The 57671-nt window shown below is 41.6% G+C and carries 48 protein-coding genes and 2 tRNA genes (1 of these 50 running past the window's edge); 26 read left to right on the top strand and 24 right to left on the bottom strand.

Annotated elements, in window-relative coordinates; all coding sequences use genetic code 11:
• Positions 1–1982, bottom strand: the 5' portion of a protein-coding gene (locus WKR92_RS12780) for a SusC/RagA family TonB-linked outer membrane protein (protein ID WP_375558222.1). The gene continues 1117 nt to the left of window position 1, outside the view; the window shows 1982 of its 3099 coding nt (coding positions 1–1982); it begins with the start codon at positions 1980–1982; its stop codon lies off the left edge, out of view.
• A gap of 73 nt (positions 1983–2055) precedes the next feature.
• Positions 2056–3240, bottom strand: a complete 1185-nt coding sequence (locus WKR92_RS12775) for an ROK family transcriptional regulator (RefSeq protein WP_375558221.1) — start codon at positions 3238–3240, stop codon at positions 2056–2058.
• 205 nt (positions 3241–3445) lie between these two features.
• On the opposite strand from WKR92_RS12775, the gene ychF reads away from it, so the two are divergent.
• Both ychF and WKR92_RS12765 read left to right on the top strand, forming a co-directional pair.
• On the top strand, positions 3446–4546 hold the full coding sequence (gene ychF / locus WKR92_RS12770; protein WP_375558220.1) for a redox-regulated ATPase YchF: 1101 nt from the start codon (positions 3446–3448) through the stop codon (positions 4544–4546).
• A gap of 65 nt (positions 4547–4611) precedes the next feature.
• Positions 4612–5337, top strand: coding sequence for an SIMPL domain-containing protein (locus tag WKR92_RS12765; protein ID WP_375558219.1), 726 nt, complete (start codon positions 4612–4614; stop codon positions 5335–5337).
• Between the two features lie 45 nt (positions 5338–5382).
• Here the strand turns inward: WKR92_RS12765 and WKR92_RS12760 are convergent, their stop codons facing one another.
• The 3 genes from WKR92_RS12760 to WKR92_RS12750 form a co-directional block, all read right to left on the bottom strand.
• Entirely contained in the window at positions 5383–6717 is a 1335-nt protein-coding gene (locus tag WKR92_RS12760) for an FAD-dependent oxidoreductase (protein ID WP_375558218.1), read from the bottom strand.
• Positions 6718–6812: 95 nt separating this feature from the next.
• Positions 6813–8333 (bottom strand): MDR family MFS transporter, encoded by a 1521-nt coding sequence (locus WKR92_RS12755; protein ID WP_375558217.1) that lies wholly within the window; start codon positions 8331–8333, stop codon positions 6813–6815.
• Complete coding sequence (locus WKR92_RS12750; protein WP_375558216.1) at positions 8318–9061, bottom strand: hypothetical protein; 744 nt, start codon at positions 9059–9061, stop codon at positions 8318–8320. The genes WKR92_RS12755 and WKR92_RS12750 overlap by 16 nt, the downstream gene beginning before the upstream one ends.
• Positions 9062–9368: 307 nt before the next feature.
• On the opposite strand from WKR92_RS12750, the gene WKR92_RS12745 reads away from it, so the two are divergent.
• The 3 genes from WKR92_RS12745 (at position 9369) to WKR92_RS12735 (ending at position 11844) form a co-directional block, all read left to right on the top strand.
• Positions 9369–10160 (top strand): Cof-type HAD-IIB family hydrolase, encoded by a 792-nt coding sequence (locus WKR92_RS12745; RefSeq protein ID WP_375558214.1) that lies wholly within the window; start codon positions 9369–9371, stop codon positions 10158–10160.
• Positions 10161–10222: 62 nt separating this feature from the next.
• Positions 10223–11323 carry a DEAD/DEAH box helicase gene (locus WKR92_RS12740; RefSeq protein WP_375558213.1) on the top strand — a complete coding sequence of 367 codons (1101 nt, stop codon included), beginning with the start codon at positions 10223–10225 and terminating at the stop codon, positions 11321–11323.
• Between the two features lie 17 nt (positions 11324–11340).
• Complete coding sequence (locus tag WKR92_RS12735; protein ID WP_375558212.1) at positions 11341–11844, top strand: GNAT family N-acetyltransferase; 504 nt, start codon at positions 11341–11343, stop codon at positions 11842–11844.
• A gap of 31 nt (positions 11845–11875) precedes the next feature.
• On the opposite strand, the gene WKR92_RS12730 is transcribed toward WKR92_RS12735, so the two are convergent.
• A complete protein-coding gene (locus WKR92_RS12730) occupies positions 11876–12115 on the bottom strand; it encodes a hypothetical protein (protein WP_375558211.1) in 240 nt (79 codons plus the stop codon).
• A gap of 207 nt (positions 12116–12322) precedes the next feature.
• Between WKR92_RS12730 and WKR92_RS12725 the strand changes: the two genes are divergently transcribed.
• The gene (locus WKR92_RS12725; RefSeq protein ID WP_375558210.1) at positions 12323–12853 is read left to right on the top strand and encodes a dihydrofolate reductase family protein; all 531 of its coding nucleotides are present in this window, start codon (positions 12323–12325) and stop codon (positions 12851–12853) included.
• A gap of 1 nt (position 12854) precedes the next feature.
• Here the strand turns inward: WKR92_RS12725 and WKR92_RS12720 are convergent, their stop codons facing one another.
• The 7 genes from WKR92_RS12720 to WKR92_RS12690 all read right to left on the bottom strand — a co-directional run bounded on the left by WKR92_RS12720 (position 12855) and on the right by WKR92_RS12690 (position 19566).
• On the bottom strand, positions 12855–13976 hold the full coding sequence (locus tag WKR92_RS12720) for a DUF2914 domain-containing protein (protein WP_375558209.1): 1122 nt from the start codon (positions 13974–13976) through the stop codon (positions 12855–12857).
• Positions 13977–14046: 70 nt separating this feature from the next.
• Positions 14047–14119, bottom strand: a tRNA-Lys gene (locus WKR92_RS12715).
• Positions 14120–14182: 63 nt separating this feature from the next.
• Complete coding sequence (locus WKR92_RS12710; RefSeq protein ID WP_375558208.1) at positions 14183–14848, bottom strand: bifunctional 4-hydroxy-2-oxoglutarate aldolase/2-dehydro-3-deoxy-phosphogluconate aldolase; 666 nt, start codon at positions 14846–14848, stop codon at positions 14183–14185.
• Positions 14849–14865: 17 nt separating this feature from the next.
• The gene (locus WKR92_RS12705) at positions 14866–16254 is read right to left on the bottom strand and encodes an MFS transporter (RefSeq protein WP_375558207.1); all 1389 of its coding nucleotides are present in this window, start codon (positions 16252–16254) and stop codon (positions 14866–14868) included.
• Positions 16255–16301: 47 nt separating this feature from the next.
• Entirely contained in the window at positions 16302–17711 is a 1410-nt protein-coding gene (uxaC, locus tag WKR92_RS12700; protein WP_375558206.1) for a glucuronate isomerase, read from the bottom strand.
• Between the two features lie 6 nt (positions 17712–17717).
• Entirely contained in the window at positions 17718–19166 is a 1449-nt protein-coding gene (locus WKR92_RS12695; RefSeq protein WP_375558205.1) for a tagaturonate reductase, read from the bottom strand.
• A gap of 160 nt (positions 19167–19326) precedes the next feature.
• The gene (locus WKR92_RS12690; RefSeq protein ID WP_375558204.1) at positions 19327–19566 is read right to left on the bottom strand and encodes a hypothetical protein; all 240 of its coding nucleotides are present in this window, start codon (positions 19564–19566) and stop codon (positions 19327–19329) included.
• Between the two features lie 251 nt (positions 19567–19817).
• Between WKR92_RS12690 and WKR92_RS12685 the strand changes: the two genes are divergently transcribed.
• Positions 19818–21491, top strand: a complete 1674-nt coding sequence (locus tag WKR92_RS12685; RefSeq protein ID WP_375558203.1) for an FMN-binding glutamate synthase family protein — start codon at positions 19818–19820, stop codon at positions 21489–21491.
• Positions 21492–21582: 91 nt separating this feature from the next.
• Here WKR92_RS12685 and WKR92_RS12680 read toward each other — a convergent pair whose 3' ends face one another.
• Both WKR92_RS12680 and WKR92_RS12675 read right to left on the bottom strand, forming a co-directional pair.
• The gene (locus WKR92_RS12680; protein ID WP_375558202.1) at positions 21583–24366 is read right to left on the bottom strand and encodes a carboxypeptidase-like regulatory domain-containing protein; all 2784 of its coding nucleotides are present in this window, start codon (positions 24364–24366) and stop codon (positions 21583–21585) included.
• Positions 24367–24376: 10 nt separating this feature from the next.
• A complete protein-coding gene (locus tag WKR92_RS12675) occupies positions 24377–25306 on the bottom strand; it encodes a helix-turn-helix domain-containing protein (RefSeq protein WP_375558201.1) in 930 nt (309 codons plus the stop codon).
• A 531-nt stretch (positions 25307–25837) separates the two neighbouring features.
• Between WKR92_RS12675 and WKR92_RS12670 the strand changes: the two genes are divergently transcribed.
• The 5 genes from WKR92_RS12670 to WKR92_RS12650 all read left to right on the top strand — a co-directional run bounded on the left by WKR92_RS12670 (position 25838) and on the right by WKR92_RS12650 (position 33302).
• Positions 25838–27184 carry a TolC family protein gene (locus WKR92_RS12670; protein ID WP_375558200.1) on the top strand — a complete coding sequence of 449 codons (1347 nt, stop codon included), beginning with the start codon at positions 25838–25840 and terminating at the stop codon, positions 27182–27184.
• A gap of 10 nt (positions 27185–27194) precedes the next feature.
• Positions 27195–28358 (top strand): efflux RND transporter periplasmic adaptor subunit, encoded by a 1164-nt coding sequence (locus WKR92_RS12665; RefSeq protein WP_375558199.1) that lies wholly within the window; start codon positions 27195–27197, stop codon positions 28356–28358.
• Between the two features lie 26 nt (positions 28359–28384).
• Positions 28385–31549 carry an efflux RND transporter permease subunit gene (locus WKR92_RS12660; RefSeq protein ID WP_375558198.1) on the top strand — a complete coding sequence of 1055 codons (3165 nt, stop codon included), beginning with the start codon at positions 28385–28387 and terminating at the stop codon, positions 31547–31549.
• Between the two features lie 60 nt (positions 31550–31609).
• Positions 31610–32440: a universal stress protein gene (locus WKR92_RS12655; protein ID WP_375558197.1), complete on the top strand. Its 831-nt coding sequence runs from the start codon at positions 31610–31612 to the stop codon at positions 32438–32440.
• A 244-nt stretch (positions 32441–32684) separates the two neighbouring features.
• Positions 32685–33302: an outer membrane beta-barrel protein gene (locus WKR92_RS12650; protein ID WP_375558196.1), complete on the top strand. Its 618-nt coding sequence runs from the start codon at positions 32685–32687 to the stop codon at positions 33300–33302.
• Between the two features lie 78 nt (positions 33303–33380).
• On the opposite strand, the gene WKR92_RS12645 is transcribed toward WKR92_RS12650, so the two are convergent.
• Positions 33381–34052 (bottom strand): hypothetical protein, encoded by a 672-nt coding sequence (locus tag WKR92_RS12645; RefSeq protein WP_375558195.1) that lies wholly within the window; start codon positions 34050–34052, stop codon positions 33381–33383.
• 122 nt (positions 34053–34174) lie between these two features.
• Between WKR92_RS12645 and tpx the strand changes: the two genes are divergently transcribed.
• From tpx to WKR92_RS12620, 5 genes are all read left to right on the top strand, one after another.
• Entirely contained in the window at positions 34175–34672 is a 498-nt protein-coding gene (tpx, locus tag WKR92_RS12640) for a thiol peroxidase (protein ID WP_375558194.1), read from the top strand.
• Positions 34673–34705: 33 nt separating this feature from the next.
• Positions 34706–35236: an isopentenyl-diphosphate Delta-isomerase gene (idi, locus tag WKR92_RS12635; protein WP_375558193.1), complete on the top strand. Its 531-nt coding sequence runs from the start codon at positions 34706–34708 to the stop codon at positions 35234–35236.
• 102 nt (positions 35237–35338) lie between these two features.
• Positions 35339–36520 (top strand): efflux RND transporter periplasmic adaptor subunit, encoded by a 1182-nt coding sequence (locus WKR92_RS12630; protein ID WP_375558192.1) that lies wholly within the window; start codon positions 35339–35341, stop codon positions 36518–36520.
• Positions 36521–36542: 22 nt separating this feature from the next.
• The gene (locus tag WKR92_RS12625) at positions 36543–39704 is read left to right on the top strand and encodes an efflux RND transporter permease subunit (protein ID WP_375558191.1); all 3162 of its coding nucleotides are present in this window, start codon (positions 36543–36545) and stop codon (positions 39702–39704) included.
• A gap of 6 nt (positions 39705–39710) precedes the next feature.
• On the top strand, positions 39711–41105 hold the full coding sequence (locus WKR92_RS12620) for a TolC family protein (protein WP_375558190.1): 1395 nt from the start codon (positions 39711–39713) through the stop codon (positions 41103–41105).
• A gap of 75 nt (positions 41106–41180) precedes the next feature.
• Here WKR92_RS12620 and can read toward each other — a convergent pair whose 3' ends face one another.
• From can to WKR92_RS12605, 3 genes are all read right to left on the bottom strand, one after another.
• Positions 41181–41837: a carbonate dehydratase gene (can, locus tag WKR92_RS12615; RefSeq protein ID WP_375558189.1), complete on the bottom strand. Its 657-nt coding sequence runs from the start codon at positions 41835–41837 to the stop codon at positions 41181–41183.
• Positions 41824–43371, bottom strand: a complete 1548-nt coding sequence (locus WKR92_RS12610) for a SulP family inorganic anion transporter (RefSeq protein ID WP_375558188.1) — start codon at positions 43369–43371, stop codon at positions 41824–41826. The genes can and WKR92_RS12610 overlap by 14 nt, the downstream gene beginning before the upstream one ends.
• 81 nt (positions 43372–43452) lie before the next feature.
• Positions 43453–43707, bottom strand: a complete 255-nt coding sequence (locus WKR92_RS12605; protein WP_375558187.1) for a hypothetical protein — start codon at positions 43705–43707, stop codon at positions 43453–43455.
• 406 nt (positions 43708–44113) lie between these two features.
• Here WKR92_RS12605 and WKR92_RS12600 point away from each other — a divergent pair.
• Positions 44114–44185: transfer RNA gene (locus tag WKR92_RS12600), tRNA-Arg, on the top strand.
• Positions 44186–44459: 274 nt separating this feature from the next.
• Positions 44460–45020 carry an NADPH-dependent FMN reductase gene (locus WKR92_RS12595; protein WP_375558186.1) on the top strand — a complete coding sequence of 187 codons (561 nt, stop codon included), beginning with the start codon at positions 44460–44462 and terminating at the stop codon, positions 45018–45020.
• A gap of 58 nt (positions 45021–45078) precedes the next feature.
• Here WKR92_RS12595 and WKR92_RS12590 read toward each other — a convergent pair whose 3' ends face one another.
• Positions 45079–45363 carry a hypothetical protein gene (locus WKR92_RS12590; protein WP_375558185.1) on the bottom strand — a complete coding sequence of 95 codons (285 nt, stop codon included), beginning with the start codon at positions 45361–45363 and terminating at the stop codon, positions 45079–45081.
• A 130-nt stretch (positions 45364–45493) separates the two neighbouring features.
• On the opposite strand from WKR92_RS12590, the gene WKR92_RS12585 reads away from it, so the two are divergent.
• The 4 genes from WKR92_RS12585 (at position 45494) to WKR92_RS12570 (ending at position 50010) form a co-directional block, all read left to right on the top strand.
• The gene (locus WKR92_RS12585) at positions 45494–46651 is read left to right on the top strand and encodes an AI-2E family transporter (protein WP_375558184.1); all 1158 of its coding nucleotides are present in this window, start codon (positions 45494–45496) and stop codon (positions 46649–46651) included.
• Between the two features lie 62 nt (positions 46652–46713).
• Complete coding sequence (gene lepA, locus WKR92_RS12580; RefSeq protein WP_375558183.1) at positions 46714–48501, top strand: translation elongation factor 4; 1788 nt, start codon at positions 46714–46716, stop codon at positions 48499–48501.
• A gap of 6 nt (positions 48502–48507) precedes the next feature.
• The gene (locus tag WKR92_RS12575; protein WP_375558182.1) at positions 48508–49386 is read left to right on the top strand and encodes a bifunctional 5,10-methylenetetrahydrofolate dehydrogenase/5,10-methenyltetrahydrofolate cyclohydrolase; all 879 of its coding nucleotides are present in this window, start codon (positions 48508–48510) and stop codon (positions 49384–49386) included.
• Positions 49387–50010, top strand: coding sequence for a 7-carboxy-7-deazaguanine synthase QueE (locus tag WKR92_RS12570; protein ID WP_375558181.1), 624 nt, complete (start codon positions 49387–49389; stop codon positions 50008–50010).
• Positions 50011–50050: 40 nt separating this feature from the next.
• On the opposite strand, the gene WKR92_RS12565 is transcribed toward WKR92_RS12570, so the two are convergent.
• From WKR92_RS12565 to WKR92_RS12555, 3 genes are read right to left on the bottom strand one after another with little or no spacing between them, the layout of a single operon-like run.
• Positions 50051–51064, bottom strand: coding sequence for an MlaD family protein (locus WKR92_RS12565; protein ID WP_375558180.1), 1014 nt, complete (start codon positions 51062–51064; stop codon positions 50051–50053).
• Between the two features lies 1 nt (position 51065).
• Positions 51066–51842 (bottom strand): ABC transporter ATP-binding protein, encoded by a 777-nt coding sequence (locus tag WKR92_RS12560; RefSeq protein WP_375558179.1) that lies wholly within the window; start codon positions 51840–51842, stop codon positions 51066–51068.
• Positions 51839–52603 (bottom strand): MlaE family ABC transporter permease, encoded by a 765-nt coding sequence (locus WKR92_RS12555; RefSeq protein ID WP_375558178.1) that lies wholly within the window; start codon positions 52601–52603, stop codon positions 51839–51841. The genes WKR92_RS12560 and WKR92_RS12555 overlap by 4 nt, the downstream gene beginning before the upstream one ends.
• 227 nt (positions 52604–52830) lie before the next feature.
• On the opposite strand from WKR92_RS12555, the gene WKR92_RS12550 reads away from it, so the two are divergent.
• From WKR92_RS12550 to WKR92_RS12540, 3 genes are all read left to right on the top strand, one after another.
• Positions 52831–54228, top strand: a complete 1398-nt coding sequence (locus WKR92_RS12550) for a DUF6600 domain-containing protein (RefSeq protein WP_375558177.1) — start codon at positions 52831–52833, stop codon at positions 54226–54228.
• Between the two features lie 125 nt (positions 54229–54353).
• Complete coding sequence (locus tag WKR92_RS12545; protein WP_375558176.1) at positions 54354–55835, top strand: DUF5687 family protein; 1482 nt, start codon at positions 54354–54356, stop codon at positions 55833–55835.
• A gap of 18 nt (positions 55836–55853) precedes the next feature.
• Positions 55854–56564 carry an ABC transporter ATP-binding protein gene (locus tag WKR92_RS12540; RefSeq protein ID WP_375558175.1) on the top strand — a complete coding sequence of 237 codons (711 nt, stop codon included), beginning with the start codon at positions 55854–55856 and terminating at the stop codon, positions 56562–56564.
• A gap of 8 nt (positions 56565–56572) precedes the next feature.
• Here the strand turns inward: WKR92_RS12540 and WKR92_RS12535 are convergent, their stop codons facing one another.
• Entirely contained in the window at positions 56573–57670 is a 1098-nt protein-coding gene (locus WKR92_RS12535; RefSeq protein WP_375558174.1) for a DUF5074 domain-containing protein, read from the bottom strand.
• Between the last annotated feature and the right edge of the window lies 1 nt (position 57671).

Below are 57671 nucleotides of genomic sequence, written 5' to 3'. Positions count from 1 at the left end.
TGATACGCTCCCAAATCGTTACCTACTTCCGCATAAGAAGCACGTACTTTTGCGTAACTCATCCAGCTCGGCACATCACCACCAGACTTATTAATCATTTCCGTAAGCACAAGGGATGTATTTATCGACGGGTAGAAGAATGGGTCTTTCAATGTAGACGACCAATCGTTCCGGAACGTACCCTCTAAGAAAAAATAACCATCATAATTGATTTGAGCCGTACCATACACTGAGTTGATTCTTCGTTCTGAGTAACCTTCGCTAACGGTTGGATTTCCGACACCATTATTGATAGAGAATAAGTTAGGCACAACGAGTTCTCCGGCATTTGAGCTAATACTCGTGCTTTTTTGTGCCATTAGGTTACCTCCCAAACTAGCAGCCCCACCCCATTTTCCCCAAATATAATCTTTTTGGGCAGTGAATAAAGCGCTCAAATTAGTCTCATTGAAATCATTTTTACCTAGACTATAACGACCTGTTGCTGATAAAGGACTTCCAGAATTCAACTTCGTATTGAAACTAGTCTGATAAATATCCGCACCAGCGCGCAACTCACCATTAAGCCATTCAGTGAATTGATATTTCAACAACCCATTAACTAAAAATCTATTTCTTGCATCCTCATTTCTATTGTATAATGAGTTCCAATATGGGTTAATACCATTTCCTGCATTGTACCAAATCATGTTGCCAAATTCATCAACCGAATCTTCAAATCCAGTTATATCCAATGAACGTGGAAACAAATACATCGTCGTGAAAGCGTTATTCGGATTGCTACCGCTCATCGGTCTATTGAACGCTTTCGTATTGATATAGTTAACTTTGGTTTCTGCCGTCCATCTTTCTTCTTTTCCAAATTTAGTAGTTGCCTTAGTTAAAAAGCTGAAACGCTCTAACTCAGCACCGGGAATCTGACTATCGTCTCCCATATAAGATACCGACGAATAAACTGATGTATTGTTATAGCTTTGAGACAATGAAAGGTTATGCTTTTGACTGATTCCCTTCCCGAAATAATTATTCACGTTATCATATGCTCTTAGAGAAACTTGTTCTCCGTTCCAGTTTTCAACGGTTTGTCCTGTGATGGCAGGGCCCCAGCTTGATCCACTTTGGTTGTCAAAAACACCCTCAGTACCCTGTCCGAAAGAATCTTGCATTTCAGGAGTTGTAAAAGCACTTTCAAAACCTACAGAAGTAGAATAAGTTATACCTAAGCCCTCTGATTTACGACCTGATTTGGTTGTAATCTGTATTACACCATTACCCGCTCTGGATCCATATAAAGCAGCAGCAGATGCCCCTTTTAATACAGACATGCTAGCAATATCATCTGGGTTGATATCTCCTAAACCGTTACCCATATCTAGTGAAGGATTCCAGAAGTCATTGTTTGACGCACCTGTAAAATTGTCCATTGGGACTCCGTCGATTACGATTAGCGGTTGGTTGTCACCGGTTAATGAAGTAAAACCACGAAGCACGATTTTCGAAGAAGATCCTGGACCAGCACCCCCTTTTACAACTTGTAAGCCAGCCACTTTTCCGGTCAATGCATTCGTCAAGTTAGGTTCGTTGGCTTGTACTAATGCGTCTCCTCCTATCTCTTGCATCGCATAACCCAACGATTTTTTCTCACGCTGGATACCTAATGCTGTTACGACAACTTCATCCAACGCTTGATTATCTTGTAACATGGTAACGTTGATGACGCTTTGATCACCTACAACAACCTCTTGTGCTGTAAACCCAATCATGGAAAAACTAATCACATCACCTTCTGACGCCTGGATAGAGTATTGTCCATTCGCATCTGTCTGCAAACCTCGGTCGGTTCCCTTTACAAGAACACTGACCCCTGGCAGTGGTCCCATACTATCCGAAACTGTTCCGGATATAGTGTTTTGTGCATATAAAGGTGCTGATAGGCAGATCATCATCATCAGCACAATGCACTTCATGTACATGTTTCTCATAACTATTGTTTTTTCTTTTCTTGTTTAAATTGTTCGTTTTTGATAATTAAGATGTTATTTAAGTATATATGGATTAATGGAATTCATGATTTTCTATGGCGATAGCTAACGCACCAATCAACTCTGCATTATTACCCAGTTCAGAAACAACCAGCTCTGTATTTTCCATCAGCTTCGGTATACAAAACTGATGCAGCGCCTGACGAATGGGTGCGACTAACAAATTACCTGCCTCTGCTCCGCGGCCACTGAGAACGATCAATTCTGGATTCATAATATGGATTAAGGTTGCCAAGCCTTTACCCAACATAAAATTAGCTTCCGCTAAGAGCGAAATCGCCAACTGATCGCCTCTGACAGCGGCCTCCAATAGATGTTCACCTGGTAATTTTGTCGGGTCAGAAAATAATTTAGATAAACTTGATTTTGCCCCCAGACGAATTGCCTCTTTAGCCTTATCAGCGATAACCACCAACGAGGTATCCACTTCCAGACAGCCACGCTTTCCACAAGAACACAGATTGTCATTGTCAGAAAGTGGAATGTGACTTAATTCGCCCGCGTAGCCACTATGTCCACGAAAAAGTGAACCGTTCACTATCATACCCAAACCCGTTCCCCACCCGATATTGACAACCATAACATTACTCAGCTGCCTAGCTGCACCGAAGCGTAATTCAGCATAAGCAATTGCACTTGAATCGTTATCTATAAAAACGGGAAGGCCTATTTCATCTGTAAGGTGATCGCGCAAACTTTTATCAACATGGGTAAAAAAAGAATAATTGATTCCCTCAACAATATTAACAAAACCAGGCATCGCAACGCCTACTACCTGAATTTTGCTACGAGGTATTCCAGACTCTTGAATCGCTTTGTTAATGAAGGAAATTAAACGACCCAGTCCGTCGGTATCTTCGTAATTGTTAATATTTTCAGTAAGGATCTCACCAATCTGATTACGCTTTAGATCGTAGAAAGCTATTCTTGTCATTAGCTGATCGGTTGCCACCGCCACGAAATATTGATCTTTGTATTGACTTAACGAATATTTTACAGGTCGCCGGCCACCAGACGAATCTGTAGGTTCATGAACTTCGATATAACCCTCCTTTTGCAACTCGGCGATTACATTTGTAACATTCGGAATACTCTTATGACAACGATGACTCAACTCTGATACACTCAGCTTCCCATCGTAAAACATCGCTTTTAACAAGGCTTTGCGGAAATCATCTTTAGGTAAAGTCTTTGCCATACACGGATTTAACATTTATTAACACAAACTTAATACACTTTTTATTAATTATGAAATACTTTTTAATTTTTTTTTAAAGTAATTGATTCTATTTAAAAATACAGACAACCGATTGATCAAAAATTGATGGTTCCCGATGCTATTTTAATTTTTATCTTTGCATCAAATTTTTGCAGAATAAAACACATCCTAAACACAATATATAATGGCATTACAATGCGGAATTGTTGGATTACCCAATGTTGGAAAATCAACCTTATTTAACTGTCTTTCGAATGCGAAAGCACAGTCGGCAAACTTCCCTTTTTGTACGATTGAACCGAACGTAGGCGTCATCACTGTGCCTGACGAGCGACTTACCAAATTAAGTGAGTTGGTACAGCCTCAGCGCGTGGTTCCCAACACCATTGAAATTGTCGATATCGCCGGATTAGTTAAAGGAGCTAGCAAAGGTGAAGGACTTGGCAACCAGTTCTTAGGAAATATCCGTACCACTCATGCTATCATTCACGTTCTACGTTGTTTTGATGACGGGAATGTTGTGCATGTAGACGGTTCCGTTGACCCCATCCGTGATAAAGAAATCATTGACACCGAACTTCAATTAAAGGATTTGGAAACCGTAAGCAAGCGTATTCAAAAAGTCGAAAAAATGGCGAAAACGGGTGGCGACAAGGAAGCGAAGAAAACATACGATGTGTTGAGCGTCGTGAAAGACACCTTAGAAAGTGGCAAATCCGTGCGCTCCGCTCCTCTTTCGGATGAAGATTTCGGTTTCATAAGCGACTTAGGCCTATTAACTCAAAAGCCTGTTTTATACGTATGTAATGTTGATGAGGCTTCCGTGGTTTCAGGGAATGCCTACGTAGAGCAAGTTAAGGAAGCAGTTAAAGATGAGAATGCGGAAGTATTGATTATTTCGGCAAAGATTGAATCTGAGATCGCTGAGCTTGAAAGCTATGAAGAGCGTCAGGTTTTCTTAGAAGATCTGGGGCTTTCGGAGTCAGGTGTAAACAAGCTCATCAAAGCAGCTTATAAATTACTGAACCTGTCAACTTACTTCACCGCTGGGGTGCAAGAGGTTAGAGCCTGGACCATCACGAAGGGTTTTACTGCTCCGCAAGCCGCTGGTGTTATCCATACCGACTTTGAAAAAGGCTTTATCCGTGCCGAAGTGATCAAGTACAATGACTTCGTAACCCTAGGCTCAGAAGCCGCCTGTAAGGAGGCTGGTAAACTCAGCGTAGAAGGAAAAGCCTACATCGTGGAAGATGGTGATATTATGCACTTCCGTTTCAACGTTTAAAGCACTTAGATCAGCAAATTATTCGTAGATTTGGTTATGGGTCACCCATTTAAACTCATACCATAATGAATAAAAACAGATTTGTACTTCCCAGCATCATTATTGGTCTCGCAGCTATTATAGCTACATTTATCATTGCTAATGGATTCAATAATATTCGGAACAATGATGAAACGATCACTGCAACGGGTTCCGCAAAAAAGCTAATCGTATCAGACCTAGCGGTATTAAGCGGAACCTTGTCAGCAAATGCGACTTCCAGCGCAGATGCTTATAACGAGCTTCAAAGACAGAAGCCGATTTTAATCAAATATCTAGTGGATAATGGTTATCCAGAAGCTGACATTGAGTTTCAAACAATCAATACCAACCCCAATTACTATTATGATGAGAATGGGCGTAATCGAGGCATCTCCTCTTACACATCTTCTCAGACCTTTCAATTGTCATCGAGCAATGTAGAAAAGGTTAGAGAAACCTCCATTGATATCAGCTCGCTTGTACAACAGGGGCTCGATTTCAGGGTTCATCCACCGCAATATTATTATACAAAAATAGGCGAAATAAAAATAGAGATCCAAGCAGAAGCCGCAAAAGACGCAATGACCCGCGGGAAACGAATCGCAGAAGCTACTGGCAGAAAACTGGGCGCTTTACGGAGAGCAAGAATGGGCGTCATTCAGATTACACCGGAGAACTCCAATATGGTTTCCGATATGGGCATCAATGATGTATCATCAATTAGAAAGGAAATTACAGCCGTAGTGAATGCTGATTTCTCAATCGATTAATTTCTCGCCGCTTTCCAATAACTTGCAGACTCTTTACCCACAAACCTATTCGGCAAACAATTCATTGAGGCTTTCGGACATGCTTGGATGCGTATAGATCTGATCACGGAGGACTTCATACCTGATACCTGCGTTCATTGCTAATTGGACGAGGTTAATTAGCTCGTGTGCTTCCGCACAATGCAGCATGCAGCCAAGGATCTTACCCGAATCCTTTTCCACAATTGCCTTCAAGAGCCCATCTTTTTGTTGCAGAATGGCAGCTTTCGGAATTTTGTTGGCCGGCAAGGTAAAAACCAGGTAATCCAGCCCTGCTTCCTTTACCTCCGTTTCATTCATCCCAACGCGAGCGTATGGTGGTGTAATAAAAAGTGCCGTTGCAAAATCTTTTCTCTTTTTCAAGGAATTATAGTAGGATTTATTGATTTGACTTTTGATAATCCTGAAATCGTCCAATGAGATGTAGGTAAATTGTGGTCCACCGTTTACATCGCCAATCGCCCATACATTTTCCGCGCTTGTTCGCAATTGGTTATCCACGACAATGAAGCCTTTATCATCCGTTTTAATCCCAGCCGCTTCTAAGTTCAACTTCTTCGTCACCGCTGCACGACCCGTAGCTAGCAATACTGCATCAGCCTTCATCGTTTTCTTGTCTCCACCTTGCTCATAGCTCAACTCTACACTCTTCTTCTTATCTAAAAAAGCTTCAACCTTCGCTCCTAAAACCACTTCCAGTCCTTTCGTCTCCAAGGACTGTTGTATCGAGTCACGAATGTCAGGATCCTCGCCCGGCAAAAAGATATCGCCTCCATCCAGTATAATGACCGTGCGACTTCCGAACTTCAAAAACATATCTGCAAATTCCAAACCGATGAAGCCGCCGCCCACGATGGCCAGTCGCTCCGGCATTTCATCAAGCGCCATCAAGGTCGTGCTGTTATAAATCCGCCGACCATCCGCACCATCAATTTTTGGAATCAAGGGTTTGGTTCCCGTATTGATGAAAATCCGATCCGCAATCACGGATTTCTCTCCTCCTTTGGTCAGCACCTTCAGTTCTTTTGCCGATACAAATGATGCAAACCCATCAATGACCGTTGCATTCTTCGCATCCGCCAACTTATCATAATTTTTTTCACGCAACGTGCGAACGAGCTTATCCTTTATTTTCCGGGCTTTCCCAAAAGACATCCCTTTCTCTCCGTTGACAATTAGCGACTTCGTAGGAATACAAGCCACATTGATACACGTACCTCCATACATCTCCGTCGACTTTTCAATAATCGCAACTTCTTCCCCCTGCGCAGCCAACCAAGATGCTAGGGTCTTTCCACCTTTGCCAAAACCGATAACAATATTGTTATAATGCTTTTTCATGCTTGAGGTCTCCCATTAAAGTTTGAGTTAGGCAAACGTCTGCCTACCTACAAAGACTAACAAATCAAAGTATAAAAAGTTGAGGAAGCACTTGCCTAGTCCTCTATCGTCTGGAACTTTGACGGCGTAAGGAGAAGAACAATCAAGGTGATGATCGCCGCCGTCAGCAAGCCCACATACACATAAAGAATCGCCGAGTGAAAGGATTCTTGCAGAACCAAACGTGTAGCCGATGGCGTCTGTGTAGATTGCAATGCTTCAATAACCCGATTCGTTTCCGGAAGTGTCTTTTCGATAGCATCGGGAGTCTGCGCAAAGGAAAAAACCAGTGCCGAGTTAAAGACAGCAGCGAATAAAGCAGCGCCCAATGTCTGTCCGAAGTAGCGCGAAAACATACTCGCCCCCGTCACTACCCCACGTCTGCCCCAGGCTACAACCGACTGCACACCTACCAACAGAGGAGTCGATATCAATCCAAAACCTGCCCCCATGAGCAATTGGCTGCCAACCAACATCCACACCGGTCCCGGGAAAGGCAAGAACAGAAATAGCGATACGCCACTAATCACAAATATCACCCCGGTAAGAGCGGTATTCCGAAATCCAATCGAAAGATAAAGTCTCCCGGAAAATCCAGAAAAAAGCGGCCAAGTCAGACTCATACTCGCCAAGATAAATCCTGCAGCTATCGGGCTCACTCCCGTAACCGATTGCGCATAAACCGGCAGGTACATACTCGGCGCCATCATCGTTATCCCCATCCCCACTAATGCAAGGTTCGTCCCCAGCAATATTCTGTTCTTCCAAATCCATTGAGGCATCACCGGTTCGGGATTCAGCCTTTCCAGTCGCACCGTCACATAGATTAACACGGCCGACAGAGAAAATATAGCCAAGCTGTTCCAGGAGAACCAAGGCCACGCCTGCCCGCCCTGCAAAAGTCCGTACATCACCACCGCGCTCGTAATTAACATACATGCCGGACCTATGAATTTAATTTTATGCAGAATTTTCGGTTTCTGCTCGTGTAAAAAGAGATAAATAAGCACAATAGAAAGCGCTCCCAGAGGCAAGTTGATTAAAAAGATCCAATGCCATGACAGGTACTCAGCAAAAGTCCCACCAAGCGCTGGCCCGGCAATAGCAGACACACCCCAAACGCTAGAGAGCCAACCCTGAATCTTCGCCCGTTCCTGTATACTATACAAATCGCCCGCCAGCGTACTTACCGTTGCCATAATAGCACCAGCTCCTAAAGCCTGCACGCCACGAAAGAAAATTAAGGTATACATATTCCACGCTAGCGCACACAAGGCCGAGCCGAGCAAGAAGGTCGATATTCCGAAAATCAAGATTGGCTTCCGACCGTACATATCGGCCAGTTTACCGTATAATGGAATGGTAATAGTCTGCACCAGCAAATAAATAGAGAAAACCCAACTGAACAAAGAAAAACCACCCAAATCGCCCACAATCTGCGGAATAGCGGTAGAAACAATGGTATTATCCATCGCAGCCAACATCATGGTAACCATTAGCGCGGCCAGAATCCAACCGCGCCTCACCGGCTTCTGTTCTTCTTGTGTTTTATCTGCTAATGTCAATGTTTCTTCCATATTCCCGTCACCACAAATGGGTTATAATCCGGGCGATTTAAATAGCTACTACTAGATGGTGCCGCATAAAGTCTTACCCCAACGGCCAACACAAGCAATCCCTTCGAAATTGGAAAACCATCCAAATCGATTAGGTCGCGCTCGATAAGCACCGACTTGCTTTTAGCACCTTTCTTAGTCCGACGCGACGTCCACCGACCTACGACAGACGCACTCGTCGTTTCAAAATCGTAATACAATAGAACGAAAGTCCGCTCATATTCCTGTACATTCTTCCAAACATGGTGGATGGAGTCCGCTATTTGCGACGTCTTCAAGGGCGGAATCTGAACGCGGTACGTGCCCTCAGCAAAGTCAAGCCCCACTGCACCATTCTGAAGACCCGGCAAACTGCGTCTCTTTTCAACCGGAAGCAAGTGACTATCCGGCACCAAAGACCAATCATTGTCAAGCCCTTCGGGCTGCAAAACCTCGGGGTTTCCCATCAACAGACTGACGATCGAATTATATAATTCCCGAGTCGACAGGTTCAGTGCAAAATCCTTTAGTTCTCGGTACAATGCGCTTGCCGCCATCGAAGCAACCGAAAAATTCGAATTTCTAGAAGTCAACTGAAAGCCGCGTTTCGATCGACGAGGGCGCGATTGGACAATCGTTCTACCTTTCACGTCGCGATAAACCAAGTTGCCAACCCTTCCCACAAGCCTACCATTTTTTAAAACTGCCATACTTATAAGATAAATTAATCAACAACAGCCTAATATCGCGCTAAACAACCACCTTTCCAACCGACTGGAGTGATTTGGGGGGACTTTGTTATACTTTTTACCGAATTTTGACCAATATACATGCGTAGTGATCCCGTTCAAATGATCGTTTTAACGGGAGGGCAACGGGAGCACTACGGGAGGAGTACGGGAGAGCTTGGGAGAAATATAGACCAAAATCTTCGGCGATATTTACCAAAACTCAGTGGTTTGCCTTAAGTTAGGCAATTAAGCCTCATCATCTAAAAATATTGCCGATCTTTGCAGCATGGCAAAATCTAACGTTAAAACTGTTTTCTTTGATATTGACGGAACACTTTTAGGATTGAAGAGCAAGTCAGTACCTGACTCTACCATTGAAGCCTTATCCATATTAAAATCAAAAGGGATACGAATCATTGTTTCTACGGGTAGATCATACGAACATGCGAAGTTCTTAGCAGAACATGGCTTTGATGGTTTTATCACTTTTAATGGCAGTTATTGTGTTGACTCAAATGGCGAGTCTTTTTTCAGACATACGATTGATATTAGCGAGATTCAGCTGCTACATGATCACCTGAATACGCTTGATAACTTTCCGGTGGGCGTTATGACGACCGAGGGCTCCTTTATTAGCGATATCACAGATGATGTGACGGCGATATTCAAGCTATTGAAATTGGACACACCTCCCCCTCAGGATTTCTCTCATGCATTGAAAAGCGAGGTACTACAATTGAATCTCTTTGTTGATGAGCATAAAGAGGCACATCTTTTCTCTGAGGTACTTAAAAACTGCGTACCGAGCCGCTGGTGTCCGGAATTCATTGACGTGAACGCCAAAGGAATCAGTAAGCAGATTGGGATGGAGCAGTTCTTCAACCGTTATGGCTTATCCGCAGAAAGCTCTATGGCTTTTGGTGATGGTGGAAACGATATACAGATGTTGGAAACGGCGGGCATTGGTGTGGCAATGGGCAACGCAGGAGACAATGTCAAGGCGGTAGCGGATTTTGTAACCGGTACGACTGAAGAGGACGGCATCTGGAATGCATTGAAACATTATGAGGTGATTTAATTAATCATAACACTAAGATTTTGATAGAAAAATTAAAGCTTAATAAACATCTTCAAGCAGCTATGAATAAGCTGCACTATTATACAGCGAAAGAGATTCAGCTAAAATCTCTCTCTCGAATCATTGGTGGACATAATATCCTTGGTATTGCACCCGAAGGCGCAGGAAAAACCACTACCTATGTTCTTGGTGTGCTAATGCGCTTAAAATATACTAAAGACGAGGCTCCTAAGGTATTGGTCCTAGCCGCTAACGACGATAAAGTTGATGAAATAGTCGATCGTTTCTTCACCATCAGCCAGAATAAAGAGCTTTATATCATGGGGCTTAAAACGGACGGCGACATGGAGGAGGAAATCGACGGTTTGGTTCGTGGAGTGGATATCGTCGTGTCAACACCAAGTCGCGCCCGTGCTGTATACCTAAAGCTGGGGCTTAACTTAAATCGCATTCAGACATTCGTCATTGATGACGCTGAAGAAATAGCTAAACAAGGGATGCAGACCCTTGTAAGGGAACTTGCGCAGAGCTGCGGAAAGGTTCAATATTTAGCATTCAGTACGGTTGAAAATAAAAAGCTCCACCGAATGATTGATGATTTTATGCCATTTGCTACGGTGATTGAGGTGGAAGAACTTGATGAGAAGACAGAAACATACGAGCTTTTGCTGTATCAAGTTCCTAACTTCCTCACGAAAATCAACTTGCTAAACCTATTGATGCAAGATAAAGATGTATTCGATAAAGTTGTGATATTTGTTAATACACGATCTACGGCACAGCAACTCATTCAACATATAGATGCAGAAAAAGGGGAAGTCGCCCTACTACATCCAAGCTCTGACGATGATGCTGGCTTTGATGATATCAATATTTTTAAACAAGCCTCTGGATGCCGAATGCTGATAATCGCAAATGAAAGCACGACAGATATTGATCTGACCGGCATTCCTTTTATATTCCATTTTGAGTTACCAGAAGATGATGAAGTTTTTGTCCACCACATTGCAAAGCGTTCAGACGATGAGGTGATTGCAATCACCTTTGCAAGCGACGATGAGCTTTTGGAAATCAAAACAATAGAAGAGTCCATCGGAAAAGAAATTCCAGTTATGCCCCTACCTGATGATTTAATCATCGATCAAAGGAGAGATAGCCTGTAGAGAATTACATTTGACTAATGAATATAATAAATAGTACCAAACAAGACATACCTGAAATATTTAGGCTTTATAAGTCGGCGACGGACCTTCAAAAGGAAAAGTTCCCTGAGAACCAATGGCCGGAATTTGATAAAGCGTTGATAGAAAACGAGGTCGCGGAAAATCGCCAATTCAAATTAATGATAGATGATGAAGTAGCGTGTGTTTGGGCTATTACATACAACGATCCAGAAATTTGGTCGAATGACGATGGCATCTCTTCTATCTACATCCATCGAATAGCAACGAATCCGGACTTCAGAGGAAATAATTTTGTGAAGATCATTGTTGACTGGGCGAAGGAATTCGCGAAGGATAAAAAGTATATTCGTATGGACACCTGCGGCGAGAACACCAAACTGATCCAGCATTATCAAAACTGTGGATTTGCGTTCTTAGGTATCAAAAGATTGGAGGGCGCTTCAAGTTTACCATCGCATTATCACAACGCAGATGTTTGCTATTTTGAGATAAAGCAATGATAGATGAGATTTGCAAACTGATTATCTAAATTTAGTTCCAGACTTCTACATCTAATTGCCGTCCCTCCTTTAATGCTTTTTTATCCATACCTGCTCCCATAGCGAGACCGATTACCATTCCTATAGGTAAACCTATGCTTAAAAATGCCATATTACCGATGCTTGCACAAAAAGCTGCTCTAATAGGAAGCCCGAAGGCCGCCATACCTAAAAGCATCCATAGGCTTTGATAGTAATTTTTGGGAACGATTTTGTGTTCCTTTTCAAGCAATTTGATTATTTGAGTTTGTTTCTTGACTTAGTGCAAGATACTAAATTACAACTGCTTACTAATTTATTAATTTTGTCGATTTATTTCTGGCAAAAAAAAGCATATTTTGCTCAAAATTTACATATAGTTGAAGAAAAGACTTGAAAGACCAAAAACCACGATATATAATTTAAAGCTATTTTAAAAAAACAGTAAACTTAAATTCAAATGCGGAAATTATCACTTTTCATTGCCATGTCTCTGGACGGTTACATTGCGAAACCGAATGACGATCTCAGCTTTTTAAAACTTGTAGAGAAAGAGGGAGAAGATTACGGCTATGCTGAGTTCATAGATACAATCGACACCTTAATTATTGGTAGAAAAACCTACGATTATGTGCTTAAAGAAATTGGTGCTTCTCATTATGATAATGGACAAAGAGATGTTTATGTCATAACAAGAAATCAAAGACCGAGCGCTGGTAGAACGACTTTTCACACAGGGGACTTGATCGAATTGATTAATAAGCTAAAATCTGAAAACGGCAAGAACATTTATTGCGATGGTGGCGCAGAAGTAATAAATGAACTGGTAAAGTATGATTTAATAGATGAATATATAATTTCCGTTATACCAGTTTTGCTAGGTGATGGAATAAAGCTTTTTAAAGACGGAAGACCAGAACAAATGCTTGAGCTCGTAAACACCAAACAGTTTGATACCGGATTGACACAGCTACATTATAGAAGAAAGTAAACTAAAATATTTTTTCCTTTAAATCCCCTTGTTTTATATTATTAGGTCCTGAAACAATTTCAAAATCGACTATACCTAAAACTAGTTCCTCCTCAACAGTGATGACTTCTACTTTCCAGATTCCGTTCTTCACATTGTTTTTGTAAGTATAGCCTCGATAGCCGCCTGTTCTGCCGCCTTTAATTTCATAAGCAATATCTTCTACAATTTCCCACTTATCAGTCTCAGGATTTAACCATTTCCAACGATGTGCAATAGCTTTTTCCAGATTTGTGGGAGCAAATATGGAGGTGAAAACATAAACATTTTCATTCGGACGATGAGTGAATTTCAATCGATGATCTCTCCAGAAGATATACCATTCATCCGCTTCATATATAACTTTATACTTATTGTTGTTTACCTCAACCTTGTGAGCAACAATACCCTCTTCTAATGCTAAGGGTACAGGAGGGATTAGTTTAAAAAAATAAAAGAAATTCAATGTTGTATAAAGTATCAAGATCATACTGATCATTTTTCCCAAATGAACCTCTTTGCGAGTGCTTGGACTCGTCAGATAGATAAAAATCAATAAGCAGAAGATATAAGCTAAACTCGTAAATCCAGAGATCAGAAAGATGTCTTGATTCATCTCTCTTATAAAAACAGGGATTATAAAACTAAAGAATGTAAAGCTTAAAAAATAGAGTACACTAAATTGCAAATATTTATTTGAAATTCGTTTTTTTAGTAACTCGTTCGCGAATAGTATAAAGACTAAAATTATAAAAAATGAAGCGGTTTTAGATAGAGAAACACTCCGCGAAAAATAAATGACATAAGCGCTTGAAAGTGCTCCAAACGAAAACTGTATGGCTAAAGGAAGATAAATTTCAAATCTTTCGATAAAAGTATTTTTCCACTTTCCATCATCCGCTAAATTAAAGATATAGATACTTATCGTTAGAAAGATTACGTGTAAGCAAAGAATAGAAAGATCATATACTCGATCTATTCTGCCTAAGGTCATGGTGTCAAATATAAATCCCCCCATGAAAAACAGTACAGGCAAATGCTTTTCATGTTTTTTAACATATTTTCGAAATGCACTATTTCTAAATCGTACTAATGTTCTTTTCATAGCTCTTAGGTGTTCTCTAAGATAAATAAAAAAGGGTTTTACTTTTATGTAAAACCCTTTTTCATAAATGTGACCCCGGAGAGGCTCGAACTCTCGACCCACTGATTAAGAGTCAGTTGCTCTACCAACTGAGCTACGGAGTCATGCTTAGCGCAGACAAAAGTAAAAATTATCTGCGTAAAATGCCGGAGAAAATTATCATTCTCCTATTTTTTCTGAATGGCTTTAATAAGTTTCAGTACCTTTTCTGTGCGTTCTTTTAATAGATCGTATTTTTTTTCTTTGATGACGTCACTACTGATCAGCTGACTGCCCATACCAACGGCGCAGATACCGGCATCAAACCAACCACGAATATTTTCCTCACTAAGGTTTACCCCTCCGGTAGGCATAAATTTCTGTCCGGCAAACAGGCTTTTGATCGATTTTAAAAACTCTACACCCAGAATATTGGCAGGGAATATCTTAATGATGTCGGCATCATGCCCCTGCGCAATGCTGATTTCGGTAGGTGTCATACATCCAGGTATCCAAAGCAGGTCTGCGTTATGGGCTGCTCTGCCTACTTCGGGGTTGATGGTCGGGGCAACAATAAAGTCAGCACCGGCGTCGATAAAGTTATCGGCTTCCCTCGCCGTTTTGATGGTACCAATTCCGAGTTGCAGATCAGGCATAGTTTTTAGTGCCTCTTTCTTTAGGCTTTTGAAATTCCTAAGGGCTTCTTCTCCCCGGTTGGTATATTCGATGACCTTCACGCCTGCTGAATAAACTGTCTGTGCGATCTCTATGGTATCTTTCTCACTTGGAGTAAAAAATAAAGGTAAAGTCCCTTGCTCTAAAATTTGATTAATAACTGTTGTTCTTTTGCTCATTGTTTATAAAATAAGTTTTATTTGTCTAAATCTACTACTTTCATTTTGGGCACTAAGGCTTTCATCAGAATCCATGCAAAAAGATAAGCAAATGCACACACGGCAAACATAATAGTATAGCCTGTGTGGATATCATTTAAGCTTTCGTAATGATCAAATAAGGCTCCGGCCGACTTGCTGAATAAGGCACTGCCGATACCGCCTAGCATGCCACCAATTCCTGTTACGGAACCTACGCTTTTGGTTGGAAACAGATCAGAAGCGATGGTGAATAAATTTGCAGACCAAGCTTGGTGTGCGGAAGCACCGATACCGATCAGTACAATGGCCCACCAATAGCTAAACTCTCCTAAGGGTTGGGCGCCTAATACGACCAAAGGGATAAAGGCTATGATTAGCATTGCTTTCATACGTCCTTCGTATGCATTATATCCTTTATTGATAAAATGAGTCGGAAACCAACCCCCACCGATACTTCCTATCATGGTTAATGCGTATAAAACAGCTAGCGGTACCATCATGTCGGTAGTCGACATCCCATACTCGGAATGAAGTATAGAAGGCAGCCAGAAGAGGAAGAACCACCACACGCCATCAGTAATGAGTTTACCTACTGCGAAAACCCAAGTTTGTCTGTAGGTTAATAATTTGGCCCACATTCTACGCTTAACTACTACGTTTTCTGCTGTTTTAGCTTCGCCCTCCGCTGGAACAACCGGATCATCGCTATGGATGTAATCATATTCCTCTTTGGAAAGTCGCTTTTGTTTTTCCGGTGCTTGATAAAATATGAACCAGAGAATCAACCAAAGGAGACCAGCTAAACCAACGGCGATAAAGGTGCTCTGCCAACCCCATGTCTGTGCCATGATAGGCACTGTTAACGGCGCTAAAACAGCTCCGATGGTGGTTCCGGAATTGAATATACCGGTTGCGAAAGATCGCTCTTTCTTCGGAAAATATTCAGCTGTAGCTTTTACAGCCGCAGGAAAGTTGCCTGCTTCACCAACTCCCAGTAAACCACGGACTACAATAAAACCCATTACGGAAACGGATACGCCACTGATTCCAAATGCTGTTAAGATGGATGCGACGCCGTCACCAATAGGCAGGGCATAAGCATGAAGTGCAGCAGCAACAGACCATAAAATCAAGGCTAGCGCATAACCCCATTTAGTTCCCAATTTGTCAATGATTCGACCGGCGAAAACCATCGAGATAGCATAGGCGAATTGGAATACAGCAGTGATGTTGGCGTAGTCAGTATTCGACCATCCAAACTCTTCCTCCAGTATCGGGTGCAGGAGACTGAGTACTTGGCGATCTAAATAGTTGATGGTTGTAGCGAGAAATAATAAGGTACAGATTGTCCACCTGTACTTGCCTATTGTTTTGGAGGGAGTCATAATATCAGTTTACTTTGTGGTCGTTGGTTTTAAAAATTTGGTACTTGTCATAGATTGTCCCATCCAAAATATGTTTTTGCATTATTGAAGCATATATCTTGAATAGTGGATCCGATCATTTCTATATCATCCGGTAATTCCCCATTTTCGATCTCTGTGCCAAACAGGTCGCATAAAATGCGTCGGAAATATTCGTGTCTTGGAAAGGAAAGAAAGCTTCTGGAATCAGTAAGCATACCAATAAAACGGCTGATCAGTCCCATATTGGAGAGGGTATTTATTTGTCGAATCATTCCGTCTTTCTGATCCATAAACCACCAAGCGGAGCCATATTGCATTTTACCAACGACCGAGCCATCGTTAAAATTGCCCGTCATGGTGGCGAATAGTTCATTGTCTCTAGGATTGAGATTATATAAGATGGTTTTAGCCAACTTATTATTGGCTTCTAGCTTGTTGAGAAATCTGGCAAGACTTCGCCCCTGTTCAAAGTCGCCCATCGAATCCCAGCCGGTATCTGGTCCCAGCTCGGCTAGTTTTCTTGTGTTATTATTTCGTAACGCTCCTAAGTGATATTGCTGCACCCAGTTCTTTTCTGCATCCCATTCAGCAAATTGAAGCAGCATGGCTGATCTGAATTTACTGCTTTCTTCTCTGGTAGTCTGACTGCCGATAAGTGCACGATCGAATATTTGACTTATTTCACTTTCTGTATAATCGTCGGCGCAAATATATTCTAACCCATGATCGGAAACCGAACATCCCATTTCTGCGAAATAATCATGGCGACTCTTTAATACGTCTAGGTAGTCTGCATAGCTCGTAATAGACCGATCAGTAACGGCTTCTAGCTTTTGTAGATACACAATGAATTTCGCATTGTCATCTAGGTTCATAGCTGCGTCTGGCCGAAATGCAGGCAATACGGGTATATCAAACCCGTCATCCTTAATTTTTTGGTGATGGGCCAATGTGTCGGCAGGATCGTCCGTTGTACAAACCATGCGAACATTCATCTTTTTCAATAAAGACCGAACGCTGTATTCGGGAGACCGAAGTTTTTCCGAGCATTCATCATAAATACGATCAGCGCCTTCAGCATTTAGAAGTTCTGTGATGCCAAAATAACGCTGCAATTCAAGATGGGTCCAGTGGTAAAGTGGATTTCTTAATGTATAAGGCACGGTAGCTGCCCACTTTCTAAATTTCTCACGATCGGACTGTGAACCGGTTATATAACTCTCATCAACTCCATTGGCTCTTGAGGCACGCCATTTATAATGATCCCCGTAGAGCCAAGCCTGAGTGAGGTTTTCAAATTGTGTGTTTTCGGCTATTTGTTCAGGCGGCAGATGGCAATGGTAGTCGATAATGGGCATCTTCGCAGCATAATCATGATACAGTGTTTCTGAAGTTTTGGTTGTTAGCAAAAAGTTTTCGTTGAGGAATTTTTTCATGAACTGCTAGCTATGTGACTGATTCAATTGTTTAATAACGACTTTTGGATCTTCGTTTTCTAAATCGTTGATATATTGTTTAACGGCATCAACAAAACCGTTATTGGATTTAAGCTTAGTTAGCCCAAATTCTTCGACGCCCAAGACATTGTCCACGAGCTGCTCTGTTGAGTTCTCCTTCCATAATTGATGTATGCGCGGTGCATGTGCATCTTGAACATTGCTCTGTTGCTTTAATAAAAGCAAATAGGCAGCAAAGCCCAAAGCCATACACTGAGGAACAGCTTGTTTACGCTGGGTAAAAGACTCTATCAGAGGCAGATTTCGCAGCTCCATTTTCGATGTGTAATTAAGGCTAATACTTTGCCATTGATGATTTAGAAAAGGATTGCTAAACCGGTCGATTACACTTTTTGCGAACTCACTAGCATCCGCTTCACTGATGGCGGGACCGACGATGGACGGGACAATCTCTTTATTCAGAAGCTTATCCATGTAGTTCAGGAAGTCAGTATCCTGCATGGCTTCGTTCACAGTGATAAATCCACTCAGAATGGCTAAAGCACAAGAGAACGTATGGCTTCCGTTTAGTAAACGTAGTTTTAATTCTTTGAACTTGGTGATATCAGGGCTTATAATTATGCCATCATCTGCTTGAGAGAACGATAGTATATCTTTTACTTTTTCACTACTTGTTTCAATAGCCCACAACCTAAAAGGCTCGGCCATGATAGCTAAGTCGTCAACATAGCCTAATTCCTCGATGGCTTGCTGTTGTCCTTCGGCAGACAACTTCCCAGGAACGATGCGATCGACAAGCGTATTACAGAAATGGTTCTCTTTTTGAAGCCAATCGATAAAGCCAGCACCCAACTTGTTGATCTCCGCTAAGCGCAGTACGATATCTTTTAATACCTTCCCGTTTTCGCTGATCAACTCAGTCGGTAAAACAACTAGACCCTTACCCTCAGAATTGTCTTTGAAATACTGATACCGAGCCCATAAAAGTGCAGTTAACTTCATCGGGTACGATAACGGAGGATTAGCCGACAAAAGATCATCTTCTTTTAATTCTATCCCCACCTCTGTGGTGTTCGAGATAATAACCTTTAAATCGTCAGATACCGCAAGCTTTTTTATCTCATCCCAATCTTTGGAGGCAGATAATACCCGGCTAATGGATGTTACAAGTTCTATTTTCTCTATTTCTTCGCCGTCCTCAATTCCTTTAATATGAATGGTATATAAGTTGTCTTGATCGGAGAACTCATCTGTACCGCCTCTATTTGTAGATTTAACAATGACAATATCACCGTTAAAAATATTTTGTCTGTTCGCTTTATTGATGAAATAATCCGGCAAACCGCGCAATAGAACCCCGGTTCCAAACTGTAATACTTTTTCTGGATTAGTTGATTCGGTTCCCTCGATCGAGGAACGACTGAGTTTTGTCATCTTGCTTGTACTTCTTAACTGATTTAGATTTATCTAGTGATTTTTAAATTTATAGTATTTTAAATACATATCAAAAAAATATACATGAAAATACTATCTCAATTTTCAGAAGTAAAGGACGACTAGAAAGAAGAAACGGAGCTAACGCTCCGCTCGAGTATTAAAAGCGTATTTTAAAATATTTTCGGCTTGGAATAATGCTGTGCATTACGACTTGCAGATCCTTACGGATGTCTTCTGCAGTCGGGATATTACTTTCCGCCTGATTCCTAAATTTATTTACTCGAGCCATAAAACCCTCCTCGCCTAATTGCTTAATTGACACGAGGCCGGACTCTGCCATCTCTTGAATTTTCGCTAGAACTGATGGATCGTGAATTTCTAATTGTAATGTTTTCATTGGTATTAACGTTGATAGTAATGCTTAAATAAAACTGTAGAACAGCTATTTATTGAAAAAGTTTTAAAATTCAGGTTTAAAAACATAACGAGCTTTACGACCGATACGCCACACACCTGCCCAATTTTTAATATATTGATAATAATACAGTCAAATTAATTGCAAAAATTAGCAAATTAACAAAAGCTTGCCTAATTTCGCATCCGATTTGATATATCATTTATTAACACTCTACTAATGCAACACTTATCATGAGAAGAAGTTTTGTTGTTTTGTCTGCGCTATCGATTCTAACCGTATCCATCGCAGCCTATTGGTGGCCGTCAGCTCTCTGGCTCTTCGTAATCATTTTACCACTTGTTGTCATGGGGGTCATTGATATGACTCAATCCAAGAAAGCCATTCGTCGAACCTTTCCGGTGGCTGGTAGACTACGCTATGTGATGGAAGACTTACGTCCTAAAATTTATCAGTATTTTATTGAGAGCGATACCAACGGACGACCGTTTAACCGCTTGGACAGAAGTGTTATTTACCAACGTGCAAAAAAAGAGATTGACACCATTGCATTTGGTACGCAGCTGAATGTTTATGACAATAATTATGAATGGCTTAGTCACAGCCTAAACGCCTTTGACAATTCTAAGATTACCGAGCTACCAAGGGTTTTGATAGGTGGCCCTGAATGCACGCAGCCGTATTCGGCAAGCTTGTTTAACATCTCAGCGATGAGCTATGGTTCACTTAGCAAGAATGCTATTTTGGCACTAAATGAGGGTGCTCGAATTGGTCGCTTTGCTCATAATACTGGGGAAGGAGGATTGAGTGACTATCACTTACAAGGTGGTGGGGATCTAATTTGGCAGATTGGTACAGGTTATTTCGGTTGCCGCTATCCGGATGGCAATTTTAATCCTGAGCTATTTGCCGAAAAGGCAGCCACGCCCAATGTTAAAATGATTGAGGTTAAACTCTCGCAAGGTGCGAAACCCGGACATGGAGGACTATTGCCTGCAGCGAAAGTAAACGAAGAGATCGCCCGCATCCGCTCGGTTGAGGTTGGTAAAGAAGTGGCCTCTCCCCCTAGCCATAAAGCATTTTCGAACCCGATTGAACTGATGAAATTCATCAAACAATTACGTGCTTTATCAAACGGAAAGCCAGTCGGATTCAAAATGTGTATCGGTCAGAAACATGAGTTTATTGCAATCTGTAAAGCGATGATTGAAACGGACACGTATCCGGACTTCATATCAATTGACGGCGGCGAAGGCGGTACAGGTGCAGCGCCTTTGGAGTTCTCCAACTCGGTTGGAATGCCTTTACGGGATGCTCTAGCCTTTGTTTATGATTCATTAACCGGTTTCAACTTGAAGAAACATATTAAAATCATCGCTTCAGGTAAGGTGACAACTGGTTTCGACTTAGTCAAAAACATAGCTCTCGGCGCTGACCTGTGTTACAGCGCAAGAGGAATGATGATGGCTCTGGGCTGCATACAGGCATTAGAGTGCAATAAAAACACATGCCCTGTCGGCATTGCTACTCAAGATCCTAAATTGACCAAAGGTCTAGTGGTTGGGGTGAAGAAAGTTCGCGTTGCTAATTACCATTACGAAACCGTTAAAAGTGCTTGCGACCTTATGGGTGCTGCTGGCATAACAGATCCAGATAAGTTGCACCGCGCGCATATCAATCGCCGAGTTTCACCGAAGGAAGTGCAGACATACTTAGACACTTATCCGTATGTGGCTACAGGCAGCCTACTAAAGATGCCTTATCCTCAGGCTTACAAAACACTGATGGATATTACTTCTTCTCAGAGCTTTGCTCCTAGGTTTGATCAGGTCAATGCTATGGAATTCGACTGGGCTACGAAGCCAACTGGCCGCGACTTGTCACTTCACGATCCATCATTGAATTAGAAGAATATCGTTTTACTGAGTTCATCTAAAGCTCGATACTAATAAAGGCCATCAAATACGATGGCCTTTGTTAGTATCGAGCTTTTCTAATTTACTTGACTTGGAAACGATAGACCTTCCTTCCTAAGGATCCGTTCTCGTCTAATCCTTCCACAACCACCCGATACGTGCCGGGATCATCGGCCGTATAATACTCAAATTCTGCATGCCCTTTTTCATCCGTTAGCAAAATCGGATTCCAATGAATGGTAGTACGAATGTCTTGCGACTGTAAAGAGGTTCTTGGGCCGCTGTATTTAGGAACATAAAACTGTCGTTCCTCTGCAAAGCCCTTTGGATTAAAGGTTAGCATATTGGATGGCGGGAAGAGTTCCTTGATCTGTTGCGCAGTTAGTTTTTGGGTTTTTACTTCTTTCATGTTGACAACCACTACCCCCATGGTATTTGAGCGCTGATTAATGCCTGTCAAGCCGTCGTCTTTAAAGATCTCAATAGACTCAACCATCGAGGGCTGAACACCATATAGATAGGTAACATCTACCGGCATGCCATTTACGTAAATTTCAACCGGTACTCGCCCTCCACTGTTATACACACTGGTTAGGTACAACATATTATCGACATAGGTTAAACCCATCATTCCCGAAACACAATTCAACAGGTTATTACAACCACCAAGATTTGTTCCTTGGATCGTATAGTCTGGCATCATGCTTAAACCACTCAGTGCAGCATGGTCACGATGGCTAGGTTTTCTGGTCTGCCGGGCTTCGATCTCCACTTCTCTCAACAAGAAACCCGTACTGTTCATCATTCGGTTGTTTTTTAAATAGGTTTGCAAAGCACTATCGATATTAAGCAATTCATCTGCCTTATTTATATTCTTTGTTATGGTCGGGAAAGGTTCCCCATCCACCATAATCATTAAGTTTTCAGAATTCAAATTGTTACGTGCATTAATAACTACTTGTAAGGAGTCTTTAAATGCAAGGTTGGTGAAGTTGAACCGACCCTGATCATCTGTAGTCCCATCTTTGTAAAACGAATTTTCAGGAATCTGCAATAAAAGTCGGCCATTTGCCAAAGGCATACCATCGGCACGTCTAATGGTGCCTGAAACTGTCAAGCTCTGTTCCGGCAACATCCGAATGTTAGGCATTTTTCCGAGGGCAATATCGCTGTATTTGTATTTCCGATAACCCTGAGTCATGAGCAGAAGATCCAAATCTTCTAGCTTCTTTTCATTGACATCATGAAAATAATAATTGGGTTTTTCAATATAACCCTGAACTTCCGAACTCAAGAGAATACTGCTCCATATGGTGGTCTCTTTATCTTCATTTACCGGAACTTTTGTCTCGTCGATAACGGATACTGAGAAATTACCCAGACTTGAATCCTGTTCTGTATTTCCAATATCGAGTGCCATCTTTACGGCCTCACGCGGACCATACGACTCTTTATCTGCCGTTAGGTTCATGGTTAAAGTATCGGGACGCCGAACAAACACTAGACGCTCGGCGAGTGTCTGACCCGTTGATGCCAGCACACTTAACTGAACAACTCCGGATGGAAAATTCATCTTCGGTATGGTAGAAGAGAATTCGGTGTTTCGTATCCCGCTTTGAGCCGCATAGTAAACTACACCACCGTTACGACCGACCACATAAAAGCCCTTATTTCTATTCTTTTCTACAAAAGCGGGGTTCATTTGAATCAATATTCTCAAATTATTGGGGTCTTTACCGTCTACGGTGAGCGTCACTCCCTCAGCCTTAACTTCCGGCAAACTATAGGTGGCACTGCTTCCATCTGCAAAAGTCATCTCGGCAAAATAAGTCTCACCTAGCTTCGGCGTCATGTTAAATTTCCCCATTCCTAAATGCTGGGAATTTATCGTTGCGATGCTCGCGCCTTTTGAATCAACAATCTCGCCACGAGCAGAAACCCCCAGACCGTCCGGCTGAATCGCCTTAAATGCGACAACCGTCGGAATGCCGTCTATCAAATCACCGCCCTCAGGGAAAAACTGAACATCTTTTTTTGGAGCCGCTTTTTCTAAAGGAAAGACAGTTTCAACAGTTTTATTATCCAGTTCGATATTCGTGATTAGTTTTCCGCGACTCAAATCGACATCAGAGGAGCTGTTAAATTCTACGGTCAAGATTCCTTGTGCGTTCGTGTTACCCCGGCCTCGGCCTGCCCGATCGAAATCGACCAGCGCTTCCCAGTCCACACGCTTATTTGCCAAGGGAAGGTTCTGTTCATCTTTAAATTGAAGGGTTGCCTTAACTTTAACCGACTTGTCGCTTCGGTCGCTATTGAAGGTAATATGCGTTAGAATATCCTTGTTAATTGAATTTCCGACCAACAGCGTCTTGTGAAAAAAATATGATTCGTCGAAATTCAACATCCATTTCGTATAAGCGCGAATTCGATAATTCCCCTGCTTATAGTTGAGGTGATTTAGAGGGATACTGCTATGTGCGCTGCTATTAATAACAGGCAACATGACACTTTCCATCAGTGAATCTTTTTCACTAATAATGTCAACATAAACAATCTTACTCAGGGGTGATGGAATATTTTGTATCGAAGTAAGATAGGCTTTGAACCAAATGGTATCGCCCACAGCATAATAAGGTTTATCGAAATGAATATGGATTTTCTCTGAGGGAACGTTCGTGATAAGTTCGTTGTTTTTTTCAACGAGCGCAGTAACCGCGATACTGTCTGTTAACACCACGGGTTTTTCTTCAACTTTCTTCGGTTCTCCTAATGTCTGACCCACGGGGATCTTATCAAGCTGCGCAAAAGCATTATCAAAAAAACAGGTGGCGATTATTAATAGGACTGCAAATCTAAGGTACTTCATCTAAGGGAATTTAAAATTCAGACTCTCGGTAGGCTTTTGGAGACATACCGGTGTGTCTTTTAAAATACTTGCCAAAAAAGGACTGATCACTAAAATTGAGATTATCAGCAATTTCACCGATACTTAATTCGGATCGACCTAACAAAAATTTTGCCTCCAATATAACAAGATCATTTATAATTTCACTAGCATTCTTACCAGAAAATTCTTTGACAATTTCACTGAGGTACTTTGCTGATACATTTAGTTGGTCCGCATACTTCTTTACCGTACGAACCTCTCTAAACTGCTCGCGTGCGAGATTACCAAATTTAATGATTAGCCTTTCTTGTCGCGTGAAATTCATCCGGGTCATCTGGGAATACTTTTGAGCCATAGCACCAAGTTCATACAAAAAAATAAAGAAACTATGTATCAGAATCTCTTTACCGAAGGGATGAATTGCATATTGAGCTGTGCGTTCAATTAAGCGACCAATCAAGGCGATAATCAATTGAGTATCCTCCTCCTCTAGGTTCCAGACCGGGGAGAAACGACTGGAAAAAAAAGCGAATACGTCGGAGCCATTTTCTGGCATACCCACTTCCGCCATAAAATCGATCGTAAAGCTAACTCCCGATAGTGTATAGGATGTCTCAACCGGGAGCATGCTCATGATGGTTGTCGGAGAAATCACCACTAAGGAATTTTTCTTAATGTCATAATCCCGCATGTCGAGGTTAATCTTCCCGTGTCCATCGGTTACAATAAATATTGATATTCGCTCAGATCGGCGACTAACTACCTTTTTCCGCAGCCACTCATCGTCCGCGTTGATCTCGTGCTTATCAATAACGACAAAACCATCCAATACGGTATGTAAAAATTTATGTCGATCATGTCCTAAGTCAGCAAGTTGACTAATTTGCTTTGCTTTCTGTTCTTCGCTTTTTGTTTTCATTTTTATATCATTAAAATATAGTCAGTTGCAACAAACTACAATTGACCATAAAAGACCTAGACGTCTTTTACTTTAACTTCTTATAACATTTAGAATCGGACATCTTTTTATTGGTCGTTTTTACAGAAAAATCTTTGCCGACACATTCTTTTGCAATGTCATAAATACAGCGATCATTTCCTATTAGATCATTATACGAAATGTCATAAGCGGTCGTTATAAGCTTATATCCAACTAAGTAAATTAAATATAATCTCATAAGCGATGCTTCCTTTTATATAAACCTTCACAAAGATAAGGTTTTCAACCCATGGCAATTTGGTTGAAATGGCAATTTATGTATGACATCTTTTTTCAAATGTCATCAAAATCTAATTTAAAAACAAATACGACATATAGACCAAAATAAACGATAAAGAACCCTTTTTTAACGGCTCATTTGTACCGTACTTTGCGCATGTTTTGCGAATCACTGGATATGAAGACCATAATTTTAGTGTACGTTTTTTAATATCAAATCAAACATAACGAATGAAAATCTTTAAACGCAGTTTCAGTATTTTAGGTATTATATTCCTGCTAATACCTGGAATATTAAAGGCTCAAACTACGGAAGGCCGCAGTCTAAGTAATGCCACCTTGCCCCAACTCGTAGAATATGCCTTACGAAACCAACCAAAAATGAAGCAGGCATTAATCGATGAAGAGATTGGCGAAAGAGAAATAAACTCGGCCTTATCTGGTTGGTTACCACAAGTCAGTGCGAACGCCAACTTTAACCATAATTTAAAGCAGGCGGTGAGCCCCTTAACCATGGGCGGAGAAACGACTTATATTACGATGGGCACAAAGAACTCATCGGGCTTGACGATACAGGCTGACCAACAGTTGTTAAATGCAGGTCTTATCCAAGCGTCAAAGTCTGCGAAGTTTTATCGTGAGCAATACGATTTGAACACTGAGAACCGTAGCATTAACACCATTGTAGAAGTTAGTAAAGCATATTACGATATCCTAACAAGTCAAGAGCAACTGCAAATTATTGTGGAAAATATTGCACGTCTGGAAAAGCAATTCCAAGACGCTAAGGCACAGTTTGACGTAGGCTTGGTCGACAAAACCGACTATCAACGAGCGCAAATCAGCTTAAGCAACTCTAAGGCGGACAAAAAACGTACAGAGGAAATCTTAAAATACAAATACGCGTTCTTAAAATCATTAATTGGTTATGAGCCGACAAAGGACCTAACTCTTTCATTTGACGGACAGGAAATGGAACGTAATGTATTGCTCGACACCACTGAAGTACTGAATTACCAGAACCGTGTGGAATACAGACAATTGTTAACCAGCAAACAGTTACAAGAGATAAACACAAACTATAATAAATTGCAGTTTATGCCGAGTTTATCTGGCTTTATAAACTATGGGTGGGCTTATAACCACGACCAATTCAGCGAACTATACAAACAATCGTTCCCAAGTTCCGTTGTTGGCTTACGCTTAAGTATTCCTATTTTTTCGGGAACTAAGCGCATCCAGGAAATCAAAAAGTCACAATTACTTGAGGAACGTATAGAACTTGATATTGAGGATACTAAGAATCTAATCAACAGTCAATATGAACTCGCGATGGCATCCTACAAAGCAAACTTGAACGATTGGAAAGTAGCCAACCAAAATGTCAAATTATCTGAAGAGGTTTATAATACCATTAAACTTCAATATGACGAAGGCATTAAAACGTATCTCGATTTGATGACATCCGAAACCGCTCTGCGTACCGCACAATTAAATTATCTAAACACACTATATAGTTTGCTTTCGTCTAAACTGGATGTACAGCAGGCACTAGGCACTGTTTCACTAAACCAATAATATATTAGAAATGAACTTGAATCACATAAAAACAGGTATTATACTTTTGAGTACTGCATTAATTGCATCATGTGGCAACTCACAACAAGGTGGTGGACAACAGTCGGCACCCCCTCCTATGCCCGTAGCTACATTTACTGTAGAAAAGTCATCTGTAACCGTTCCGGATTCCTATCCAGGAGTGGTTGTACCTTTACAAGAAGTTGAGTTACGCGGAGAAGTCGGCGGGTATATCACTGGCATCTTTGTTCAAGACGGTCAGAAAGTAAACAAAGGTCAACGTCTTTATGAAATTGACCGCACCAACTACCAAGCAGCGTTCAATTCTGCTAAAGCAAATTTAGAAGTAGCGAAAGCAAATCTGGCACGGGCTGATAAAGATGCGGAGCGCTATACCAATCTTGCGAAAAAAGAAGCGATCGCCCAACAGCGAGTCGATTATGCATTAACAGACCTAGCTAATGCTAAATCACAAGTAGCCGCAGCCGAAGCTAGTTTAGCATCTGCGGAAGCAAATTACAGAAAGTCGGTGATTGTTTCACCACTGACCGGAACCATTGGCATTTCACAAGTGAAATTGGGAGCGTTAGTTACGCCGGGATCAACGCTTTTAAACACGGTATCTACCAATGACCCTATCGCAGTAGATATTGCGTTGAACCAACGCGACATCGCTCGCTTCGTTGAGTTACAGAAGAACCCGAGTACAACGGTAAGCGATTCGATCTTTTCGATTGAACAAAACGGAAATCGCTATGCATTAAATGGACGTATCCACGCCATCGACCGTGCTGTTGATCCAAATACGGGTACAATTACCGTTCGCATTAGCTTCCCAAATCCTAACGGAACCTTGATACCGGGCATGAACTGTAATGTTACGGTTCTTAACAAAAGCAGTGAGCCGCAATTGGTAATTCCACACAAATCTGTTTTAGAACAACTCGGCAAATACTCAGTGTATGTCGTTGGCGATAGTAGCAAAGTCAACCAGCAGATTGTTGAAGTAGGTCCGCAAGTTGGCCAAATGATTGTTATTAAAGAAGGATTGAAAGAAGGGGATGTTATTGTTTCAGAAGGGATTATGAAACTACGTCCGGGTGCAGTAGTTCAACCAGCTAAGCAAGCGGATAGCAATGTGACGGACGCTCCGGCAACTACACCCAGCAACTAAGTTCCATTATTAATTAGCAAAATACTATGATATCAGAAATATTTATAAAACGACCGGCCATGGCCATCGTTATATCGATACTGATTGTCTTGGTCGGCACCATTGTCTTAACGGGACTGCCCATCAGTCAATATCCAAACATTGCCCCTCCTACCGTCACGGTTACAGCCAACTACACGGGTGCGGATGCACAAACCGTAGAACAAACGGTTACGACACCTATTGAAAGTCAAATCAACGGTACTCCGGGAATGAAATACATCACTTCATCGAGTACAGCTGACGGTCGCTCCAGCATTACTGTAACTTTTGAGGTTGGAACCGATATCGATATCGCCGCCTTAGATGTACAGAACCGTGTTGCAATTGCTGAGCCGGCTCTACCTGAACCTGTTAGACGCCTCGGTGTAGTTACCAAGAAGGCGAATAGCGACATGCTTATGGTACTGGGGTTAATTTCACCGAACGGTACATACGACCAACAGTTCTTGGCCAACTACGCCAACCTTTATGTTAAAGATGAGATGATGCGTGTGCCGGGAGTCGGTGATGTTATGGCCTTCGGGCAGCCATTTAGTATGCGTGTATGGATGGACGCTGGAAAAATGGCGTCAATGGGAATCACGCCGGCACAAATTACGGCTGCTATCCAAGAACAAAACAACCGAATGCCGGGCGGTAGCGTTGGCGGCCCGCCACAGCAACAAGGCCAAACTTTTGAATATTCGGTAATCTTGGATGGCGCTCTTTCAACTGAAGAAGAGTTTAGAAATATCATCGTCAAAACGAATACCGACGGCTCACCGGTTTACTTGAAAGATGTAGCACGAGTTGAATTAGGACAGTTTGCTTATAACATTAGTGCAAAAGTTAATGATGACGTAGCTGCCATGATGGGGATTATGCAAACGCCCGGGGGAAATGCCGTACAAACAGCCGAAGGTATTTATGAAGCTTTGGAGCGACTGAAACAGTCGTTCCCAGAAGACTTGGATTATATCGTGGGTTATGAAACTGTATCCATTGTCCATGAGTCGATCAATTCAGTATTACATACCCTGATTGAAGCTATTATCTTGGTAACCATCGTAGTATTCGTATTCCTACAAAGCTGGCGGGCGACTCTTATTCCGATACTGGCGATACCGGTTTCCATTATCGGTACCTTCATCTTTTTCTCGGTCTTAGGTTTTTCAGTGAATGTGCTGACCATGTTTGGTTTTGTTTTGGCGATTGGTATTGTGGTGGATGATGCCATTGTCGTCGTCGAGGCCGTCCAGCATTATATCGACCAGGGTTCATCTCCTCGGGAAGCTACTATGAAAGCAATGAAAGATATTACCGCTCCGGTGATAGCAATTGCCCTGATTTTAGCATCGGTATTTATTCCGGTGGGCTTTATCCCCGGTATGGTGGGTCAATTGTATCAGCAATTTGCAATTACAATCGCCATCTCGGTACTCATCTCTGCATTTGTTGCTCTCTCGTTAACACCAGCACTTTGTGCTATGTTACTGCGACCAAGCAAACTCAACAAAGAAGCAAAAGGCATAAACCGTTGGTTCTACAGATTTAATAGATGGTTTGAAAAAGTAACTAGAAATTATTCCGATAACGTAAAATGGTGCTTACAAAAAACGCCTTTGGTATTAATCGTATTGATTTGTATCTATGTTGGAACGATCGGCTTGTTTTCTGCCAAACCATCGGGATTTATTCCAACAGAAGATGCTGGTGTATTCATTATGGGTGCTTCTTTACCTGAAGGATCCTCAACCGCTAGAACACAAGCATTTGTCGACCGCGTATCTCAAACCGTACGAGAGAAGAACCCAGAAATATCTGGTGTTACGGCGATTACGGGAATTAATATATTGAACAGTGCATTCAAATCCAATTCGGCAACATTCTTCGTACAATTAAAACCTTGGGGTGAACGTGAACGAGGGGTAGCTGAGGTGCTGGCCAGTGTATCTCAGGAATTTGCACTTGATCCGGAAGGTATGCTTCTGGCAGTACAACCTCCTCCTATTCCCGGCTTGGGTATCAGCGGTGGGTTTACGATCCAAATTCAAGAACAACAAACCGGAGATATTAAGAATTTTGAGAGCATAGCGGGACAGTTTATCGGAGCTGCAAATCAGCGCCCTGAAATTGGCATGGCCTATACACTCTTCAATTCAAGGACACCGAATTATAAAGTAGAGGTAAACCGTGATCAGGTTAAGAGAATGGGTGTATCGATCGGCTCCGTATATAGTACCATCGCTAGCAATTTTGGTAGTAGTTATGTAAACGACTTCACTCGCTTTGGGCGTAATTTCCGAGTGGTGACACAGGCTGACACCTCATACCGAGCAAACATCGAGAACCTAAACAATCTTTATGTAAACAATATGCAGGGAACACCTGTTCCACTAAGTACGATGGTTTCCTATCATAAAGAAGAAAATCCTTCCATTATTAATCACTTCAACCTGTTCCGGTCGATCGAAGTAGGTGGTAGTGCGATGCAGGGATATAGTAGTGGTGATGCCTTGACTGCCTTAGAGGAGACTGCCGTTCAATCTTTACCAAGTGGCTACTCCTACAGTTTTTCTGGACTCAGTGAGCAAGAAAAGGAATCCGGAGATGCTACAACGACTATCTTTGCATTAATCGTCGTTGTTGTTTTCCTCCTATTGGTTGCCCTCTATGAAAGTTGGTCGGTCCCATTCTCTATCCTACTGAGTGTACCTTTGGGGATGTTCGGAGCAATCTTGGCTTTAATATTTCTACCTCACTTGGATAATAATATCTATGCGCAAGTCGGTTTCATCACACTCATTGGTTTGTCTGCAAAAAATGCAATTTTAATTGTTGAATTTGCAAAAGAACGTGTAGACATGGGCATGGAGCTAATCGCAGCAACCCTGGAAGCCGTAAGATTGAGGTTACGCCCGATCATCATGACTTCCCTAGCCTTTATCTTAGGTGTAACGCCTTTGATTTTCTCGGCTGGCGCTAGTGCCGTATCGCGTCAGACCATTGGTTGGACGGTAGCCTCGGGTATGACAATCGCTACTTTATTTGCTATATTTGTTGTACCTGTACTATTTGTCTTTATTACTAGAATAGCATACGGTAAAAAGAAGTTAGCAGAACTTCAAGCGAACTACAACCCAGAAGATCACGCTGACAAACTGCATTAAGATTGATAAATAATCGTGTCGATCCCTTCATCATGGGGTCGACACTTAAATAACAATCACATGAAAACGTTCATAGCAGCCACCGATTTTTCTAAAGAAGCCGACAATGCCGTCGAGTATGCATGTTTCGCAGCAGCAATTTTCGACACCGATGTGCTTCTGTTCAACGCCTACCACATTCCTTTACATGTATCAAACGCTCGCCTCCCGGCTACCGTATTCAATGAGTTAATGGAGAAGAACGAATGGTTATTAAAGGAAAAGGCCGAGGAGCTTTCAAGAAAGTATTCGATTAAAGTGCGATATGAAACTCGTTTTTCACAAGTCGACGAGGAGATTGAAAAGATTTTTGCTGAATATGATGCGGAAATAGTCATAATGGGAACGGCACCGGATTCGCTCGGTCAAGAGCTTTTTGGAAATACTACGACGTCTTTAATTATGCAGCATAAACTGCCGGTATTAGCTATCCCTCCTGGGGTTAAATATAAGCCTGTCAGAAAGATACTTTTCGCAGTCGACTTCCTACGTGGTGTCAATATCCGTATTTTGGAACGAATCAGATTATATGCGCGTGCCGCAGCCGCTGAGGTTGAGGTGTTTCATGTTCAACGAAAATTACGGTCGATAGACGAAGACTTACAACAATCGGCGATCGACAACATTGATTCTGGTCTTAAAGATGTGTCGCACACCTACAAAAATATTGAATCTGAGAGGGTGATAGATGAGATTCAAAACGAGATAAAACAAATCGATGCCGACCTGCTAATTATGGTTCCCCAACGCTATGGTTTTTGGAAATCAATCGTCCACCGTAGCAAAACAAGAGTGATGGCGTCACAGACTGAGATACCCTTATTGTCCATACCGATTGGCACGGAAGTTTAGACCCAGATTACAACCCGCTGACTTTCAAGTAGTCATAGAACCAAAGCCCCTTATAACATCAAATAAGGGGCTTTTTTAATGTTATACGGAGAATTGTCATGCTAATTTCAGATTCACTTTAATACGACATTTAGACCATTTATACCGATAAATTGACCTTGCAACAGCTTCGAAATATAGAGACTTTTGTTGCAACAAACGAGGGATTGAACCCTCGAATCGTTTAAATTTAAAAGGATAAAAAATGAAAAAATTATTATTATCAATCGCATTATTAGGTGGAGTGGTATTAACCTCTCAAGCACAAACAGACAAAGGAAATTTCATCCTTGGCGGTACAGTTTCTTATAACACGGTTAAGTCGGACGCATCCGGTGCAAATTCGGCATACGATTTTTCAGTAGCTCCTAATGTTGGGTATTTTGTTGATGACAACATCGCTATCGGGACAGGAATAGGTTACCAAACTTCGAGATTAGATGAAGCGAGCAATGTAGGTAAAACAGAAGCTTTCGTGGTAGCTCCTTTCGGTCGTTACTATACTCCGATTGCTAACAATTTCAAGTTCTTCGGACAACTATCGGTGCCTATGGCATTCGGATCAGTTAAAGCCATCAATGAAGACCTAGAAACCGGAGACAAGACAGGTAGCTCGACTTCCATAGGTGTAGCTTTATCACCAGGTTTCGTTTATTTCCCTAGCGATAAAGTAGGTCTTGAATTTGCAGTTAACGGACTTTCGTACAACAACTATTCGATTGAAGACGGAGACGGCAATACAGTCGAAGGTGCAGGTTATGACAGCTTCTCATTCGGAGCCGATTTCTTCGCCCCTTCTTTGGGTATCCATTTCTACTTCTAGGAAAGTATATACAAAAACAAGCATGGGGTCTTCTTGATATATCGAGAAGACCCCATGCTTGTTAAAAAAACGACTACTTTATTGTTTATAAAACGGTAAATACATATTTTCAATCCCTTGATTAGGGACGTGAACGATAACAGCTCGCACTTCATCGTCTCTTAACTCAAATGCAATACCTGCTTCCACGTCGTCATACACCCGAACAATCGTATCGCTTAATGCATCTGTAAACGAAAGCTCGACAGCATCTGGATAGGACTCTTTGATAATAGATAAATCGTCACCAAATGAAATACCATTATCCATCTCGAAATCAACTTCATTCAGACGCATAACCTGAATTGACTTTTTCATATCGATTTCTGCATCACAGGCCGAATACACATCAAACTCAGCTACAGGATGTGCTGGAGTGTTTTTGTCTTCCAAATACCATATACTCCAACTTTTACACATCGCAGCATCTGCACTATCTACCTCTCCAAGGCGATTGAACAAATTCGACTCCTCTACTTCTTGATCAATTAGAAAATCGCCAATTGAGTTCCCTGCAACCACACGGATAATCGGCTGATCAGTGAACTTTACAACGATTGTGTCGATTTGATTGCTGTCGATTAGTTCGGCATCCTCGGCGTTAGTTCCATCTGCCATTCCATTTCGTTGTTGGTTTGAACACGCAGTGGTTATTAAAAGTACAGCAATAAGCCATCCTGCGGACAATTGCCTCGAAGCTTTATTCATCATAGCGTAACGATTGATTCACACCAATGTAATCTTAGTGCGTTAAATTTGAACAGATTGTGTATTATCATATATTTGGTAAAACAATCAATTCTTAAAATAGTTTAACCTTAAAAACAAATATTATGGCACAAATTACTTTCAAAGGCGATAACGTTAACACCGTTGGCTCATTACCAGCAGTGGGAACAGAAGCTAAAGATTTTACGTTAACCGGAACAGATCTATCAGACAAAAGCTTATCCAATTACAAAGGGAAAAACGTTATTCTGAACATATTTCCGAGCATAAACACGGGTGTGTGTGCTCAATCTGTTCGAAAATTCAACGAAGAAGCTGCGAGCTTAGATAACACAGTTGTCCTTTGCATTTCAAAAGACTTACCGTTTGCACAAGCTGAATTTTGTGGCGCTGAGGGCATTAAGAATGTCGAGATGCTTTCCGATTTTAGAACCTCATTCGGCGAGGAGTACGGCGTACAAATGGCGGATGGACCATTAAAAGGCTTACACAGTCGCGCAGTAGTAGTCATCGATCCTCAAGGAAAGATTGTTTATGAGGAGCAGGTGCCAGAAATTGGTCAAGAACCCAACTACGACCAAGCTATTAAGGCTGTTTCGTAAATTAGCTTAAACAAAATATCAATAAAAAATAAAATGACAGAAGAGGTGATCCTTGTCGACCAAGAAGACAAAGCACTAGGTACGATGGAGAAATTGGAAGCACACCAAACTGGTGTACTACATCGAGCCTTTTCTGTCTTTTTGTTTAATAGCGCGGGCGAGCTTTTACTCCAACAACGCGCCTTGGACAAATATCATTCTCCAGGATTATGGTCCAACACCTGCTGCAGCCACCCTCGACCGGGTGAAGATACATTAGGAGCAGCCAAGCGACGATTACAAGAAGAAATGGGCATGGAGTGTGAGCTTCGTTTTATATCCAAGTTCCTCTATAAAACCCGGTTTGAGAACGGACTCTTTGAACATGAATTGGATCATATTTTTGTTGGAACAACTGATTCATTGCCCAAAATAAATCCTCAAGAAGCAAACGACTTTAAATTTCTTAGCCTAGCTCAAATCAAAGCTGATATAAAGAATAACCCGGACCAATATACGGTGTGGTTAAAATTGGCTTTGCCTCAGATTGAAGCAATCAGAGCGAAAAACGCACATCGTTTGTAATACAAAAATTACGATAAACGATGACCTTTAACTAATCGTTAACGTATAAAACAATTCATTTATTGTATTTTTGATGATTGCACTATTTCATCAAAACAAACTATGCTGAAAAAAAATACGGTCTTACAAGCCATTATTTTACCGACTATCCTATTAATCGCTGCATGTGGCGGAAATTCTGAAAATAAACAAAACGCTGAAGTAACTATATCTGAATATCCAATATTGACGATTGAACCGCGATCAACAACTTTAAACAGCAACTACCCAGCAACTATTGAAGGTCAACAAAACATTGAAATCCGACCAAAGATAGAAGGCTTTATTGAGCATATTTACGTGGATGAAGGTGCTACTGTTAAACAGGGCCAGGCACTCTTTCGCATCAGTGCCCCACAATACGAACAAGAGAAACGATCTGCGGAGGCTGCTGTAAAAATAGCCGAGGCTGCTGTAAATACAGCACAAATGGAGGTAAATAAAGTAAGGCCGTTGGTAGAGAAAAATATAATCAGTCGCTATCAACTTGAATCTGCACAGTTCAACCTAGAATCACAGCAAGCTCAATTGGCTCAAGCTCGTGCTAACCTAACGAATGCTTCAACCAATGTTGGTTATACGTTAATAACCAGTCCGGTTAACGGTGTTGTCGGCACGCTTCCTTATAAAATCGGGAGTTTAGTAAGCAGCAATACTCCGCAGCCCTTAACAACGGTATCTAATATCACCAATATCTACGCATACTTTTCGATTAATGAAAAACAGATGTTGGAGATTTCTGGCCGCGAAGCGGAAGGCTCGGCCCGCGATAATCTAGCAAATATCCCTCAAGTTTCTTTGATACTTGCCAATGGTTCTCAATTTCCATATCCGGGGCGAATTGAAACTACCAGCGGACTCATAAACACGGCAACCGGCTCCATTAGTGTGCGTGCTACCTTCCCGAATCCGGGAAATGTTGTTCGCAGCGGTAGTAGTGGTGTTATTATCATTCCTTTGGAATTAGATTCGGCGATTGTCATACCACAGAAATCAACCTACGAGATACAAGGCAAAAAATTTGTTTATCAACTTCAAGAAGATAACACGGTAACCAGCAAGTCGATTACCGTCATGGATAATGATGACGGCCAATTTTACGTAGTAAACGCGGGACTTAAACCTGGTGACAAAATTGTAATGGAAGGACTGGCGACTCTGCGGGATGGACTCAATGTACAACCGGTAGCCGTGAATGCCGATAGTCTGTTCAAGCCCGTAACTACTCCAGATACTGTTCGATAATATACAAACTTGACAAAGAATTATGTTTAATCGTTTCATAGAACGACCTGTACTAGCGACCGTAATCTCCATCTTAATTGTTCTGTTAGGAGGTTTAGGATTACTTACGCTTCCTGTTTCCCAGTACCCTGATATAGCACCTCCAACAATTGTGGTTTCTGCATCCTACCAAGGAGCAAACGCAGAAGTTGTATTAAATAGCGTAATCGTTCCTCTCGAAGAGCAGATCAACGGGGTGGAGGACATGGCCTATATGAGATCTTCTGCCGGAAACGACGGAAGCGCACGTATTACGATTGTCTTCAAGACAGGAACCGATCCCGATATTGCCAATGTTAACGTCCAGAATCGGGTGGCACGGGCCACCAGTCTTCTGCCTCAGGAGGTTACCCGATCGGGTGTCTCCACTTTTAAAACACAAAGTAGTAACCTGATTATCTTCTCTTTATATAGCGAGGATCCAACCTATGATCAGACCTTTCTTCAAAACTACGCAGAGATTAATCTCGTTCCTTTAATGAAAAGGGTAAACGGTGTAGGTGAGGCAAGAGCTTTTGGTCGAATGGATTATTCCATGCGAATCTGGCTTAAACCGGATGTCATGGCTACCTACGGTTTGGTACCTAACGATATCAGTGCTGCTTTGGCCGAGCAAAATATTGAAGCCGCTCCTGGCCAGTTCGGCGAGCAAGGTGGCCAGTCTTTTCAATATACAATCAAATATAAGGGTCGATTAGCCGATGTGTCTGAATTTGAGAATATTGTACTGAGAGCCGGTAATGACGGTCAGCTCCTTAGACTTAAAGATATCGCTAGGATCGAGCTGGGTGCGATGAACTATGCCACATCATCGACAACCAACGGATACCCATCGGTAGGTGTAGCCATCAGCCAAACAGCCGGCTCAAACGCACAAGAGGTAATTGAAGGTAGCTTAGAAGTACTTAATGAGGCAGCTCAAAACTTTCCAAAGGGAATTAAATATGTGAACCTGGTGAATGCCAACGACTTCCTTGACGCATCTATCAGCAAGGTAATCACTACGCTGATTGAAGCCTTCATTTTGGTTTTCTTGGTTGTATTCATCTTCTTACAAGACTTTCGGTCGACTTTGATACCCGCTATCGCGGTGCCTGTATCTATTATTGGAACGTTTTTCTTCCTGAGTCTTTTCGGCTTTACAATCAACTTACTTACTCTATTTGCACTTTTGTTGGCTATCGGTATCGTTGTGGATGACGCTATCGTCGTCGTCGAGGCCGTCCATGCCAAGCTGGATCAAGGTTATACATCTTCATTAGTTGCAACCAAGGATGCGATGAGTGAGATTTCCGGCGCGATTATCTCCATTACTCTTGTGATGGCTGCAGTGTTCGTTCCGATTAGTTTTATTTCCGGCTCAGCAGGTGTTTTCTATCAGCAGTTCGGATTAACATTGGCAGTGGCTATCATCCTATCCGCAGTTAATGCCCTAACATTGAGCCCAGCACTCTGTGCACTCTTTTTGAAGCCTCATCATGAGCGAGATAAAAAGAAGAATTTTATCCAGCGTTTTTATACGGCATTTAACGTCGCTTTCGAAACTACGACCAATAAGTACAGGAAATCTGTTTCCTTCCTCATCCACCGTAAGTGGATTGCGCTAACGGGTATTGTGCTTTTTACCGCTGCATTTTTTATTTTAATGCGAGTAACACCTACAGCTTTTGTTCCGAACGAAGATACTGGTTCCATTATGGCGGACATCGCATTACCAACCTCAGCCTCGGTGGAACGGACGGAAGAAGTTGCTATCGAAGTTGAGCGCTTGGTACGGACCATCCCTGAAGTAGAAAACGTACTTCGGGTAAGCGGTAACGGGTTGATCAGCGGACGTGGTAGTAACTATGCCATGTTGATTATTAAGTTAAAAGACTGGTCTGAACGGAAACGCGACGACCAAAGTGTGCAGGCAATTATCGGTCAACTTTTTGCGAAAACGCGCTCCATCACTGAAGCAAAAGTGATCTATTTCGCACCACCTACCATCCAAGGTTTTGGTGTATCTCAAGGTTTTGAATTTCAGCTTCAGGACCGCACCGGTGCTGATATTGCTACATTCACCAAAGTGGGCAACGATTTTATTGCCGCCTTAAATGAACGTCCTGAAATCCAATATGCATCTACCTCTTTTGACCCTAACTTCCCCCAATATGAAATTGAGGTTAATGTAGAGAAAACCAAAGAAGCAGGCTTCACAGTAAGTGAAATAATGGGAACCATGCAGGGTTATTATGGTGGTATCTATGCATCTAATTTCAACCAGTTTGGAAAACAATACCGTGTAATGTATCAAGCTGAACCGCAATATAGAGCCAACCCTGAAGGGCTGAACAATATATATGTTCGGAATCAGGAAGGACAGATGGCTCCCATTACAAGCTTCATATCCTTAAAACGCGTGTACGGTCCACAGTCAATTTCCCGATTTAACTTATTTACAGCTATTGAAATAAATGGCTCGCCTAATGCAGGTTATAGTTCAGGCGATGCCATTCGGGCGATTGAGGAAGTTGCCGCTACTTCCCTACCCGTTGGTTATGGTTATGAGTTTTCAGGAATGACACGCGAAGAAATATCAGCCGGTAGTCAAACCATGTTTATTTTCTTGCTGGTAATCATCTTCGTATATCTTTTACTCAGCGCCCAATATGAAAGCTACATACTGCCTTTAGCCGTACTCTTATCATTACCAATCGGTTTGGCGGGTGTGTATATTTTCGCAACGATATTCGGAATTTCAAATAACATATACTTACAGATTACTCTTATCATGCTCGTCGGGCTCCTTTCTAAAAACGCTATTCTGATCGTCGAGTTCTCTGCAGAGCGACGACGACAAGGTATGCCGATTGTGAAAGCAGCACTTGAAGGCGCACAAGCGCGTCTCCGTCCGATTCTGATGACTTCTTTTGCATTCATCTTTGGACTCATCCCCTTAATGCTGTCTTCCGGAGCAGGTGCAGTTGGCAATCAAGCAATCGGTACCGGTGCCGTTGGTGGTATGCTTATCGGAACGATTTTCGGAGTATTCGTAATACCGATTTTGTTTATTATTTTCCAGGGATTGCAAGAACGCTTCAGAAAAAAGCCACTACCAGCCGCGCCCAATACACAATCAAATGAGAACCCTGATCATATCTAAATTAGAATGTCAAAAAGAATTTTAAAATACGGATTATTTTTTTCGCTGATAGGTATTGTTTTCATATCATCATGCGGGGTGACAAAGGAATACGTCAAACCCGAAATGAACATAGACAGCCTCTACCGAGATATTCAGAACTCCGATACCAACTCAATGGCTCATCTTTCATGGAGAGAGGTATTTACAGATTCGTATCTGCAAGACCTGATTGAAACAGGTCTCACCAATAACCCGGATCTGGAAATAGCCTATTTGAATATCCAGCAGGCCGAAGCCTACTTTAATCAGAGCAAAGCAGCGTTCCTTCCCAATCTCAATCTGAGTGCGGGCGTCGATGAAAGTCGTTTACCGGAGGCTCAACGCTTTGGGCGAGGCAGTAATATTACCCAGTATAACGTCGCCGCATCGGCTACTTGGGAAGCTGATATCTGGGGAAAGTTAAAAAGTAGCAAGAGAGCCGAACTTGCTAACCTTCTGGCCACTACCGAGGCTGCCAGAGCTGTGAAAACACGACTTATTTCAACCATTGCAAGTTACTATTATCAACTGATCGCTATGGATGAACAGTTAGCCATAACTGAAAAGACGGTTGAAAACTGGAATAGTACGGTAAACACCATGCGTGCGTTGAAAGAAGCCGCAAGTGTGACCGAGGCTGCTGTGGTACAGAGCGAAGCTCAGCGCTATGCTGCGGAAGTTACGATTCCAGATTTGATACAAGCTATTCGCGAAACAGAGAACGCTCTTAGCATTTTGCTAGGCTCGCAACCTAGCGAAATCAGCCGAGGAAGCATTATCCACCAAACCTTACCAACATCACTAAATATCGGTATACCGGCTCAATTATTAGCGAACCGACCAGATGTCTTGCAAGCTGAATTACAATTCAGACAACAATTCGAACTTGCTAACCTCGCAAGAACATACTTTTACCCTAGCGTATCCATCACTGGCTCAGCAGGGTTTAATTCTGTAGACATTTCAAATCTTCTCGACCCCGCTTCGTTTATAGCAAGCATCGGTGCAGGATTGACACAACCGATCTTTAACAGGCGGCTGAACAAAACTCGTTTAGAAGTTGCCTTATTACAGCAGGAAGTTGCCTTATTAAACTTCAAGACTGCACTTTTGAATGCAGGGCGGGAAGTATCCGATGCGCTGTCTCTCTATGAAACATCGAATCAAAAAATCAGCGTTCGTCAGAAACAAACCGACGCATTGGAAAAAGCAGTGGATTACACGCAAGAGCTTTTGGAAAACGATTTTGCAAACTATACCGAGGTTATTACCGCTAGACAGAGCTTGTTACAAGCCGAACTAGGTGAAGTTAATGATCATCTGGAACGCCTGATCTCCGTAGTAAATCTTTATCGATCGCTTGGAGGCGGGTGGAAATAATCCCGCAGAAATCGTATAAAAGAAAAATGCCTCGCTCCGGAAACCAGAGCGAGGCATTTTCTTTTATAGAAACGGTTAAGCTTCCTGATATTCAAAATTAAATACCGGTGGCAGATGCCCCATCCCCTCACAACTGACATCTAAATCATTAATCAATCCGGTCCTTAAACTGTAAGCCCAACCGTGCAAGGATAATTCCTTGCCTCTACCCCATGCATTCTGAACGATAGAGGTTTTAGAAAGATTGTAGACACTCTCAATCACATTAAACTCGACCATCTTATCCAGTTGCGCCTGAGGATCCTCAATTCGATCGACTTCGGAACTATGCAGACGATACGCATCTTTAATATGTCTTAGCCAATTATCGATTAACCCAAACTGCTTATTACTCATTGCAGCCGCAACACCACCACAACCATAATGTCCACAGACAATAATATAACGAACCTCCAGCACATTTACCGCATAATCCAGCACGCTGAGCATGTTCATATCACTATTAACCACTACGTTTGCAATATTTCTATGGACGAATATCTCCCCTGGTTTCGTATTGGTAATTTGATTCGCGGGAACCCGGCTATCTGAGCAACCGATCCATAAAACCGGTGGTTTCTGCCCTTTAGCCAGTCTTTCGAAGAATTCAGGATCCTCCTTTAATGAATTAGCAACAAACTCTTTATTTCCTAATAACAACTCTTCGTATGATATAATATTATTTTGACACATTTTTATTTTTCTTTATTGATTTAAAATTCTGTTTATTTTCAACTTCCAGTAATTGGACTATTTTTCCGCGATTAACGTAAAGCGCTTCATATTCTTTGATAACCAGGATCACATCCTTGTCGATGAACTTACTTTTTCGTCCATCGATGACAATTTCGTTTACCTTTCGTGGGATATTTTGCAGCGAAAATCGGATAGCTGGTTTATTCAGAAAAGAAACTTCTTCTGACAAGGTCACCACCACCTTATGAGCCTGTTCTTCTTCTTGACCCCCATAATCAAATGAGTTTCGCATGTTATTACGAAGTACATATAGCAGTGAAATAACGATCCCAACTCCTACCCCGGTTAGCAAATCGGTTAAAATAATAGCAATAACCGTTGCTATAAATGGCACAAACTGATCAACACCTCGTTTAAATGTATTGACAAACAAAGCCGGATTCGCTAACTTGTATCCGGTCACCAATAAGATGGCAGCCAAACAAGCCAATGGAATCATGTTAATTACTACCGGAAATAAAACCAAGGCCAGTAATAACCATAGTCCGTGAAACATCGCACTTTGACGAGATCGCCCGCCCGCATTCACATTCGCAGAAGATCGTACGATTACCGAAGTAAGCGGCAATCCCCCAAGCAATCCACTCGTCATATTACCAATTCCTTGTGCCAGTAATTCACGATTTGTATTCGAAGTTCGTTTCATCGGGTCGATTTTGTCTATCGCCTCAATACTCAACAACGTCTCGATACTGGCAATGATTGCAATCGTAAAGGCCACTATCCATACATCCTTATTCAGGATCTGACTAAAGTCGGGAAAGATAAAAAGGTTCAAAAAGTCGTTTACCGAAGCAACTACTGGTATCTGCACCAATTGACTGTTCTGAATTTCCAATGGAGTTCCTTTAAAAAGTTGAAACGCCGCCAGACCCAGAAGCACGACGACCAATGGAGCGGGAATAGCTTTCAGTTTTTTGATTTTGGGCATCCCGACCAAGATCACGATCGAAGCTATGCATATAGCAACCGCTCCCCAGCTGATCGATGAAAACATTTGCTCCCAGCCGGTTGAAAACATACCTTGACTTAAGCCAAATCCGTAGGGAATTTGTTGTATAATAATGGTTATTCCGATAGCAGCAAGCATTCCCATGATTACAGAAGACGGGAAGAAATTACCAATATTGCCCGCCTTCGCAAAAAATAAGATCATTTGCAATACACCGGCTAGCACCACGGCCAATAAAAATGTAGGATAGGCACCTAAAGATTGAATAGCGCCCAATACAATTACGGTAAGCCCAGCCGCCGGGCCACTCACACTCAATTGAGAGCCACTGAATGATGCAATTACGAGACCACCAATGATCCCAGTTAAAATTCCGGCGAATAAAGGCGCGCCGGACGCCATTGCTATACCTAAACACAAGGGTAGTGCTACAAGAAAGACTACTATACTTGCAGGTATATCGTATTTTAGGTCACGTTTTGATAATTTAAAAAACGCAGACACACGAGTTCCTTTCATACTAAAAAGTATCTAATTAAAGTAAAACATTTAAGAAAATTGCGCCGACAAAGAGATAAGCCATGCGCAGACAATTTCTACTTAAGAGAAGTTAGGAGGCGGTGTCGGAACAGAAGGGAAAAATGCAATTATATCTCGTTCATTGACGAGGTTGAAACTTGCTTGGAGAATATGAGTTATTAATTCATTAAACGGAAGAATGTAACCGGTGACAGGAATCTCTTTAGCATCGACAGACCCTTGAGCCTTACCTTCTAACTCAAGTTGCATCATCACGTTTATAATAAACTCGCTATCACTAAAGCTTATGACAATGGGTGCTGTTGAAATCAACATCTTGGAAGCAAAGATGGAGAAAAAGATCAAACTAAATATTATTCTTTTTTTCATTTTCAACGTACATGTCGAGAGACTCAGTACTTTTAACTATCCAAATATATGGAAAAAACTAAAACAAATCGATTATATCACGATATAAATTACAAAAAGCTCCTAAAAAATCGCATACTCTACATATATCATCATTTTTATAGCTCGTATATTATATTAATAGGTTAAATTTAACATTACCTTAACTTTTTAATAACAAACTCAATTTTTATTAGATGAAAAATAGAAAACAATCTCTTTTTGTACAGAAATACGATAAAATACCACAAGGAATAGAAAACATATCAATTAAAATATTGCGAAATAATAATTAGGCTATCACTGACAGTTTCTATATATTTGCATTTCTTTTGTTCCCGTAGTTCAATGGATAGAATGTCAGATTCCGGTTCTGATGGTATGAGTTCGAATCTCGTCGGGAACACGCACATAGCCGCTTAGAAGTATCTAAGCGGTTTTTTTATGTATACATCGAATAAGTTCACCGATAATTGGTTCAGATAATAATAGATTTAGAGCGGACTCATTCCGCATTTGTCCCGCATTTTAGGCTCGAAATGCGGATTTGCTGTGTATAGGATTTTGCGGTGAAGTATAGGAAGGTTTTAGGACAGTAAAGACAAAATCAGGAACGTACAAGAAACTAATTGGGCTTTCAATTGTTAACGAGATAACACTAAAACTAAAAACCGACAAACATGAACGACAAAATCAAGATCCTAGGAATTGCAGGAAGTGTTCGAAAAGAGTCTTTCAACCGGTCAGCCCTGAAAGAAGCAAGCAAACTGGTTCCTGAAAATGCTGAAATTGAAATCTACGAACTCGACGAAAACCTTCCAGGCTTCAATCAAGATAAAGAACAAAATCCACCAGCGTCTATCGTTGAATTTAAGAAAAAGATTAAGGAAGCCGACGCTATTTTATTCGTAACCCCTGAATATAATTACTCGGTGCCCGGCTTACTGAAAAACTACATCGATTGGGCATCTAGGCCTTATGGCGACAACGCGTTCAATGGAAAGCCCGCGGCTATTATGGGAGCATCTATCGGTAATATTGCCAGTGCTCGTGCGCAATATCACCTAAGGCAGATGTTTGTATTTCTGGATATAACCGCGGTTAATCAACCAGAGGTGATGATTGGTATGGCACAGGACAAATTTGACAACCAAGGCAATCTCACCGATAACGATACCAAAGGCTTCATTAGCAAACTATTGGTTAACCTAGTTAAGTTAACGAAAACCTTGAAAGGCTAACACGAGGTTAGAGGACATTTAATTCAACAGTTTCTTTGAAGTCATCATCATGATGAGATCAGAGAAACTGTTGAACGAGTGTCTCCCACTCTTCTTCGAGCGTCACATTTGGGCGTCGGTGACCTGCCTTACGATACCAATAGTCGGCATTCCATTGGTCGCCTTCCACTCGGTGGAGATAAGCATGCACCAATGCCGAGTCAGGATCATCCAAACTATCGACTAAATCGTGAGCTTCTTTCCATCGGTCGTTCTTATCGTACCATAATGCTTTCAGATGAACTGAAAGGTCAGCAGAAGGGTTACTTTCGTGAAGAGAATCGGTAAACTGTGTAAATTGCATTATTTTAGAATATTGATCACAACAGTAAAGATAATATTCTACGGATGAATAATTGGCCACATTTTTGTTTATTTTGCATAGATAAATCGAAGGATCGTTGTCTTAGCAGTTCACGTTTTAAAAACAGAGGATGGAAAAACCTATAACTCCAAAAAATAGCGAGTATCTATTAGCCGTAAGGTTAGTTACGCTCATATTGATTCTGATTCTATCCTATATGCTACAAAGCGTATTGGTGCCCCTGCTTTTCAGTATGCTTATTGCCATTACCTTGTTCCCATTGGCCACTTTACTTGAACGTTGGCGAATACCTCGATTATTAGCGGCTATCATATCGGTCATCGTCGCTATTATTGTCATTGTGGGACTCATTTACCTTATTGTAAATCAGGTTCTTAACATCGGAAGAAACGGAGAAGACATGGTTGCCCGTTTTCAGGAAATTTTAACGGTGATTACCCAATGGACAAACGAAAAATTCGGCATAACCGATGATATGCTATCTCAGAAATTCCATGAATTCACTGACAATGCATTATCAAACGCCACAACCTATATCCAACGTGCATTTAGTTCTATCGGTGGCATACTCTCCAGTGTTGTGCTAGTTCCACTATTCGTATTCTTTATGTTGTACTACCGCGATTTCTTTCGCGAATTCTTTTTCCTCACGTTTAAATCGACCGGTAGAGAAAAGGTCAATAAGATCTTGAACGATATTTATAGTGTGGTACAGAGTTACCTCGTGGGTTTATTAACGGTTATGGGTATTGTTGCTATCCTCAATACCGCCGGACTATTGGTAATGGGTATCAGCTACGCTTGGTTCTTTGGCATATTAGCAGCGTTATTGATGTTGATCCCATATATCGGAATTGCAATTGGTTCCATCCTGCCAGCATTGTTTGCGTTGGCGACCAAGGACAATGCTTGGTACGCCGTGGGTATAATCGGTTGGTTTCAAGTGGTGCAATTTTTTGAGGCAAACTTAATCACACCTAATATTGTCGGAAGCAAAGTGAGTATCAACCCATTAATGTCGATTGTTGGCTTATTATTAGGAGGAATGCTCTTCGGTTTAGCCGGTTTGATTTTGGCATTACCGCTCATCGCTATCATTAAGGTTGTATTAGATTCAAACCCATCCCTGTCTCATTTTGGTTTTTTAATCGGTGAACCGGAGGAAAGCCACCTCAAGTCGAAACGTAGTTTCAAACGACTTCGAGAATGGCGAATCAAGAAAGCTTTAGAGTCCTCATTGAAGGCAAAAAAGAAAGCTGACAAATAAATCGTTTGAAATACAAAGCAAAGATTTATCTTTGCCTTTTAGAACGATTTTTAACTCCTTAAATGAAGCACATCCGCAACTTTTGTATTATTGCGCATATCGATCACGGTAAAAGTACATTAGCTGATCGATTATTGGAATATACGCAGACTGTTACTCAACGAGAATCTCAGGCACAGTTGCTTGACAATATGGACCTGGAGCGCGAGCGAGGCATTACAATTAAGAGCCACGCTATTCAGATGAATTATCTTCATGAAGGTCAAGAATATGTATTTAACTTAATTGACACGCCCGGTCACGTAGACTTTTCTTATGAAGTTTCGCGATCCATCGCAGCTTGTGAGGGAGCGCTCCTGATTGTCGATGCTTCTCAAGGGATCCAGGCCCAAACCATATCCAATTTATATTTGGCATTAGAGCATGACCTAGAGATCATTCCAATTTTAAATAAAATGGACTTACCGGGTGCTATGCCTGAAGAGGTAAAAGATCAAATCATCGACCTAATTGGTGGAGAACGCGAGGACATTATCCCGGCATCTGGGAAAACTGGAATGGGTGTTTCTGATATATTAGAGGCTATTGTAACCCGCGTCCCGCACCCCGTTGGTGACCCGGAAGCACCGTTGCAAGCACTTATATTTGATTCTGTTTATAACTCCTTTCGTGGAATTATGGCCTATTTCAAAGTTGAGAACGGTGAAATCAGAAAAGGTGATCGCGTTAAGTTCATCGCAACCGGCAAAGAATACATCGCTGATGAGATTGGAACGTTAAAATTAACTCAAGTACCAAAAGATGTCATCAAGACTGGTGATGTGGGTTATATCGTTTCTGGAATTAAAGAAGCACGCGAGGTAAAGGTTGGCGACACGATTACGACGCTCACACGACCAAGTAAAGAGGCCATTCAGGGGTTCGAGGAAGTAAAACCAATGGTTTTCGCAGGCATCTACCCGGTAGAGACTGACGACTATGAAGAACTTCGTGAAAGCATGCACAGATTGCAATTAAACGACGCATCCCTTGTATTTGAACCTGAATCTTCCGCTGCCTTAGGTTTCGGCTTTCGATGCGGCTTTCTAGGTATGTTGCACATGGAAATTATCCAAGAGCGACTGGAACGCGAGTTCGACATGACAGTGATTACAACCGTGCCCAACGTTTCCTATATCGCACACACAACGAAGGAGGGTGCGGTGAAGGTAAACAACCCTTCAGACCTACCTGATATCAGCAAACTTGATTATGTAGAAGAACCGTTTATCAAAGCAAATATAATTACGAAAGCAGACTTCGTCGGCCCGGTAATGTCACTTTGTATCCAGAAAAGAGGGATTATTGTCAATCAATCCTATTTAACTGCGGATCGGGTTGAGTTGACTTTCGAGATGCCAATGGGTGAAATTGTATTCGATTTCTACGATAAATTAAAAACCATATCGAGGGGCTATGCTTCTTTCGACTATCATCAAATCGGTTACCGCCAGTCGGATTTGGTAAAACTGGACATCCGCTTGAACTCGGAACCAGTTGATGCACTCTCATCGTTGATTCACCGAAGCAACTCCTATGAGTTCGGAAAGAAAATCTGCGAAAAATTAAGGGAGCTCATTCCGCGTCAGCAATTCGAAATTATTATCCAGGCATCAATTGGTGCTAAAATCATTGCTAGAGAGAGCGTTCGTGCCTTGCGAAAAGACGTAACTGCTAAGTGCTATGGTGGTGATATCTCAAGAAAGCGTAAATTACTTGAAAAACAGAAAAAAGGGAAGAAAAGAATGCGCCAAGTAGGTAATGTGGAAATTCCACAAACGGCATTTATGGCTGTTTTAAAATTAGATTAGTAAGTCATGGAAATATTAGATGGAAAAGTAGTTTCTGCAAGAATCAAAGAAGATATAGCGAAGGAAGCTAACGATTTTTTTGAAGTTACGGGACGCAAACCCCACCTGGTAGCTATCTTAGTTGGGCACGACGGTGGAAGTGAAACCTACGTGGCTAGCAAAATCAGAAACTGTGAAAAAGTTGGTTTCAAGTCGACTCTAGTACGTTACGAAGACAACGTAACAGAAGACGAGCTATTAGCTAAAATAAACAAAATCAACGATAATGAAGCGGTCGACGGACTCATCGTACAATTGCCCTTACCAGAACATATCGATCCGGAGAAAGTAACGGCCGCTATCGATTACCGTAAAGACGTCGATGGTTTTCATCCTATAAACTTGGGAAGGATGATGCGTAACCTTCCCTGTTTCATCCCGGCTACCCCCTATGGCATCATGTTGATGCTTGAATATTATCAGATTGAGACCGAGGGTAAACATGCGGTGGTTATTGGCAGAAGCAATATTGTGGGTAGTCCGATGAGTATCTTATTGGCACGCAATAGTAATCCAGGAAACTGCACGGTAACGCTTACGCACAGTAAAACACAAAATTTACCAGATATCGTCCGTCAAGCTGATATCATCGTCGCTGCGATTGGTCGGAAGAATTTTGTTACTGCTGACATGGTTAAAGAGGGAGCCATTGTCATCGATGTAGGTATCAACCGTGAAGAATCATCTGAGACCAAATCAGGTTACAAGCTTTATGGGGATGTCGACTACGAACAGGTAGCGCCCAAGACATCTTGGATTAGTCCGGTACCGGGCGGTGTCGGTTTAATGACAATCGTTGGTCTTTTGAAGAATACCTTGAAATCAGCTAAAGGAGATATTTATTAAATGAGTAATTCAGTTCCGGAAGATGGCACCTTGCTTCCCTTAATGGAAGAGTTCTATACCATCCAAGGAGAAGGGTACAATACAGGTAAAGCTGCTTATTTTATCCGACTTGGAGGTTGTGATGTGGGATGTCATTGGTGTGATGTAAAAGAAAGTTGGGATGCGTCCATTCACCCCTTAACTGCAACCGACACCATCGTTGAGCATGCAAGTAAATATCCTGCAAAGACGGTTGTAGTGACTGGAGGAGAACCCCTTATTTATAATATGGACTATTTGACGAAAGAGTTGAAAACCAGAGGGATTGAAACATTCATCGAGACATCTGGCGCCTACCCTTTATCTGGTGATTGGGACTGGATTTGTTTGTCACCGAAGAAGTTCAAAGCTCCTCGACCTGATATTACATCTTTTGCTAACGAGCTAAAAGTAATCGTTTTTAACAAAAGTGATTTCAAATGGGCAGAGGATTATGCAAAAACAGTGTCGGCATCGTGCAAGCTTTACTTGCAACCCGAATGGTCTAAAGCCAAGGAGATTACCCCCTTGATCATTGACTATGTAAAAGAGAACCCACGTTGGGAGGTGTCACTGCAAACGCATAAGTTCATGAATATCCCTTAATTCAATAACTTTAGAGCGACTTTAAGAGCAAGCCATTCTTTTATTTATTGATATCAGCTGCTGCTTTGATCGAGTCTTGCTTTTCTTCTTCTTCACGCTTCGCTTGCTTTCTGAAAAAACCACGGAACAGAAAGTTGTGCTGCAGAGCTTCCATATTTTGATTTAACTTCTCAGTGCTCTCTTCCAAGTTCTTCATCGTTTCTTTTACCTGTGCCGCTGTCTCTTCGTCATTAAGCAATAACCCTAAAGCATTATCATCCTCTTTAAGTTTACCGGTAGCTTCACTCAAGTTATCTGTCATCAAGCTCGCATTCTGGGTAATATCCTCTAATTGGGCCATAGACGACTTAAGGCTCGCAAAGATAGTCGTGTCTGTTAACAGATCACCTGCTAATCCACCTTCACTGTTTAATTTTTCTGAGAATGCAGCTAAGTTTTCCGATACCTTTCTCGAGTTCAAAGCCGCCTGATTCAGATTAGCTAACATCGCTTTCATATTTTCAGCCATGAGCGAATCAGTAAAGAAGGCGCCAATTGTACCCTCACCGCGCCGTACTCGTTCACTTAGCGCTTTTACATCGTTTGTAATCGCCACTAAGTTCTCATTGTTTACCTGTAAGGTGGCCATCATAGCTTCCGTGTCATTGCCTTCTTTTGCACGCAGTTGGTCGCCATCTTCCACGAAAGGAATATCACTAGAGCCACCTTCAATAACAATCATCTTATTACCGATAAAGCCTTCAGAGCTAATCACGGCCGCAGCGTCTTTTCGGATGTATTCTTTTGATTCATCGTTGATAACCATGACAATTTCTACCTGGCTTGCCGGAGTAAAATTAACTTCACGAATTGTGCCTACTTTTACTCCGGAAAACCATACATTACCACCTTTCTTCAGTCCGGCAGCATTATCAAATATGGCGGTCACTTTAATTGCCCCACCAAAACGATTCTGCTGTCCACCAATGATAAAAATTCCCGCGAGCAGTATAATGATACCTATCAAAACAAATAAGCCTACAATAACTGAGCGCTTTTTTTCTGCTGATTTCATATTAATCTATAAAATTATAATCATAAAAGGGTTTAACCCTTGAATCTTGTGTATTAAAAATATCCTCGAAATCTCCCTCACGTTCGAAAGTACCATCAAGCAGCATCACAATACGGTCACCAACGGTTTTGGCACATGCCAAATCGTGTGTAATGATAATGGATGAGGTCTTAAACTGATCCTGGACATCGTTAATTAGTTTATTAATCTCGATGCATGTTAAAGGGTCTAGGCCTGCCGTAGGTTCGTCATACAACATAATTTCTGGTTGTAAAATTAACGTACGGGCAATTCCGATCCGTTTCCGCTGACCTCCGGAGAGCTCGGCTGGCATCTGATCAATTGCCTGTAATAAACCAACACTCTCCAATACCGACGATACCGCATGGTTGACCTCTTTTCGTTTTAGATGTTTTTTTATGCGTACCAACGGGAATTCAATATTCTCCCTAACCGTCATACTGTCATATAGGGCACTATTCTGAAAGGAGAAGCCTATCTTTAAACGCAATTGCCGTAACTCTTCCACATCGATACCTTCCATCGACGTACCCAAAACGTTCACAGAACCTCTATCTGCTTTTAGTAAACCTACAATAATTTTGATAAGTACCGACTTCCCTGTGCCCGACCGACCTAACACAACGAGGTTCTCACCGCGAAAAAGATCAAGGTCTACGCCTTTAAGAATATCCTTTTCACCGAAGGACTTGTGAAGATCCCTAATGGTGATTACCGAATCGTCATAGTTGATGGAGTCTGCTGTTTTCTTTTTCATTGCGGAACCAGTTGTAGAAGTTGAACAATTAAAAGTTCTTCAATAAAGATTAGGAACATCGACATAACAACCGCCCAGTTAGCCGCTCGGCCTACTCCTTCCGTTCCCTTTGAAGAAGTATAGCCTTGATAACTACCGACAATCCCAATGGTAAAACCAAATACAAATGATTTAAATACAGCTGCGAAGACGTCTTTAAAAGTAATTGCATCAAATACCTCCGTGAAAAAGACGACCATACTCGTGGCTTCGTTTTGGTTTATATTCATAAATGCACCCATGAGCGCTACAAATGCCACATAAAACATCAAGACCGGAATCATAACCGAAGTAGCAACAACGCGGCTAACCACTAAAAATTTGAATGGATTTGTACCAGACACTTCCATGGCGTCAATCTGCTCAGTTACCTTCATGGAACCTAGTTCAGCTCCAATTTGGGAACCGACCTTTCCGGATGCTATCAAAGCAGTAACTAAGGGCGCCAATGCCCGAACGACTGCTATAGATATCAATGCCGGCAACATGGCCTGTGCTCCAAAGTCGGCCAGCGATGGTCGCGATTGCTTCGTAAATACTACACCGATGATAAAACCAGTCAGAGACATCAAAGGCAGTGATTTGACACCAATCTCGTAACATTGACGAACAATCTCTTTAAACTCAAAGGGACCAACAAATACCTCTTTGAAAAACCGCATTACAAAACGATGAATTTCTGCTAAATCTATTAGGTATTTATCAATGATTTTTGAAATCATTATCTGATTTGTTTAGAATAAAAAATATCTATAGAATAAGATTGCGCAAAAATAAAGCTTATATTATAGAAATATGCAGAAAGATGATATTTATTTAATGTCATATTATGATTCACGGCTTGTATATGTAACATTCATATAGACAAAAAGGTGTGTTGATTAAACTATCAGCTTTTCAGGGCGTCATATATACAAACGCACTCGATTATCAATTAAAATATACGACTATGAAAAATATAAAAAACAAGATATTACTCGTCGCGACCGTCATGTTTCTGGTGGCGACTGCCGGCCTCAAACAGGCGCGAGCACAACATATGGATGTTTCGTTCCAGTTATTCTATGACGAACTTTCTCCATATGGACAATGGATCGACGATCCGGATTACGGATATATTTGGCTTCCGGATGTGGATAGAAACTTCCATCCTTATTCAACGAATGGAAGATGGGTCAATACGAACTATGGAAACACATGGGTATCGGACTTCGACTGGGGATGGGCTCCTTTCCATTATGGTCGCTGGCATTATGACGACTATTATGGTTGGGCTTGGGTTCCAGGATACGAATGGGGACCGGCTTGGGTTTCATGGAGACAAGGTGGAGGCCAATATGGATGGGCTCCTCTAGGCCCTGGAGTAAACTTAAGTATCAGCGTGAATATTCCATTAAGACACTGGATATTCGTACCTCAACGTTACTTCTTTAGCCCTTCGATCTATAGATACTATACGCCGTATAGAAGATACAACTCGTTTTACGGTCACACGACCATTATTAATAACACGTATATCTACAACAATAGAAGATACTATAGTGGTCCTGCTAGACGCGACTTGGCTCGGGTAACACGAAGCAATGTAAGGGTTTATAATGTAAACGATCGTCGCCGACCAGGTAGAGCTTCAATAAACTCTCGATCAGTGTCATTATATAGACCGAACATCAACCGGGATTCACGAAGTTCAGCGAGACCAACACGTGTAGCGAGCCGAGGCTCAATACAACGTCAGCCAGCTTCTACAACGACGCGTTCAGCAAGAAACAACTCGTCCATAAACAACAGTTCTAGAGTACGTGGGAATACGAATGCAAATACAAGAACACGTAATACGGAAGCTATTCGGCCGAACGCAAGCAGTCGCTCAACATCTGCAACGCGACCAAATACGAGGGCAACTTCAAACACAAATCGCACGAACAATCGTAGTGCAGTTGAAAGCAATCGAACACGTACGAGTCGTGCACCGAGCAATCGATCAACTGCGCCGAGGTCAACGAATGTGAAACCTCAGACTCAACGGTCGTCATCGGCGAGGAGTACTCCTAATCGTCGCGTACAACAATCCAAGGCACCGAGTTCACGGACGAGACAACAGTCGGTTGCACCGTCAAGAAAAACACAACGACAAAGCCCGGCTCGACGTCCAGAGGTAAAAAGCCAGCAACGGAGGCCGCAGCCAAGTCGTTCGAACACACGTGTACAACGTGCCAGTAATCCGTCGCCAAGTAGATCAAAGACAACTGTCCGCGCATCACGTCCTTCTTCGTCAAAGAAGGCTACATCAAGCAGGAGCTCTAGCTCAAGAGGCAGGTCAACTTCAGCAAGAGGTGGCAGATAATATAAGATTATAACATAAAATAAAATAGTAGGGGCTGTAATCCAATGGACGCAGCCCCTACTTGTTTATTCATCTTAGTAAAAACAATGGCTAGGGAAATTATAAACTTTTCCTATTTTTATTAAATGTTTCAAAAATTATTAGCCCTCGAATGGAAAGCATTTTTTCGTTCTGCTAGCGCCGGTCGTAGCATTGCTGTTAAGATATTTTTAGGCTTTATAGCCTTTTATTTCATTATGGTTTTTCTAACGCTCGGCTTCAGTTTGTATGAGCTTGTCGAAGAGTCCTTTCCGAATGAAACACCCATACATAAAGTTAATGATTTCCTTCTAGCTTGGTTTGTGTTCGAACTGATCATACGCTTTATGCTACAGAATCTTCCAGTAATGCATTTGAAACCGCTACTCTTGCAGAAAGTGAGTCGCAGTCAAATGTCTCACTATCTCTTGACTAAGAGTATTTTTTCGTTTTACAACCTGATGGCATTGCTCGTTACAATACCCTTTGCTGCAATTTGCTTTTTTAAAGGTGATGTCACATCAATGCAACTGATGGCGTGGTTGCTAAGCATATTCTCGTTGGTTCTAACAATTAACTTTGCGAACTACTTCATTAAAAAGAAATTTGCAGAAAACCTAAAAGCATTCATACCGCTGATTATCGTTATAACAGCGCTAGCGTTACTTGATTATTTTGGCGTCTTTTCTGTCTCTAAACTTTTCGGCCAGTTGTTTACTACGTTATTGGAACAACCCATCTTGGCCATGATTCCATTACTTATACTAATTGGCAGTTATATCAGCACGTTCCGCTCCCTTCGACACAATATTTATCTGGATTCCTATGTAAAAAATCAATCAGACAGCTTCCGAGAAACAGACCTGTCGTGGACCAACCGATTCGGGAAACTAGCACCTTTCATCCAGCTAGACATCCGTTTATTGCAACGCAATAAACGTTCGCGAGCCACCGTTATTATGGCCCTCTTATTGGTTTTTTATGGTCTCTTCTTCTACCCCAACCCTTATTACCAAAACTCAACGTGGATGGTATTTGTAGGCATTTTTATTACGGGTATCTTTATGATTAATTTCGGTCAGTTCATTCCCGCCTGGGACAGCAGCTATTATGCTATGTTGATGACTCAAGATGTCTCCATGAAACTCTACTTAAATTCCAAAGTAATGCTGATGTACGCCTCGGCTATCATTCTGACAGTTCTTAGTACCCCATACGTGTATTTTGGTTGGGATATCCTGTTAATCAATTTGGCTTGTGCTCTATTCAATATGGGAATTAATGTCCCCATCCTGTTATACTTCGGAGCAATGAATAAAAAGAGAATCAACTTAGATAAGTCACAGTTTTTAAATTATGAGGGAATGGGCGCTGCGCAGTGGATTGTTGGCATTCCTCTATTTGCTATTCCCATCTTGCTGTGGTTTTCGCTTTCAGAAACTGTTGATAAAAACACAGCCACTCTGAGCTTAGCATTCCTCGGTATTATTGGTCTGGTATTAAAAAATATTATTATCAACGGACTAGCGAAACTGTATAAAAAACGGAAGTATGAGACCATTAGTGGGTTCTCCCAACAGCAAGATTAATAAAAAAGCTTATAAGACATGATAGAGATCAAAGACATTAAGAAATATTACAACGAGTACTGTGTATTAAATATTCCTCATTTACGAATTGAAAAAGGTGAAAGCATCGGTTTAGTTGGTAATAACGGTGCTGGGAAAACAACCCTTTTTAGTTTGGTGCTCGATCTAATAAAAGCCTCGAACGGACAAATTACCAACCAAGGGATACCTGTTAATGAAAGCGAAGATTGGAAAGGCTTTACAACGGCGTTCATTGATGAAAGTTTTTTGATTGGCTATCTATCTCCAGAAGAATATTTTTATTTCATTGGTGAATTACGTGGTCTAAACAAAGAGGATGTTAATCACTTTCTGGTCGACTACAACGACTTTTTTAATGGTGAGATCCTTAACCAACGGAAATATCTACGAGATCTATCAAAAGGAAACCAGAAGAAAGTTGGCATTGTAGCGGCATTAATTGGCAACCCGGAGCTTGTTATCCTAGACGAGCCTTTCGCGAACCTGGACCCCACCACCCAGATATGCTTGAAGAAGATTATTAAGAGCCTGACGGAAAGCAAAGAAAAAACGTTTTTAATATCTAGTCACGACCTTTCTCATACGGTTGATGTTTGTGATCGGATCATCGCTTTAAACAAAGGAGAAGTGGTCAAAGACGGACCAACTTCTCCGGATACCTTAATGGAATTAGAAGCATTCTTTTCGCAGTCGTTACAAGAAGAATAAGAATGATCTTATTTTTTTAGGACTAATACTGAAGGGCCTAAACCAACTGTAAACTCTTCCGTATCTTGACTTTCTATGCTATAATGATGGACTGTTCCATTACCGGTCCAGACGGCATTGGACACCCAAATATCTCCATTTTCTTGGTCCACAGTGAGAGCATACATATAATCAAAGGTAATGGAGTTGAAATAATCTAGTTTATTAACTTGATCAGCATTTTTGTCCATTTGTAGCAGGTTGAACACGCCATTTTCGCCCTCATAATTGGTACTAACAACATAAAGTTGACCTCCTTTGGAATCCATCAACTGAGCACCGAAATCAAATTCCTTATCTACAGCATCGGTTACGCTATTAATTCTATATAGTTTAGCCGGATGGAGCACGACCGACCAATCATTACTATCGAAAATATCCCCGGTACTTACATATACATTCCCTTCGGCATCACTATGGAGACGATAAACATTATCGCCTACTTCGATTTCCTTTACCACCGAAAGTGTTGCCGGATCAATTACAAAAACCCGATTGTCGTGAACACCACCGGCGATATAGTCGTTTGAACCAGAATTTGCGACATACACTTTATTATTTGCCACTCCGATCTGTTCAGGCGTGTTCCCTACCGCAATTTCTGTTGTTACTGTATTGGTTAGCGTATCGATTACGAAAACTTGATTCGTATACGAAGTCACAAATACCTTCCCGCTATGAAATGCCATATAGCGCGGCTTCTCGATGTTGATAGCCTTAATTTGTTTAGCAGAAGCGGCATCTAATACCAACACCTTATTTGACCCTGTGGCTGTTATAAACATGAGGCTTCCGTACTGCCCCATATCAACGGGATCGGCACCCAGTTCGGCCGTAGAGTTATTAGTTTGAAAGATATTTGGTGTAACCTCGTTCGTCTCAAAGTCGATATACGAAAGACTACTTGACCCGGCAACATTAAACGATCCTTCATTCAATACATACATACCCGCAGAAGGTGCCACCGGTTCATCTGCGATAACAGGGTCTTTATCGGAACAAGAGGTCGCAAACGCAGCAAAGACGCCGATAAAGAAAAGAAAAGATTGATGTAAACTGTTTTTCATT

It is taken from the genome of Albibacterium profundi (assembly GCF_042159835.1).
Classification (GTDB): domain Bacteria; phylum Bacteroidota; class Bacteroidia; order Sphingobacteriales; family Sphingobacteriaceae; genus Albibacterium; species Albibacterium profundi.
The sequence above is the reverse complement of the archived record's forward strand: the minus strand, read 5'-3'. Positions and strand labels throughout refer to the sequence as shown.

Bases quoted from the DNA above. Each gene is read 5' to 3' on its own strand.
- WKR92_RS12775 (WP_375558221.1), bottom strand. From the start codon at position 3,240: ATGGCAAAGACTTTACCTAAAGATGATTTCCGCAAAGCCTTGTTAAAA.
- ychF (WP_375558220.1), top strand. From the start codon at position 3,446: ATGGCATTACAATGCGGAATTGTTGGATTACCCAATGTTGGAAAATCA.
- WKR92_RS12765 (WP_375558219.1), top strand. From the start codon at position 4,612: ATGAATAAAAACAGATTTGTACTTCCCAGCATCATTATTGGTCTCGCA.
- WKR92_RS12760 (WP_375558218.1), bottom strand. From the start codon at position 6,717: ATGAAAAAGCATTATAACAATATTGTTATCGGTTTTGGCAAAGGTGGA.
- WKR92_RS12755 (WP_375558217.1), bottom strand. From the start codon at position 8,333: ATGGAAGAAACATTGACATTAGCAGATAAAACACAAGAAGAACAGAAG.
- WKR92_RS12750 (WP_375558216.1), bottom strand. From the start codon at position 9,061: ATGGCAGTTTTAAAAAATGGTAGGCTTGTGGGAAGGGTTGGCAACTTG.
- WKR92_RS12745 (WP_375558214.1), top strand. From the start codon at position 9,369: ATGGCAAAATCTAACGTTAAAACTGTTTTCTTTGATATTGACGGAACA.
- WKR92_RS12740 (WP_375558213.1), top strand. From the start codon at position 10,223: ATGAATAAGCTGCACTATTATACAGCGAAAGAGATTCAGCTAAAATCT.
- WKR92_RS12735 (WP_375558212.1), top strand. From the start codon at position 11,341: ATGAATATAATAAATAGTACCAAACAAGACATACCTGAAATATTTAGG.
- WKR92_RS12725 (WP_375558210.1), top strand. From the start codon at position 12,323: ATGCGGAAATTATCACTTTTCATTGCCATGTCTCTGGACGGTTACATT.
- WKR92_RS12720 (WP_375558209.1), bottom strand. From the start codon at position 13,976: ATGAAAAGAACATTAGTACGATTTAGAAATAGTGCATTTCGAAAATAT.
- WKR92_RS12710 (WP_375558208.1), bottom strand. From the start codon at position 14,848: ATGAGCAAAAGAACAACAGTTATTAATCAAATTTTAGAGCAAGGGACT.
- WKR92_RS12705 (WP_375558207.1), bottom strand. From the start codon at position 16,254: ATGACTCCCTCCAAAACAATAGGCAAGTACAGGTGGACAATCTGTACC.
- uxaC (WP_375558206.1), bottom strand. From the start codon at position 17,711: ATGAAAAAATTCCTCAACGAAAACTTTTTGCTAACAACCAAAACTTCA.
- WKR92_RS12695 (WP_375558205.1), bottom strand. From the start codon at position 19,166: ATGACAAAACTCAGTCGTTCCTCGATCGAGGGAACCGAATCAACTAAT.
- WKR92_RS12690 (WP_375558204.1), bottom strand. From the start codon at position 19,566: ATGAAAACATTACAATTAGAAATTCACGATCCATCAGTTCTAGCGAAA.
- WKR92_RS12685 (WP_375558203.1), top strand. From the start codon at position 19,818: ATGAGAAGAAGTTTTGTTGTTTTGTCTGCGCTATCGATTCTAACCGTA.
- WKR92_RS12680 (WP_375558202.1), bottom strand. From the start codon at position 24,366: ATGAAGTACCTTAGATTTGCAGTCCTATTAATAATCGCCACCTGTTTT.
- WKR92_RS12675 (WP_375558201.1), bottom strand. From the start codon at position 25,306: ATGAAAACAAAAAGCGAAGAACAGAAAGCAAAGCAAATTAGTCAACTT.
- WKR92_RS12670 (WP_375558200.1), top strand. From the start codon at position 25,838: ATGAAAATCTTTAAACGCAGTTTCAGTATTTTAGGTATTATATTCCTG.
- WKR92_RS12665 (WP_375558199.1), top strand. From the start codon at position 27,195: ATGAACTTGAATCACATAAAAACAGGTATTATACTTTTGAGTACTGCA.
- WKR92_RS12660 (WP_375558198.1), top strand. From the start codon at position 28,385: ATGATATCAGAAATATTTATAAAACGACCGGCCATGGCCATCGTTATA.
- WKR92_RS12655 (WP_375558197.1), top strand. From the start codon at position 31,610: ATGAAAACGTTCATAGCAGCCACCGATTTTTCTAAAGAAGCCGACAAT.
- WKR92_RS12650 (WP_375558196.1), top strand. From the start codon at position 32,685: ATGAAAAAATTATTATTATCAATCGCATTATTAGGTGGAGTGGTATTA.
- WKR92_RS12645 (WP_375558195.1), bottom strand. From the start codon at position 34,052: ATGATGAATAAAGCTTCGAGGCAATTGTCCGCAGGATGGCTTATTGCT.
- tpx (WP_375558194.1), top strand. From the start codon at position 34,175: ATGGCACAAATTACTTTCAAAGGCGATAACGTTAACACCGTTGGCTCA.
- idi (WP_375558193.1), top strand. From the start codon at position 34,706: ATGACAGAAGAGGTGATCCTTGTCGACCAAGAAGACAAAGCACTAGGT.
- WKR92_RS12630 (WP_375558192.1), top strand. From the start codon at position 35,339: ATGCTGAAAAAAAATACGGTCTTACAAGCCATTATTTTACCGACTATC.
- WKR92_RS12625 (WP_375558191.1), top strand. From the start codon at position 36,543: ATGTTTAATCGTTTCATAGAACGACCTGTACTAGCGACCGTAATCTCC.
- WKR92_RS12620 (WP_375558190.1), top strand. From the start codon at position 39,711: ATGTCAAAAAGAATTTTAAAATACGGATTATTTTTTTCGCTGATAGGT.
- can (WP_375558189.1), bottom strand. From the start codon at position 41,837: ATGTGTCAAAATAATATTATATCATACGAAGAGTTGTTATTAGGAAAT.
- WKR92_RS12610 (WP_375558188.1), bottom strand. From the start codon at position 43,371: ATGAAAGGAACTCGTGTGTCTGCGTTTTTTAAATTATCAAAACGTGAC.
- WKR92_RS12605 (WP_375558187.1), bottom strand. From the start codon at position 43,707: ATGTTGATTTCAACAGCACCCATTGTCATAAGCTTTAGTGATAGCGAG.
- WKR92_RS12595 (WP_375558186.1), top strand. From the start codon at position 44,460: ATGAACGACAAAATCAAGATCCTAGGAATTGCAGGAAGTGTTCGAAAA.
- WKR92_RS12590 (WP_375558185.1), bottom strand. From the start codon at position 45,363: ATGCAATTTACACAGTTTACCGATTCTCTTCACGAAAGTAACCCTTCT.
- WKR92_RS12585 (WP_375558184.1), top strand. From the start codon at position 45,494: ATGGAAAAACCTATAACTCCAAAAAATAGCGAGTATCTATTAGCCGTA.
- lepA (WP_375558183.1), top strand. From the start codon at position 46,714: ATGAAGCACATCCGCAACTTTTGTATTATTGCGCATATCGATCACGGT.
- WKR92_RS12575 (WP_375558182.1), top strand. From the start codon at position 48,508: ATGGAAATATTAGATGGAAAAGTAGTTTCTGCAAGAATCAAAGAAGAT.
- WKR92_RS12570 (WP_375558181.1), top strand. From the start codon at position 49,387: ATGAGTAATTCAGTTCCGGAAGATGGCACCTTGCTTCCCTTAATGGAA.
- WKR92_RS12565 (WP_375558180.1), bottom strand. From the start codon at position 51,064: ATGAAATCAGCAGAAAAAAAGCGCTCAGTTATTGTAGGCTTATTTGTT.
- WKR92_RS12560 (WP_375558179.1), bottom strand. From the start codon at position 51,842: ATGAAAAAGAAAACAGCAGACTCCATCAACTATGACGATTCGGTAATC.
- WKR92_RS12555 (WP_375558178.1), bottom strand. From the start codon at position 52,603: ATGATTTCAAAAATCATTGATAAATACCTAATAGATTTAGCAGAAATT.
- WKR92_RS12550 (WP_375558177.1), top strand. From the start codon at position 52,831: ATGAAAAATATAAAAAACAAGATATTACTCGTCGCGACCGTCATGTTT.
- WKR92_RS12545 (WP_375558176.1), top strand. From the start codon at position 54,354: ATGTTTCAAAAATTATTAGCCCTCGAATGGAAAGCATTTTTTCGTTCT.
- WKR92_RS12540 (WP_375558175.1), top strand. From the start codon at position 55,854: ATGATAGAGATCAAAGACATTAAGAAATATTACAACGAGTACTGTGTA.
- WKR92_RS12535 (WP_375558174.1), bottom strand. From the start codon at position 57,670: ATGAAAAACAGTTTACATCAATCTTTTCTTTTCTTTATCGGCGTCTTT.